Here is a 56,888-nt window from a genome sequence, read left to right on the forward strand (position 1 = left end):
ATGTCCCGACTCAATCCCCGGCAGCAAGAAGCCGTGAACTACGTCGGCGGCCCTCTATTGGTGCTCGCCGGTGCTGGCTCCGGCAAGACCAGCGTGATCACCCGCAAGATCGCGCACCTGATCCAGAACTGCGGCATCCGCGCCCAGTACATCGTCGCCATGACCTTTACCAACAAGGCGGCGCGCGAAATGAAAGAGCGTGTCGGCACGCTGCTCAAGGGCGGCGAAGGCCGTGGCCTCACGGTGTGCACGTTCCATAACCTGGGCCTGAACATCATCCGCAAGGAGCATGCGCGGCTGGGCTACAAGCCGGGCTTCTCGATCTTCGATGAGACCGATGTGAAGTCGCTGATGACTGACATCATGCAAAAGGAATACGCAGGCGACGACGGCGTAGATGAGATCAAGAACATGATCGGCGCCTGGAAAAACGACCTGATCCTGCCGCCCCAGGCCCTGGAAAACGCACGCAACCCCAAGGAACAGACCGCCGCCATTGTCTACACCCACTATCAGCGCACGCTCAAGGCGTTCAACGCAGTGGACTTCGACGACCTGATCCTGCTGCCGGTGAAACTGTTCGAGGAACACGCCGACATCCTCGAAAAATGGCAGAACAAAGTCCGCTACCTGCTGGTGGACGAGTACCAGGACACCAACGCCAGCCAATACCTGCTGGTGAAAATGCTGATCGGCAAGCGCAACCAGTTCACCGTGGTAGGCGACGACGACCAGTCGATCTACGCTTGGCGTGGCGCGCGCCCGGAAAACCTGATGCTGCTCAAGGACGACTACCCGTCCCTGAAAGTGGTGATGCTGGAGCAGAACTACCGCTCCACCAGCCGCATCCTGCGTTGCGCCAACGTGCTCATCTCCAACAACCCCCACGAGTTTGAAAAACAACTGTGGAGCGAGATGGGCCATGGCGACGAGATTCGCGTGATCCGCTGCCGCAACGAAGACGCCGAAGCCGAGCGCGTAGCCGTCGAATTGCTGACGCTGCACCTGCGTACCGATCGCCCCTACAGCGACTTTGCGATCCTGTATCGCGGCAACTACCAGGCCAAGCTGATCGAGCTGAAGCTGCAGCACCACCAGATTCCCTATCGGCTTTCGGGTGGCAACAGCTTTTTCGGACGCCAGGAAGTAAAAGACCTGATGGCCTACTTCCGTCTGATCGTGAACCCGGACGACGACAACGCCTTCCTGCGCGTGATCAACGTGCCGCGTCGGGAGATCGGCTCCACCACCCTGGAAAAGCTCGGTAACTACGCCACCGAACGCAAGATCTCGATGTACGCCGCCACCGACGAAATCGGCCTGGGCGAACACCTGGACACGCGCTTCACCGACCGCCTGTCGCGCTTCAAACGCTTCATGGACAAGGTGCGCGAGCAGTGCGCCGGCGAAGACCCGATCAGCGCGCTGCGCAGCATGGTCATGGACATCGACTATGAAAACTGGCTGCGCACCAACAGTTCCAGCGACAAAGCCGCCGATTACCGCATGGGCAACGTCTGGTTCCTGATCGAAGCGTTGAAAAACACGCTGGAGAAGGACGAAGAAGGCGAGATGACTGTCGAAGACGCCATCGGCAAGCTGGTGCTGCGCGACATGCTCGAGCGCCAGCAAGAAGAGGAAGACGGTGCCGAAGGCGTGCAGATGATGACCTTGCATGCCTCCAAGGGCTTGGAATTCCCCTACGTGTTCATCATGGGCATGGAAGAGGAAATCCTCCCGCACCGTTCCAGCATCGAAGCCGACACCATCGAAGAAGAACGGCGCCTGGCCTACGTGGGCATTACCCGCGCACGTCAGACGCTGGCCTTCACCTTTGCCGCCAAGCGCAAGCAATACGGCGAAATCATCGATTGTGCCCCCAGCCGGTTCCTTGACGAGCTACCGCCGGACGACCTGGCCTGGGAAGGCAATGACGACACCCCGACCGAGGTGAAGGCCGTTCGCGGCAACACCGCCTTGGCGGATATACGCGCGATGTTAAAGCGCTAGAATCGACTACTTTTTAATCTACTTTCGGCGCACACCGCGCCATTAGAGGAAGCTTTCCGTGGAAGCACTGCACAAGAAAATTCGCGAAGAAGGCATCGTGCTTTCCGATCAGGTACTCAAGGTCGACGCCTTTTTGAACCACCAGATCGACCCGGCGCTGATGAAACTGATCGGCGACGAATTCGCCGAGCGGTTCAAGGACTCGGGCATCACCAAGATCGTCACCATCGAAGCCTCGGGCATCGCGCCGGCGATCATGACTGGCCTGAACCTTGGCGTACCGGTGATTTTTGCCCGCAAGCAGCAATCCCTGACGCTGACGGAAAACCTGCTGTCGGCGACCGTGTATTCCTTCACCAAGAAGGTCGAAAGCACCGTGGCGATCTCCCCGCGCCACCTGACCAGCAGCGACCGCGTGCTGGTGATCGATGACTTCCTGGCCAACGGCAAGGCGTCCCAGGCGCTGATCTCGATCATCAAGCAAGCCGGCGCGACTGTCGCGGGCTTGGGGATTGTGATCGAGAAGTCGTTCCAGGGTGGCCGTGCGGAGCTGGATGCGCAGGGTTATCGGGTTGAGTCGCTGGCACGGGTGAAGTCGCTGGCTGGCGGCGTTGTGACCTTTATCGAGTAATCGATAACACCCCAAATAATTGGGGTGGGCACAAGTCAAAATGTGGGAGCTGGCTTGCCTGCGATGAGGGCCCGACAGTCGACATCTCTGTCGCCTGACACCTCGCTATCGCAGGCAAGCCAGCTCCCACATTTGATTTGTGGTGCCTGTCAGTGCGCGGTGGCCTGCAGGCCGGCGAGCAGCAAACGCTGGTAAAGATCCTCTTTCAGCCCGTCCGGCTTATCCAACCGCATCCGCTCCAGATGCTTGGGAAACACCTGCGGCTCCGGTGCGTCCAGCGCCGCCTTGCCCAGCTCCAGAATCTCCGTCAGCTTAAATTTGCTCTTGAGCCAGTTCAGCGCCCGCAACAGATCCTTTTCCTCATCCGTGAAATCGGTGCCCAACGGATACTCCGGAAACAAACGGCGATGCCGCGCCTGAATATCCTGGAGCCGCTGCGGCGTGTTGTCAGCAAAGCGCGGGTCCAGCTGGAAATCCTTGGGCAACTTGCCGGCCTTCTGCGCCTGTTCGATCAAATCGCCCTGGAACCTGGAGTCGGTGATATTCAGCAGCGCCTCAATCACTTTGGCATCCGTCTGCCCACGCAAATCGGCAATCCCGTACTCGGTGATGACGATATCGCGCAGGTGACGAGGAATGGTGCAGTGGCCGTATTCCCAGACAATAGTGGAACTGACCTCCCCCGCCGACTCGCGCCAACTGCGCAGGATCAGGATCGAACGCGCGCCTTCCAGGGCATGGCCCTGGGCAACAAAGTTGTACTGCCCACCGACGCCGCTGAGCACACGGCCACCTTCCAGCTGATCCGCCACACCTGCACCGAGCAGCGTCACCACGATCGCGCTGTTGATAAACCGCGCGTCCAGGCGCTGCAGGCGCTTGAGCTCTTCCTGACCGTAGAGCTCGTTGATGTAGCTGATGCGGGTCATGTTGAATTCCAGGCGCTTGGCGTGAGTCATTTCCTGCAAGCGCTGGTAAAAACTGCGCGGCCCGAGGAAGAAGCCACCGTGAATCGAGACGCCGTCGGGCTGCGCCGCATCGTCCAGGGTGCCGGCGTTGGCTTGCTCCTGAGTCGCCACATCCGGGTAGACCTTGCGACGGATAATCCCGGCATCGGCCAGTACCAGCAGGCCGTTGACGAACATTTCGCTGCAACCGTACAAGCCATGGGCGAACGGCGCGACGCCGCCTTCATGGCTGATCAGCGGCGCCCATTGGTACACATCGAGGTCGGTCAACAGCAGCCGATAGGCGTCGTTATCGGCCTGACGCGCCAGCAAGGCGGCGGTCAGCGCATCGCCCATGGAGCCGATGCCGATCTGCAAGGTGCCGCCATCGCGCACCAAGGTACTGGCATGCAGACCGATAAAGTGGTCCTGAAAACCCACGGGCATGTTCGGTGTGGAGAACAACGTGGTGCTGTCCTTTTCGTCGATCAGGTAGTCGAACGCATCCATGCCCAGTTCGGCATCGCCGGGCATGTAGGGTAAATCGCTGTGAACTTGGCCAACGATCAGGATGGTTTCGCCAGCTTGGCGGCGCTTCTCGATCATGGGCAGCAGGTCGAGGGTGATATCGGGATTGCAGCTCAGGCTCAGGCGATCAGGATGCTCAGTGCTGCTGGCCACCAGCTGCGCCACCAGATTGAGGCCAGCGGCGTTGATGTCGCGGGCGGCATGGCTGTAATTGCTGCTGACGTAATCCTGCTGCGCCGATGCGCTGTGAAGCAGGCTGCCGGGCTGCATGAAGAACTGCTGCACGCGGATGTTGTTCGGCAGGCTGTCCTTGTGCAGGTCAGCGAGAAAATCCAGTTCAGGGTAATCACCGAACACCCGCTCGATAAAGGGTTCGAGAAAGCGTTTTTGCAAACCATCGCCCATGGTTGGGCGGCCCAAGGCCAGCGCGGTGTAGATCGTCAGCGCCCGCTCCGGCAACGTAGCGATGCGCCGGTACAGCGCGTTGACGAACAGGTTGGGCTTGCCCAAGCCAAGGGGCATGCCCATGTGGATATGCGCGGGCAAACGCGCCAGTACGTCGTCAACTGCTTGCTCGATTGAACACAACTGCACCATCCGACCCTCCTGAACATTCCATGATTAGGGGTTGGACCGAGCTTGCCGGGTCTTTGCTGCAATGAACAGCCTCTAAGTACAAATCCCAAGCACAAAAAAGCCGCTGGTCAGCGGCTTTTTGGCGAAGATCGGCAATTTACAGCCCTGACATCTTCTTGATCGCACCCTCAAGGTCCTCAAGGCTGCAGTCAGCACAAGTCCCCATCGGAGGCATAGCGTTCAAGCCATGCTTGGCGACCTGGGCCAACCCCTTGGTCCCTTTCTGCGGATCCTCAATTTTGAGCTCCGCCAATACAGTATCCAAATGACCTAACCGCTCCTTCCAGGCAGCGGTATCACCGATCTTCGGAGCATTCAGCAGGCCGGTGCCGTGGCATGCGTTGCAGTGCTTGGCGACTACGTCATCCGGCGTTTTTGCACCGCCGCCGCCACCGACTGCCACCGCCACTTCCATGCCTTTGCATTCCTGGCCCTGAACACAGACTTGGCCGACAGGCTCCAGGCGCTTGGCAATTTCATCATTGGTCGCAGCTTGGGCGCTGACAGCCCATAGGGCCAGTACGGTTGCTGGTGCAGCCAGCATTTTCATAATTAGGTTCACGCGTTCACCCTCAATGGTGGCTATTCACGCCTGCGGCCACGGTTTCGCAGGCGGCGAAAGTATAACGGTTAGCCCGTCCGGCTGAAACAACCCTATTAACTAAAGGGAGATTCAGTCATACGGAATACTGCTCGGATGCCTCTGCAACGCTGGCAGGACGCCTCTTTTGTTAAAAGTTCGCGGGTGTGGCTGCGCTGATTAGTCGCGCCGGCACATCGAACGGGTTGCGAAAACGATGCGGCTTGGTGCTTTCAAAGTAGTAGCTATCGCCGGCTTCGAGCACAAAAGTTTCAATACCGACCACTAATTCAAGGCGACCTTCCACCAGAATCCCGGTTTCTTCACCTTCGTGGGTGAGCATTTCTTCGCCGGTGTCGGCGCCCGGCGGGTAAATCTCATTGAGAAACGCAATCGCCCGGCTCGGGTGCGCGCGACCGACCAGTTTCATGGTGACGGCGCCGTCAGAGATGTCGATCAGCTCATTGGCTTTATAGACGATTTGGGTCGGTTTTTCCTGGAGGATCTCCTCGGAAAAGAACTCGACCATGGACATGGGGATGCCGCCCAGCACCTTGCGCAAGGAGCTGATCGAGGGGCTGACACTGTTTTTTTCGATCATCGAAATGGTGCTGTTGGTGACACCCGCGCGCTTGGCGAGCTCGCGCTGGGAAAGACCCTTCAGTTTACGGATGGATTGCAGTCGTTCGCCGACGTCCAATGCGGGAGCCTCCTAGGATTCAGGCGTTGTTGTAATTGAGCGTTATCATGGCGACAGCGTTCAGTATTTACAACACTTGGACCTAAATCCTGGCCGGCCCCACTCGTCGGCGGCGTTCAAACCCCGGAATAGAGCCTTGGCACGCGGCGCAGGTTGCAGAAGATCTGGTAGGGAATGGTCTCGGCGGCAGCCGCGACGTCACTGGCGAGGATATTTTTGCCCCACAGCTCTACCGTGGAGCCAAGCCCGGCCTGGGGCACGTCGGTCAGGTCGACACACAGCATGTCCATGGACACGCGGCCCAGCAATTGGCTGCGCTGCCCCGCCACCAGCACCGGCGTGCCGGTCGGCGCGTGGCGTGGGTAACCGTCGGCATAGCCCATGGCAACCACGCCAATGCGCATCGGCTTTGGCGTGATGAACTTGGCGCCGTAGCCCACCGGCTCACCGGCCGGCAGTTCCCGCACGCAGATGACTTTGGACTCCAGGGTCATCACCGGCTGCAAACGCGCGGCGATGGCCTGGTCTTCACCAAACGGCGTGGCGCCGTAGAGCATGATGCCCGGGCGCACCCAGTCGCTGGACATGCTCGGCCAACCCATCACCGACGGCGAGTTGCGCAGGCTGACTTCCGCCGACAAGCCTTGGCGCGCCGCCTCAAATACTTCGACTTGTTCATTGCTACGTACACAGTCGAGCTCGTCGGCGCGGGCGAAGTGGCTCATCAATACGATTTTTGCCACTTTACCGCTGGCCAGCAGGCGCTGATAAGCCTCGTGGTAATCCTTGGGGTGCAGGCCAACACGGTGCATGCCCGAATCCAGCTTGAGCCAGATAGTCAGCGGCTTGCTCAGCCGGGCTTGCTCGATCGCGTCCAACTGCCACAGCGAATGCACCACGCACCACACATCATGCTCGATGATCAGAGGCAGCTCGTCGGCTTCGAAGAAACCTTCCAGCAGCAGTACCGGCGCGCGAATCCCGGCGGCCCGCAGTTCCAACGCCTCTTCGATGCACGCCACGGCAAACCCGTCGGCTTCGGCTTCGAGCGCCTGGGCCACGCGCACGGCGCCATGGCCATAGGCATCGGCCTTGACCACGGCGAGGGCCTTGGCCCCCGTGACTTCACGGGCCAATTGGTAGTTGTGGCGCAGGGCTTGGAGGTCGATCAGGGCACGGGCAGGACGCATGGCGGCAGGCTTCTAGGCGGCAGAGTGAAGAAAAACCGGCACCGACCAACAACGTCGGCGCCGGGAGAGGGATCTGGGTTTAAGGCAGCGCGGCCACGACGGACAGCTCTACCAGAATTTCCGGTTCGCACAGCTTGGCTTCGACCGTGGCACGGGCCGGGGCGACGCCTTTAGGCAGCCACTTGTCCCACACCGCGTTCATACCGGCGAAGTCGGCGTCGATGTCTTTCAGGTAGATCGTCACCGACAGCAACTTGGTTTTGTCGGTGCCGGCCAAGTCCAGCAGACGCTCGATATTGGCCAGGGTTTCACGGGTCTGCTGTTCAATCCCGGCACTCATGTCGTCGCCGACTTGCCCTGCCAGATACACGGTACCGCTGTGAACAACGATCTGGCTCATGCGCTCATTGGTGAGCTGGCGCTGGATGGACATGTTTTGCGGACTCCTGGTGGTTGCCGTAACGGGAAATATCGAGGCCTTCGGCGCTGATCTGTGGCGTCCTCGAAGCCATCAGGTCGGCCAACAAACGACCAGAGCCACAGGCCATGGTCCAGCCGAGCGTGCCGTGGCCGGTATTCAGGAACAGGTTCTTGAAGGGCGTGGCACCGACAATCGGCGTGCCGTCGGGTGTGGTCGGGCGCAGGCCGGTCCAGAACGTGGCTTCGGTCAAATCGCCGCCCTGAGGATAAAGGTCGTTGACGATCATCTCCAGGGTTTCGCGTCGACGCGGGTTAAGCGACAGGTCAAAACCGGCTATTTCAGCCATGCCGCCGACGCGGATGCGGTTGTCGAAACGGGTGATCGCGACCTTGTAGGTCTCGTCGAGAATGGTCGAAGTCGGCGCCATCGCCGGGTTGGTGATCGGCACGGTCAGCGAGTAACCCTTGAGCGGGTACACCGGCGCCTTGATCCCCAGCGGCTTGAGCAGTTTCGGCGAGTAGCTGCCCAGAGCCAGCACGTAGCGGTCGGCGGTTTCCAGCTTGCCGTCGACCCACACGCCGTTGATACGGTCGCCTGCGTAGTCGAGGCGCTGGATGTCCTGATCGAAGCGAAATTCCACGCCCAGCTGTTTGCACATCTCCACCAGGCGCGTGGTGAACATCTGGCAGTCGCCCGTCTGGTCATTCGGCAGGCGCAGGGCGCCAGCGAGGATGTCGGTGACACTGGCCAATGCTGGCTCAACGCGGGCGATACCGGCCCGGTCGAGCAACTCGAACGGCACGCCGGATTCTTTCAGCACGGCGATGTCTTTGGCCGCGCCATCCAGTTGGGCCTGGGTGCGGAACAGTTGAGTCGTACCGAGGCTGCGGCCTTCGTAGGCAATGCCGGTTTCAGCGCGCAGCTCGTCGAGGCAGTCGCGGCTGTACTCGGACAGGCGGACCATGCGTTCCTTGTTCACCGCATAGCGGCTGGCCGTGCAGTTGCGCAGCATCTGCGCCATCCACAGGTATTGATCGATATCGGTGGTGGCCTTGATCGCCAGCGGGGCGTGGCGTTGCAGCAACCACTTGATCGCCTTGAGCGGCACGCCCGGCGCGGCCCATGGCGAGGCATACCCTGGAGACACTTGGCCGGCGTTGGCGAAACTGGTTTCCATGGCAGCAGCAGGCTGACGGTCGACCACAACGACTTCGAAGCCGGCCCGCGCCAAATAGTAGGCACTGGTCACCCCAATGACGCCGCTACCCAAGACCAGAACGCGCATTTTTATATCCTCATCACGGGCTTAGCCGCTGACGTGTGTTATTCGAGCAATGATGAGCGCAGTGTAAAAAACAATGACCAGTGCATTTCACTATATAAATGCCTATATTTGGCGACAATTCTCGGCAAAAACCCTTTTCACAGAGGCGTATCCCCTATGCGTACCAACACCCAGACCAAGCGGGAGCTGGACAAGATCGACCGCAATATCCTGCGCATCCTGCAAACCGACGGGCGTATTTCGTTCACGGAGCTGGGTGAAAAAGTCGGGCTGTCGACCACGCCGTGCACCGAGCGTGTGCGTCGCCTGGAGCGCGAAGGGATCATCATGGGCTACAACGCGCGGCTCAACCCGCAGCATTTGAAGGGGAGTTTGCTGGTATTTGTCGAGATCAGCCTCGATTACAAGTCCGGCGACACTTTTGAAGAGTTCCGCCGTGCGGTGTTGAAACTGCCGCATGTGCTGGAGTGCCACCTGGTGTCAGGCGACTTCGACTACTTGGTGAAAGCGCGGATTTCCGAGATGGCCTCGTACCGCAAATTGCTGGGCGATATCTTGCTCAAGTTGCCCCATGTGCGGGAATCCAAGAGTTATATCGTGATGGAAGAGGTGAAAGAGAGCCTGAACCTGCCGATCCCGGATTAACGGATACGCCGCGATCAAAGGTGGGAGCTGGCTTGCCTGCGCCCACCTTTTGCCCGAGTACATCCGCTAGACCAGCACCTGCCGGGTGCTCGCCATGTATTCATGGATCTGCTTTTCTACTCGCGGATGAATCAGCTCCACCGGCCCCCGCCCATTGGGGCACGGCAAGGTCTTGGTGGTACCAAACAACCGACAGATCAACGGCCGCTCGTCATACACCGTGCAGCCATTTGGCCCGAGGTGTACGCAGTTCAGCTCGTCCATGGCCGCGTCCTGCTCAGCAGCGGTCTTACGTGGCAGTCGCGACATTTCTTCGGGCGATGTGGTCACCGGCCCACAGCAGTCGTGGCAGCCGGGGACGCACTCGAACGAAGGAATCTGTCGGCGCAGCGCGCTGATTTTCTGGCTGTTGCAACTCATCGAAACACGTACCGAACGGCGAATAGGCGTTGATTCTGACGCAAAACGCCCTGCGCAGACAGCTTCGTCCGACCGCTGTATCCTGCGTCAAATTTTCCAAACAGGGATGCTCCCCATGACCGCCAGCGCCCGGCACACCGCTTCCTACTACGCCGCCAGCAGCGTCCCACAACCCGACTGCCCGGCGTTGGCGGGCGAAGTCAGCGTCGATGTGTGCGTGATTGGCGGTGGTTATTCCGGGCTTAACACGGCGCTGGAGCTGGCCGAGCGCGGTTTTAGCGTGGTGTTGCTGGAGGCGCGCAAAATCGGCTGGGGCGCCAGTGGCCGTAATGGCGGCCAGCTGATTCGTGGCGTCGGCCATGGCCTGGACCAGTTCGCCAATGTGATCGGCAGCGACGGCGTACGCCAGATGAAGCTGATGGGCCTGGAAGCCGTGGAGATCGTGCGCGAACGCGTCGAGCGCTATCAGATCCCCTGCGACCTGACGTGGGGCTATTGCGACCTGGCGAACAAACCTCAGCATCTGCACGACCTGGCCGAGGACGCCGAAGAATTGCGCAGCCTCGGCTATCGCCATGAAGTGCGCCTGCTGCAAGCCAGCGAGATGAGCAGCGTGGTCGGCTCTGACCGCTACGTGGGCGGCATGATCGACATGGGCTCCGGCCACCTGCACCCGCTGAACCTGGCCCTCGGTGAAGCCGCCGCCGCGCAGCAGTTGGGCGTGAAGCTGTTCGAGCAGTCCGAAGTGACGCGCATCGACTACGGCCCCGAGGTCAACGTGCACACCGCCCTTGGCAATGTGCGCGCCAAGACCCTGGTGCTGGCCTGTAACGCTTACCTCAATGGCCTGAACCCACACCTGAGCGGCAAAGTGCTGCCCGCCGGCAGTTACATCATCGCCACCGAGCCGTTGAGCGAAGCACAAGCCGCCAACCTGTTGCCGCAGAACATGGCTGTGTGTGATCAGCGGGTGACGGTGGATTACTTCCGGTTATCCGCCGACCGCCGTCTGTTGTTTGGCGGTGCCTGCCACTATTCCGGACGCGACCCTCAGGACATCGGCGCCTATATGCGCCCGAAGATGCTCAAGGTGTTTCCACAACTGGCCGACGTGAAGATCGACTACCAGTGGGGCGGCATGATCGGCATCGGCGCCAACCGCCTGCCGCAGATTGGCCGGCTGGCCGACCAGCCTAACGTGTATTACGCCCAGGCCTACGCCGGCCACGGCCTCAACGCCACGCACCTGGCCGGCAAGCTGCTGGCCGAGGCGATCAGCGGCCAGCAGCAGGGCCGTTTCGATTTGTTCGCCCAGGTGCCGCACATCACCTTCCCCGGCGGTAAACATTTGCGTTCGCCGCTGCTGGCGCTGGGGATGCTCTGGCACCGGTTCAAAGAGCTGATCTGATCAATCGCGCCAGAACGGTTTCAGGCCTTCCTGGCGCGCTTGTTCGGCGGTCAGCCCAACGTCGCGCAGTTGCTCGCGGGTCAAATGCAGCAAGGCTTTGCGCGTGTGGCGGCGGTGCCAGAACAGGCTCCATCGGCTGATATCGCGCGGCGCCGTCCCCCGCTCCTGCCCTGCCTGCAACTCCTGACTGTGTAGCATCAGACGCACATCGCTTATGCCGCTCATTTTGCTGCCCCTCATTTGCTTGTTGCCATGAGTGACTAGAGTGAGCGCGCACGCCAAACCATTACAGATTCAACCCATCTTTATTAAATCCATACAGATGCTGCCCAAGGGTGCCTGAATCCTGTATTTTCCCGGTATCTGTACTGGTCCCTCGGGAGTGACCGCCATGACCCTTTACGTCAACCTCGCCGAATTGCTGGGCACTCGCATCGAACAGGGCTTCTACCGCCCCGGCGATCGTTTGCCCTCTGTACGAGCCTTGAGCGTGGAACACGGGGTCAGCCTGAGCACCGTGCAACAAGCCTATCGCTTGCTGGAAGACAACGGCCTGGCAATGCCCAAGCCCAAGTCCGGCTACTTTGTACCCGTTGGGCGCGAGCTGCCGGCGCTGCCCGAGGTAGGCCGCCCGGCCCAGCGCCCGGTGGAGATTTCCCAGTGGGATCAGGTGCTGGAACTGATTCGCGCGGTGCCCCGCAAAGACGTCATACAGATGGGCCGGGGCATGCCGGATGTATTGTCGCCGACCCTGAAACCCTTGCTGCGCAGCCTTGCACGGGTGAGTCGCCGCCAGGATCTGCCGGGGCTGTATTACGACAACATCCTCGGCTGTATGGAATTACGCGAACAGATTGCGCGACTGTCATTGGATTCCGGCTGCCAACTGACGGCCGAAGACATCGTGATCACCACGGGTTGCCATGAGGCGCTGTCCGCCAGCATCCACGCCATTTGCGAGCCGGGCGATATCGTTGCCGTGGACTCGCCGAGCTTCCATGGCGCCATGCAGACCCTCAAGGGCCTGGGCATGAAAGCCTTGGAAATCCCGACGGACCCGGTCACCGGCATCAGCCTCGAAGCACTGGAGCTTGCCCTGGAACAGTGGCCGATCAAGGTCATCCAGCTGACGCCCAACTGCAATAACCCCTTGGGATACATCATGCCGGAGGCGCGCAAACGCGCGTTGCTGACCCTGGCCCAGCGCTTTGACGTGGCGATCATCGAAGACGATGTGTATGGCGAGTTGGCCTACAGCTACCCACGCCCACGCACGATCAAATCCTTCGACGAGGACGGCCGCGTGCTGCTGTGCAGCTCGTTCTCGAAAACCCTGGCGCCTGGCTTGCGTATCGGCTGGGTTGCGCCCGGGCGATACCTGGAGCGGGTGCTGCACATGAAATACATCAGCACCGGTTCCACTGCGACCCAACCACAGATCGCCATCGCCGAATTCCTCAAAAACGGCCACTTCGAGCCACATTTGCGGCGGATGCGCACCCAATACCAGCGCAATCGCGACCTGATGCTCGACTGGGTCAGCCGCTATTTCCCGGCAGGCACACGCGCCAGTCGGCCCCAGGGCAGCTTCATGCTGTGGATAGAGCTGCCAGAAGGCTTCGACACCCTCAAGCTCAACCGCGTGCTAGTGGAACAAGGCGTACAGGTGGCGGTGGGCAGCATTTTTTCCGCTTCCGGCAAGTACCGTAACTGCCTGCGCATGAACTACGCTGCCAAGCCAACCGCGCAGATCGAAGAAGCGGTGCGCAAGGTCGGCGCCGCCGCGATCAAGATGCTTGCCGAGGCGTCAGACTGACCTTTCGCCGGAATTGGCCGTCATATGCCCAACCGCCCTGACCTGGAAGCAGCGCCCTTGATGACTCGACGGCTTTTACCGTTTTTCCTGCTGGGCGCCCTGGCCCTGGGCGGCTGCGCTACGGTCGATACGCCGCGCGTGCCCAGCGACGCCCTGCCCGCCGCCCAATCGTCGTTCGGCCGCTCGATCCAGGCGCAGGCGGCGCCGTATCAGGGCCGCTCAGGCTTTCGCCTGCTGCCCAACAGCAGTGAAGCCTTCATGGCCCGCGCCGAACTGATCCGTAACGCCCAAAGCAGCCTCGACCTGCAGTACTACATCGTCCACGACGGCATCAGCACGCGCATGCTGGTGGATGAACTGCTCAAGGCCGCCGACCGTGGCGTGCGCGTGCGCATCCTGCTGGACGACACCACCAGCGATGGCCTCGACCAGATCATCGCCACCCTCGCCGCCCACCCACAGATTGAAATCCGCCTGTTCAACCCGCTGCACCTGGGCCGCAGCACCGGCGTGACGCGGGCCATGGGCCGATTGTTCAACCTGTCGCTGCAACACCGGCGCATGCACAACAAGCTGTGGCTGGCGGACAACAGCGTGGCGATTGTCGGCGGGCGCAACCTGGGCGACGAGTATTTCGACGCCGAGCCCAACCTGAACTTCACCGATATCGACATGCTCAGCGTCGGCCCGGTGGCTGAGCAGCTCGGCCACAGTTTTGATCAGTACTGGAACAGCGCGCTGAGCAAGCCGATTGATGACTTCGTCTCCAACGCCCCGTCCAAACGCGACCTGGCCGCCGCACGTGTGCGCCTGCACGACTCGCTGGCCGAATCACGCCAGCAGAATCACACCCTGTATAACCGCTTGCGCACCTACCAGACCCAGCCGCGCATGGACATCTGGCGCCGCGAGCTGATCTGGGCCTGGAACCAGGCGTTGTGGGACGCGCCGAGCAAGGTGCTGGCCAAGGCCGACCCCGACCCGCGCTTGCTGCTCACCACCCAACTGGCGCCGGAGCTGGAAGGCGTCAACCATGAGCTGATCATGATTTCGGCGTACTTCGTGCCCGGCCAGCCTGGGCTGGTGTACCTGACCGGCCGCGCCGATGCGGGGGTGTCGGTGAGCCTGCTGACCAACTCACTGGAGGCCACCGACGTACCGGCCGTGCACGGCGGCTATGCGCCGTATCGCAAGGCGCTGCTGGAGCACGGCGTAAAACTTTATGAGCTGCGCCGCCAACCCGGCGACCCCAGCGCCGGCAGCGGCCCGCACTTGTTTCGCCGAGGCGCCTTCCACGGCTCGGACTCCAGCCTGCACAGCAAGGCGATGATCTTTGATCGGGAGAAGTCGTTTATCGGCTCATTCAACTTCGACCCACGTTCAGTGCTGTGGAACACCGAAGTCGGCGTGCTGGTGGACAGCCCCGAACTGGCGGAGCACGTTCGCAACCTGGCGTTGCAAGGCATGGCACCGGCCTTGAGCTACCAGGCGAAACTGCAGGACGGGCAAGTGGTGTGGGTGACCGAAGATAACGGCCAATTGCACACACTGACCGATGAACCCGGCAGTTGGTGGCGCCGGTTCAATGCCTGGTTCGCCACGTCAGTCGGCCTGGAACGAATGCTTTAAGGACAGAGTAGATCCCTGTGGGCGCCGGGCTTGCCCGCGATGGCGGAGTGTCAGGTACTGTATTGGCAGCTGACACACCGCTATCGCAGGCAAGCCAGCTCCCACGGTTGATTGCATTTCAGGTCAGGCCGGTTGCGCGACGCCAAACGCGCCCTGGCGCAACAACAACACCACCAGCCCCAACGCCCCGGCTGCCATCAGCCACGGCAATGCATGCCCGCTGATCCACTGGCTGCCCGCACCGGCCACCAGCGGCCCGATCAGGCAACCGATGCCCCACAACTGCGCCACGTGGGCATTGGCGCGCACCAGCGCATCGTCGCGGTAACGCTCGCCGATCAGGATCAGCGACAAGGTGAACAACCCACCGGCACTGGCGCCGAAGACCACCCACACCGGCCAGATCAGCGGCGTGTGCAGTAACAGCGGAACCGCCAGGCTGGAGGCCAGCAACAGCAGCGCACAGCTCAAGAACAGCGTTCGTCGCGGCAGATAGTCGGCCAATGCGCCAATGGGCAATTGCAGCAACGCATCGCCGACCACCACCGTACTGACCATGGCCAAAGCAATCTCGGCCGTGAAACCTTGCTGCAGGCAATACACCGGCAGCAGCGTCAGAATCATCGCCTCGAATGCAGCGAACAACGCCACCGCCCAGGCAATCGCCGGCAGGCCCCGGCAAAAACGCCACAGATCGCCGAAGGTGACGCTGAAGGATTCGGCCGTCGGCGCACCGGAACGCCCGAGCAACAGCAGCGGCGCGACCATCAACAGGCCCACGCCCACCCAGAAGCCGTAATCATGATCGGTGCCGAGCACGCCCAGCAGCAATGGCCCCGACAATTGGCTCAAGGCATACGTGCAGCCATACAGCGCGACCAAGCGGCCACGCCACTGCTCCACCACCAACTGGTTGATCCAGCTTTCACCGAGGATAAACACGATGGTCAGGATCACCCCGATCATCAGCCGCAGCACCAGCCAGACCGGGTAGCTGGGCAGGATTGCCAGCAGGCCGATGGACACTGCACCGGCCCACAGACACAAGCGCATCAGGTTGGCGGTGCCCAGCCATGAAGCCATGCGGCTGGAGACCTTCGCGCCCAGTAGCACGCCGAAGGCCGGCATGGCTGCCATCACCCCAATGGCGAAACTGCCGTAGCCCCAGCTTTCCAGGCGCAGGGACACCAGCGGCATGCTGACGCCCAGGGCCAGGCCAACGCTGAGTACCGAGGCCAGGACGGCGAAATAAGTCGCCCAACGCATTTCCACGCTCCTGTGGATAATTTCTGGGTTTCAAACGAACTGTAGGAGCGAACTTATGTGGGAGCCGGGCTTGCCCGCGATGCAGACGCCTCGGTGTGTCAGTCACACCTTGGTGCTGCTACCGCAGGCAAGCCAGCTCCCACACCAGCTTGCTCCTACAGGGGATCAGCAGTATTGCTTAGAGCTTGATCCAGGTCGCCTTCAGCTCGGTGTACTTGTCAAACGCGTGCAGCGACTTGTCGCGACCATTGCCCGACTGCTTGAAGCCACCAAACGGCGCGGTCATGTCGCCGCCATCGTACTGGTTGACCCATACGCTGCCAGCGCGCAAGGCCTTAGCGGTCAGGTGTGCCTTGGAGATATCCGCCGTCCACACCGCCGCGGCCAGGCCGTATTGGGTGTCGTTGGCAATGGCGATGGCTTCTTCGGCGCTGTCGAAGGTGATGACCGACAGCACAGGGCCGAAGATCTCTTCCTGGGCGATCCTCATGGCATTGGTCACGCCGTCGAAAATCGTCGGCTCAACGTACGTGCCACCGGTTTCTTCCAGGGTGCGCTTGCCGCCCGCGACCAGCTTGGCGCCGTCGGCGTGGCCGGCTTCGATGTACGACAGCACGGTGTTCATCTGCTGGGTGTCCACCAGCGCGCCGACGGTTGTTGCCGGGTCCAGCGGGTTGCCTGGCTTCCAGCCCTTGAGGGCCTCGATCACCAGCGGCAGGAATTTATCCTTGATTGAACGCTCGACGAGCAGTCGCGAACCGGCGGTGCAGACTTCGCCCTGGTTGAAGGCGATGGCGCCCGCGGCGGATTCGGCAGCCGCTTGCAGGTCTGGCGCATCGGCAAACACGATGTTCGGGCTCTTGCCGCCGGCTTCCAGCCACACGCGCTTCATGTTCGACTCGCCGGAGCGGATCAACAGTTGCTTGGCAATCTTGGTGGAGCCGGTGAACACCAGCGTGTCGACGTCCATGTGCAGCGCCAGTGCGTTACCCACAGTGTGGCCGTAGCCCGGCAGCACGTTGAATACGCCTTTTGGAATACCGGCCTCAACGGCCAGGGCCGCGATGCGGATGGCGGTCAGCGGGGACTTTTCGGACGGCTTGAGGATGACCGAGTTACCGGTCGACAGCGCTGGGCCGAGTTTCCAGCAGGCCATCATCAGCGGGAAGTTCCACGGCACGATGGCGCCAACCACGCCGACTGGCTCGCGGGTTACCAGGCCGAGTTGATCATGCGGGGTGGCGGCAACTTCGTCGTAGATCTTGTCGATCGCCTCGCCGCTCCAGCTCAGGGCATTGGCTGCACCTGGGACGTCGATACCGAGCGAATCACTGATCGGCTTGCCCATGTCCAGGGTTTCAAGCAGCGCCAGCTCTTCGGCATTGGCCTTGAGCAACGCGGCGAAACGGATCATGGCGGCCTTGCGTTTGGCCGGCGCCAGGCGCGACCAGACACCGGAATTGAAGGTGGCGCGGGCATTTTCTACAGCGCGCTGGGCGTCGGCGGCGTCGCAACTGGCAACGGTGGCCAGTAGGCGGCCATCGACCGGGCTGATGCATTCGAACGTGTCACCGGAAACGGCGGCGGTGTATTCGCCATTGATATAGGCGCGGCCTTCGATCTTCAGATCCTTGGCGCGTTGTTCCCAGTCGGCACGGGTCAGGGTGGTCATGCGAGTGTCCTCCTCTTATTGAATACAAGGGCCAGGTGATGTCCCCCGGCAGCCTCAAAGAATTCTTGCCCGGCCAGCCTGCTGTTCGGCTCAAGGCAGCTGCCACCCTAAACCAGCGGCTGGGGGTGTTTCAATATATTTGACACAACGGCGGTAAACACCCTTGCGATGTTCATTTTAATAAACATAGACTTTGGGCTCTCCAACCGCAGGCCAGACGGGACACGCACATGAGCATCCAGGACATCGTCGACTTCAACCAAGCCAACACCGCCCCCGAACGCTACCGGCCTGCCGCCGAAAAAATCCTCAAGGGCGACCCCGAGCAAACGCTATACAACCACTACAACAGCCCGTGCGGCCAGATGAGTGCCGGGGTTTGGGAAGGCGAAGTCGGGCAGTGGAAGGTCAATTACACCGAGCATGAGTACTGCGAGATCGTGCAGGGCGTATCGGTACTGCGCGATGCCGATGGCAACGCCAAGACCTTGCGTGCAGGCGACCGCTTCGTGATCCCCGCCGGGTTCAGCGGCACCTGGGAAGTGCTGGAGCCGTGCCGCAAGATCTACGTGGTGTTCGAACAGAAAGCCTGACGCGGAGCGTCACAGGCGGCGTTCCCACGCAGTGCGTGGGAACGCGCAGGCAAAAAAAAGCCCGCATCGTGAGATGCGGGCTTTTTTTCACAAGGAAGAAAATCAATTACTTGATTTTGCCTTCTTTGTAGATCACGTGCTTGCGAACGCGCGGGTCGAACATTTTCTTTTCGAGCTTGTCCGGGGTAGTACGCTTGTTCTTGTCGGTAGTGTAGAAGTGACCAGTACCGGCGCTAGAGATCATTCGAATCAATTCACGCATGATAGAGCTCCTTAGATCTTGCCAGCGGCGCGGATTTCGGCCAGCACGACAGTGATGCCACGCTTGTCGATGATACGCATGCCTTTGGCAGATACACGCAGGCGAACAAAACGTTTCTCTTCTTCAACCCAGAAGCGGTGATGCTGCAGGTTCGGCAGGAAACGACGACGGGTTTTGTTATTTGCGTGGGAAATGTTATTCCCAGTCACCGGACCCTTACCGGTAACTTGACAGACTCTCGACATGCCTCAGCCCTCTAAAACCACATGCCCAACCCGGCATGGGTTGGCCGCTTAATCTCTCAGTCATTTGGCGCCAGGCGCCGCGTTTCTTTAAGGGTCTTACCGGCTACACCTACAGTGAAGGAACCGGGCCCCTAGAAAAGAGCGCTGCTTTATACCAGAAAGACCCCAATGCAACAACAGCCCGTGTGTTTTTACCGGCGTAAATCTCGGCGACAGACGCCTGAACCGTTGCCAGGAGGGGCCGCAGTGAAAGCCGACCGCTCGTCGCACAGAATGATTTACAGCGCCCGCACGCACGGTGAAGTGCACGGCGAAACGCGCTGAGGCGCCATCAAAACAGCATTTGGGCCAAAAGCACAGGCAAAAATGGGCTAGTCATTTATCAATCAGACCACTACGGTAGGCTTTTTCCAGACTGCACTCGCAGATGGGCCTTCGATCTGCAAAGGAAACCAAATATGCGCCTCGCAGCCCTACCGCTATTGCTAGCCCCTCTATTTATCGCGCCGACGGCCCTGGCGGCTACCAGTTTGAGCGTTTGCACCGAGGCCAGCCCCGAAGGGTTCGATGTGGTGCAATACAACTCGCTGACCACCACCAATGCCTCGGCCGACGTACTGATGAACCGCCTGGTGGACTACGACGCCACCCACGGCAAGCTGGTGCCGAGCCTCGCGGACAGCTGGGAAGTCTCGCCGGATGGCCTGACATACACGTTCAAGCTGCACCCAGGCGTGAAATTCCACCGCACCGAATACTTCACCCCAAGCCGCAGCCTGACCGCCGAAGACGTGCGTTTCAGCTTTGAACGCATGCTCGACCCGGCCAACCCGTGGCACAAGATCGCCCAGAGCGGTTTCCCGCATGCGCAGTCGCTGCAATTGCCGACACTGGTCAAGAAAATCGACGCCCTCGACCCGCTGACCGTGCGCTTCACTCTCGATCACGCCGATTCGACCTTCCTCGCCGCCCTGAGCATGGGCTTTGCTTCGATCTACCCGGCCGAATACGCCGACAAGCTGCTCAAGGCCGGCAGGCCTGAAAAGCTCAATAGCCAGCCGATCGGCACCGGTCCATTTGTGTTCGTACGCTTTCAGAAAGATGCGGTGGTTCGCTACAAAGCCAACCCGGAGTACTTCGCCGGCAAACCGGCTGTGGATAACTTAATCTTTGCCATTACCCCGGATGCCAACGTGCGGCTGCAGAAACTGCACCGTGACGAATGCCAGATCGCCCTATCGCCTAAGCCTTTAGACGTAGGCGAAGCCGAGAAAGACCCGGCATTGAAGGTGGAAAAAACCGCCGCCTTCATGACTGCCTTCGTGGCCATCAACAGCCAGCACCCACCACTGGACAAGCCCGAAGTGCGCCAGGCAATCAACCTGGCATTCGACAAGAACAGCTACCTCAAAGCCGTGTTTGAAGGCACCGCCGAAGCGGCCAATGGCATTTACCCACCCAATACCTGGAGCTACGCCAAGGACTTGCCGGGTTATCCACACGACATCGCCAAGGCCAAGACGCTGCTAGACCGCGCCGGGCTCAAGGACGGCTTCAAAACCACCCTCTGGACCCGCCCAACCGGCAGCCTGCTGAACCCCAACCCCAACCTCGGTGCACAGCTGTTGCAGGCAGACCTGGCCAAGATCGGCATCCAGGCCGAGATTCGCGTGATCGAGTGGGGCGAACTGATTCGCCGCGCCAAGGCCGGTGAACATGACCTGCTGTTCATGGGCTGGGCCGGCGACAACGGCGACCCGGATAACTTCCTCACCCCACAGTTCTCCTGCGCGGCAGTAAAATCCGGTACCAACTTCGCGCGCTACTGCGACCCCGCGCTGGACAAACTGATCAGCGCCGGCAAGACCACCAGCGAGCAAGGCGTGCGTAGCAAGCTGTACCAACAGGCTCAGGCGCAGATCCAGCAGCAGGCCTTGTGGCTGCCGCTGGCGCACCCGACCGCGTTCGCCCTGGCCCGCAAGAATGTCGAGGGGTATCAGGTAAGCCCGTTCGGGCGCCAGGATTACTCCAAGGTCAGCATCAAGCCTTAAGCACCCGCCCCGCCCCAATGGGGGGCGGGGCTACAGCCACCCGTATTCCGCCATCGACAGCGGGTCGCCATCGCCCACGATGATGTGATCCAGCACCCGCACATCCACGACTTCCAAGGCCTTTTGCAGCAACTTGGTCAATTTTCGATCAGCCGCACTCGGCTCGACGCTCCCCGAAGGATGGTTGTGGCACAGGATCAATGCTGCCGCGTTGTACTCAAGTGCGCGCTTGACCACTTGCCGGGGATAAACCACGGCAGCATCAATGGTGCCCTGGAACAACGCCTCGAAGCCCAGCACCCGGTGCTTTGAGTCGAGAAACAGGCAGCCGAAGATCTCGTGGGGCTCATGACGCAACAACGCCTTGAGGTAATCGCGCACGGCCAAGGGGCTTTCCAGCACCGACTCCTTGCGCAGGCTTTCGGCCATATGGCGCCGGGACATTTCCAGCACGGCCTGCAACTGAGCAAATTTCGCCGGCCCCAGCCCCAAATGTCTGCTGAACAGCGTCTGGCTGGCCTCCAACAATGGGCGAAGGCCACCGAATTGCGCCAACAAATGGCGTGCCAAGTCGACCGCGCTTTTGCCGGAAACCCCGGTACGCAGGAAGATCGCCAACAGCTCGGCATCCGACAGGCTTGCCGCGCCCCATTCCAAAAGTTTCTCCCGTGGACGTTCCGCCACAGGCCAATCGCGAATACTCATCCCACCTCCGTGTGCGTGTGCGCCGCTGTTGCCTCGCGGACGCTGTGTTATCTTAAGCCCTCTTTTTTGCGTGCGATTTCCCCTGGGGAGGGGGCATCGCAGGCATCACTGAACTGGAAAGGCAAACCAATGCAGCGTCTGTATCGGAAACGCATCGTTCTCGGCGTCGGCGGCGGCATTGCCGCCTACAAGAGCGCAGAGCTGGTTCGCAGGCTCCTGGACCAAGGCGCCGAAGTGCGCGTGGTCATGACCCGCGGTGGCAGTGAATTCATCACCCCGCTGACCATGCAAGCCCTGTCCGGCCACCCGGTTCACCTCGACCTGCTGGACCCGGCGGCAGAAGCCGCGATGGGCCATATCGAGCTGGCCAAATGGGCCGACCTGGTACTCATCGCCCCGGCAACCGCCGACCTGATCGCCCGCCTCGCCCAAGGCATCGCCGATGACCTGCTGACCACTTTGGTTCTGGCAACCGACGCCACCGTCGCCATTGCCCCGGCCATGAACCAGGCCATGTGGCGCGACCCGGCCACCCAGGCGAACACCCAACTCCTGCAAAGCCGAGGCCTCAAAGTGTTCGGCCCCGCGTCCGGCAGCCAGGCCTGCGGCGATGTCGGCATGGGCCGCATGCTCGAAGCCACCGACCTGGCGCTGTGCGCCGCCGAGTGCTTCCAGCACCTGGCCCTGACCGGCAAGCACGTGCTGATCACTGCCGGCCCGACCCAGGAAAACATCGACCCGGTGCGCTACATCACCAACCATAGCTCAGGAAAAATGGGCTTTGCCTTGGCGGAAGCGGCGGTCGAGGCAGGCGCGCGCGTCACCTTGATCACCGGTCCGGTGCATTTGCCGACGCCTGATCGGGTCACGCGCATCGACGTAGTCAGCGCCCGAGACATGCTGGCGGCCTGTGAGGCAGCGATTCCCTGCGATCTGTTTATCGCGTCGGCAGCGGTCGCGGACTACCGCCCGGAAGTCGTCGCCCCGCAAAAGCTTAAGAAAGACCCTACAAGTGGCGACGGCCTGCTCCTGCAAATGGTGCGCAACCCGGACATTTTGGCAACTATCGCCACGCGCCCAGACCGCCCGTTCAGCGTCGGCTTTGCCGCCGAAACCGAACATCTGCTGGACTACGCCGCACGCAAATTGAAAGATAAAAACCTCGACCTGATCGTTGCCAATGATGTCGCCAACCCGAGCATCGGCTTCAACAGTGAGGAAAATGCCATCAGCGTGATCGACCGCGAGTTGCACGCCACCGTTTTCGCCCAGACCAGCAAGGGCAAGATTGCCCGCCAACTGATCTCATTTATCGCCCAACGGCTGAACCAGGTTTAATTTACATGCACGCTTTGCAAGCCAAGATTCTCGACCCCCGCATCGGCAACGAATTCCCACTGCCGGCCTACGCCACCCCAGGCTCCGCCGGGCTGGACCTGCGCGCCATGCTCAAGGAAGACACGGTCCTCGAGCCGGGCCAGACCATTCTGATTCCCACCGGCCTGTCGATCTATGTGGGCGACCCGGGCTTGGCGGCACTGATCCTGCCGCGCTCCGGTCTGGGCCACAAACACGGTATCGTGCTGGGCAACCTCGTTGGCCTGATCGACTCCGATTACCAGGGCGAGCTGATGGTATCGTGCTGGAACCGTGGCCAAACCGCCTTCAACATTGCTGTCGGCGAACGCATCGCCCAACTGGTACTGGTGCCGGTGGTGCAGGCGCACTTCGAGCTGGTTCAGGAGTTCGACGAGACCCAGCGCGGCGCAGGCGGTTTTGGGCATTCCGGCAGTCACTGACTAAGCTGAAACAGGCCGGGCACCCTTGTCCGGCCCGACGCCACCGCAAGGCTTTTCAGGACGAAGAATGCGCGGACCTAATGAGCAATATTTCCCCATTAGAATCAATGCATTACGTGGAATAAAGCATGAAGCGCGAGCGCCGATGGCATTTTTGCACCACGAACTCTCTGCCAAAAAAGTCGTCATACCCTTCAGTTTGAGCCCGCCGGTCAGCCACATTCAGGCCAGCTTTGCCCCCTTCAGATGGAGTTTCACCTCGCGATGAGTACCGCAGCCCGAGTAGCCCCGACATTCCCCGACAGCATCTTTCGCGCCTACGACATTCGTGGCGTGGTGCCCAAGACCCTGACCGCCGAAACCGCTTACTGGATCGGCCGCGCCATCGGCTCCCAGAGCCTGGCCCAGGGCGAGCCTAACGTCTCGGTTGGCCGTGATGGCCGCTTGTCCGGCCCGGAGCTGGTAGAACAACTGATCCAGGGCCTGGCCGACAGCGGCTGCCACGTCAGCGACGTCGGCCTGGTGCCGACGCCTGCGCTGTACTACGCAGCTAACGTACTGGCCGGCAAGTCCGGTGTCATGCTCACCGGCAGCCATAACCCGTCGGACTACAACGGTTTCAAGATCGTCATCGCCGGTGACACCCTCGCCAACGAGCAAATCCAGGCGTTGCACGACCGCCTGAAGACCAACGATCTGACCAGCGGCACCGGCAGTATCACCAAGGTCGACATTCTTCAGCGCTACTCCGACGAAATCACCGGCGACGTCAAACTCGCGCGTCGCCTGAAAGTGGTAGTGGACTGCGGCAATGGCGCGGCCGGCGTGATCGCCCCGCAACTGCTCGAAGCCCTGAACTGCGAAGTGGTCCCGTTGTTCTGCGACGTCGACGGCAACTTCCCTAACCACCACCCGGACCCGGGCAAGCCTGAAAACCTGGTGGACCTGATCGCCAAGGTCAAGGAAACCGGCGCCGATGTAGGCCTGGCCTTCGACGGTGATGGCGACCGAGTCGGCGTGGTGACCAACACCGGCGAGAACGTGTTCGCCGACCGCCTGCTGATGCTGTTTGCCCGCGACGTGGTGGCCCGCAACCCCAACGCCGAAATCATCTTCGACGTGAAATGCACCCGCCGCCTCACCCCGCTGATCAAGGAATACGGCGGTCGCCCACTCATGTGGAAGACTGGCCACTCGTTGATCAAAAAGAAAATGAAGGAAACCGGCGCGCTGTTGGCCGGTGAAATGAGCGGCCACGTGTTCTTCAAAGAGCGCTGGTTCGGGTTTGACGACGGCATTTACAGCGCCGCCCGTCTGCTGGAGATCCTCAGCAAGGAAAAATCTACGGCGCAGGAGCTGTTTCAGACATTTCCGAATGATATTTCTACGCCAGAGATCAATATCCATGTGACCGAGGAGAGCAAATTCAGCATCATTGACGCACTGCACGATGCGCAATGGGGTGAAGGCGCCAACCTGACCACCATTGATGGTGTGCGAGTCGATTACGCCAAAGGCTGGGGCCTGGTTCGCGCGTCCAACACCACACCGGTGCTGGTCCTGCGTTTCGAGGCGGATACCGAGGCTGAGTTGCAGCGCATCAAGGACGTGTTCCACGCCCAGTTGAAACGTGTTGCCCCTGATCTCCAATTACCGTTCTGATTTTTTACCGGAGCCCTGAATGACCCTCGAACGCGAAGCCGCTGCCAATACTGCCAAGGTCCTGTCCGAAGCGTTGCCTTACATTCGACGCTACGTCGGCAAGACGCTGGTGATCAAGTACGGCGGCAATGCCATGGAAAGCGACGAGCTGAAAACCGGCTTTGCCCGCGACATCGTGTTGATGAAAGCCGTCGGGATCAACCCGGTGGTGGTGCACGGTGGTGGCCCGCAAATCGGCGACCTGCTCAAGCGCTTGTCGATCGAGAGTCACTTCATCGATGGCATGCGCGTCACTGACGCGCAGACCATGGACGTGGTGGAGATGGTCCTCGGCGGCCAGGTCAACAAAGACATCGTCAACCTGATCAACCGTCATGGCGGCAGCGCCATCGGCCTGACCGGCAAGGACGCGGAGTTGATCCGCGCAAAAAAACTGACCGTTACCCGTCAGACGCCGGAGATGACCCAGCCGGAAATCATCGACATCGGCCAGGTAGGCGAAGTGATCGGCATCAACACCGACCTGCTGAACCTGCTGGTCAAAGGCGACTTCATCCCGGTGATCGCGCCAATCGGCGTGGGTGCCAATGGTGAGTCTTACAACATCAACGCCGATCTGGTAGCCGGTAAGGTGGCTGAGGCGCTGAAAGCTGAAAAGCTGATGCTGCTGACCAACATCGCCGGCTTGATGGACAAGGAAGGCAAGGTGCTGACCGGCCTGACTACCCAGCAAGTGGACGAGTTGATCGCCGACGGCACCATCTACGGCGGCATGCTGCCGAAGATCCGTTGCGCACTGGAAGCAGTGCAAGGCGGCGTGGGTAGCTCGCTGATTCTGGATGGCCGCGTGCCAAATGCAATCCTGCTGGAAATCTTCACCGATACCGGTGTGGGCACGCTGATCAGCAACCGCAAGCGTCCTTAATCGGCAGAAAACAAAAAGGCCCCGCTCAATCAAATTGAGCGGGGCCTTTTTTGTTTGCACTCGATCCAAATGTGGGGGCGGGCTTGCCTGCGATGCCTGCACCTCGGTAAATCAGTTGTACCAAGGTGATGCTATCGCAGGCAAGCTAGCTCCCACACGGGTCCGCGTGCCGGATGGGTTTCGGTGTCAGACGCCGAACTGCTCGCGGTACGCCTTGACCGCCGGCAAATGCTGCTTGAGCTGCGGATCGTCTTCCAGGAACTGCAGCACCTGGTTCAACGACACAATGCTCACTACCGGAATGCCAAAATCACGCTCCACTTCCTGGATCGCCGACAATTCGCCATTGCCGCGCTCCTGGCGGTTCAGTGCGATCAACACACCGGCAGCCTTGGCACCGTCCTGGGAAGCGATGATCTGCATCACTTCACGGATGGCGGTGCCGGCCGTGATCACGTCGTCGATGATCAGCACGTCGCCTTTGAGTGGAGCCCCGACCAGGCTGCCGCCTTCGCCATGAGCCTTGGCCTCTTTGCGGTTGAAGCACCACGGCAAATCCAGCCCATGATGTTCCGCCAACGCCACGGCAGTCGCGGCCGCCAGAGGGATGCCCTTGTAGGCTGGGCCGAACAGTACGTCGAAGGAAATACCGCTTTCAACGATGGCTGCCGCGTAGAAACGACCCAGCTGAGCCAGGGCCGAACCCGAGTTGAACAAGCCTGCATTGAAGAAGTAAGGGCTGGTGCGCCCGGACTTCAAAGTGAACTCACCGAAGCGTAAAACGCCGCGATCGATGGCAAAACGAATGAAATCGCGTTGATACGCCTGCATGAAAAAAGCCTCAGATACCACGGATTTAGCTAATTAGGTAGACGGCGTGTATCATACACGCACGCGATTTTTGGGGCCATTTATGCGGATCATCAGTGTGAACGTCAATGGTATTCAGGCTGCAGTCGAGCGTGGTTTGCTCAGTTGGCTGCAAGCACAGAATGCCGACGTCATCTGCCTGCAGGACACCCGCGCCTCCGCCTTTGAACTGGACGACCCAGCCTTCCAACTGGATGGCTACTTCCTTTATGCCTGCGATGCCGAAGTGCCCACCCAAGGTGGCGTGGCTTTGTACTCGCGGTTGCAACCCAAGGCGGTCATCAGCGGCCTCGGCTTCGAGACAGCCGACCGCTACGGGCGCTACCTGCAAGCCGATTTCGACAAGGTCAGCATCGCGACCTTGCTGCTCCCTTCGGGGCAGAACGGCGATGAAGACTTGAACCAGAAGTTCAAGCTAATGGACGATTTCGCCCGTTATCTGGATAAACAGCGACGCAAACGTCGCGAGTACATTTACTGTGGCTCGCTGTACGTGGCGCAACAAAAGCTGGATATCAAGAACTGGCGCGACAGCCAGCAATCCCCGGGCTTCCTGGCGCCGGAACGTGCCTGGATGGACGAGATTGTCGGCAACATGGGTTATGTCGATGCCCTGCGCGAAGTCAGCCGCGAAGGCGACCAGTACAGCTGGTGGCCGGATAACGAGCAGGCCGAGATGCTCAACCTCGGCTGGCGCTTTGACTATCAGTTGCTGACACCTGGCCTGCGCCGCTTTGTTCGCAGCGCACGCCTGCCGCGTCAGCCACGATTCTCGCAGCATGCGCCGCTGATCGTGGACTACGACTGGACACTGACCATCTAAGGTCTTTTTCCAGGCACAAAAAAACCGACATCGCTGTCGGTTTTTTTGTGGGTGCTCATTATTTGACCAGCCGCCAGGTAAAGGGATAGCGATAGGCGATCCCCTTGTTGGCCTTGATCGAACCGATGATGGTCAGCACCACGGTCGCAATCGCCAAGGCAGTCATCAGGAAAAAGCCGATAACCGCGAAGGCCAACACGATGCAAACCAGCCAGGCAATGGCTACGGTGATCTGGAAGTTCAAGGCTTCCTTGCCCTGATCATCAATGAACGGGTCCACTTCTTTCTTCATCTGCCACAGGATCAGCGGCCCTACGACACTGCCGAAGGGGAACACAAACCCCAGAAACGCCGCGAGGTGACACAACATTGCTCCCTGACGCACTTCGTAGGAAGGCGTGGGCACGGGAAGTTGACTGTCATTCATGGCGTTTCTCCTTGAGGCCGGCTCAGTCAGCCAGCGCGGCGTTCTGCAGTTCGAAGATTTCGGTCATACCTTTCTGGGCCAGGGCCAGCATGGCATTCAGGTCGGCCGGCTGGAATGGCGCGCCTTCGGCGGTGCCCTGCACTTCGATGAAACCACCGGTGCTGGTCATCACCACGTTCAGGTCGGTCTCGGCGGCCGAGTCTTCCAGGTAGTCCAGGTCCAGCACAGGCTCGCCTTGGTACATGCCAACCGACACGGCGGCGATCATCTGCTTGAGCGGGTCGCCGGCTTTCAGGCCGCCACGCTTCTTGATCACCTTCAGTGCGTCAGCCAGGGCCACCATGGCGCCGGTGATGGAGGCAGTGCGGGTGCCGCCGTCAGCCTGGATAACGTCGCAATCGACGTACAGGGTCACGTCGCCCAGCTTGGACATGTCCAGGGCTGCGCGCAGGGAGCGACCGATCAGACGCTGGATTTCCAGGGTGCGGCCGCCTTGCTTGCCGCGGCTGGCTTCACGCTGGTTACGTTCGCCGGTGGCGCGTGGCAGCATGCCGTACTCGGCGGTCAACCAACCCTGGCCCTGGCCCTTGAGGAAACGCGGCACGCCGTTTTCGACGCTGACGGTGCAGATCACCTTGGTATCGCCAAACTCGACCAGTACAGATCCCTCGGCGTGTTTGGTGTAGTTGCGGGTGATGCGGATCGAGCGGAGCTGATCGGCAGCGCGACCACTTGGACGTTTCATAGGGGATACCTGTACGGAGGACGAAAAACTGCTGAGCATTATAGAGCCGCGAACCGTTTCGGGGCACTTCTAAAAAATCCGGTTACGAATGGCTGGCCTGGCGCCCATTGTTTGGGCGCGTCCGCCTCACTGCGCTACAATCCTGCGCCTTCGCAGCCTGTCGGCTTCAATTTACCCACCAGCCCGTATTTTCGGGACTGCATCGCGAGGTACCTCCATGGTGCACAGCATGACCGCCTTCGCCCGCGTCGAAAAAGCCGGCGTCCAAGGCACCCTGAGCTGGGAACTGCGCTCGGTCAACAGCCGTTACCTGGAGCCGCACCTGCGCCTGCCGGAATCTTTCCGTGACCTCGAAGGTGCGGTACGTGAAGCGCTGCGCCAGGGTATCTCCCGTGGCAAGCTGGAATGCACCCTGCGCTTTACCGAAGAAACCACCGGCAAACCGCTGCAGGTCGACCGCGACCGCGCTGCGCAATTGGTCGCCGCCGCCGAAACCATCGCCAGCCTGATCAAGCAGCCCGCCGCGCTGAACCCGCTGGAAGTGCTGGCCTGGCCCGGCGTACTGGTAGCCGACGCCACCGACCCGCAAGCCCTCAACGCCGAAGCCCTCGCCCTGTTCACCCAGGGTTTGAAGGAGCTCAAGGCCGGCCGCGAACGTGAAGGCGCCGAACTGGCGCGCCTGATCAACGAGCGCCTGACCTCGATTGAAGATGACGTGGTCACCCTACGCGAGCTGGTGCCGCAGATGCTCGCTACCCAGCGCCAGAAGGTCCTGGACCGCTTCACCGACATGAAGGCCGACCTCGACCCGACGCGCCTGGAGCAGGAAATGGTCCTGCTGGCGCAGAAGAGTGACGTGGCCGAAGAGCTCGACCGCCTGAGCACCCACATCCTCGAAGTGCGCCGCGTGCTCAAGTCCGCCGGTGCCGCCGGTCGGCGCCTGGACTTCCTGATGCAGGAACTCAACCGCGAAGCCAATACACTGGGCTCCAAGGCGTTTGATCCGCGCAGCACGACAGCTGCGGTCAACCTCAAAGTGTTGATCGAGCAGATGCGCGAACAAGTACAGAATATTGAGTAAGGCAACTTCCATGACCCACAGCACCGGCACCCTTTACATCATTTCCGCCCCTTCGGGCGCGGGCAAGAGCAGCCTGGTCAAGGCCCTGACCGACGCTGACGAGCAGATCCGCATCTCGGTCTCACACACCACCCGCGCCATGCGCCCGGGTGAGGTGAACGGCGTGCACTATCACTTCGTCGAGCGTACCGAGTTCGTGAAGATGATCGAGCACGGCGACTTCCTCGAGCGCGCCGAAGTCTTCGGCAACCTCTACGGCACTTCGCAAAGCCATCTGCAGCAGACCCTGGACGAAGGCCACGACCTGATCCTGGAAATCGACTGGCAGGGCGCCGAGCAAGTGCGTCAGCTGATGCCCAAAGCCCGCTCGATCTTCATCCTGCCGCCGTCGCTCGAAGCCTTGCACCAGCGCCTGACCAACCGTGGCCAGGACAGCGACGAGATCATCGAAGGCCGCATGCGTGAAGCCGTCAGCGAAATGAGCCACTACGTCGACTACGACTACCTGATCATCAATGACGATTTTGCCCACGCTTTGGACGATTTGAAGGCGATTTTCCGCACCAATCAGCTCCAGCAAAAGCGCCAACAGCAGCGTTTCGGCAAATTACTCGCCGAACTGCTCGGCTGATTGGCTCTTCCCAAAACCGCTGCAAGGGCTTTACATTGGCACTTGTAGCGGTTTTTCGAGGGCACGGGAAAAATCAGCGCTTCCCTAAACGCTGGTGATTTTTTAAACTGTTTAGTCCGCTCGCCCAACCGGGCAGCGCGCATCTTGCATTCGCTCCGAGGAATACCATGGCCCGCGTAACCGTTGAAGACTGCCTAGAACACGTGGATAACCGCTTTGAGCTGGTCATGCTCTCTACCAAGCGTGCCCGTCAACTGGCCACTGGCGGCAAAGAGCCACTGGTCCAGTGGGAAAACGACAAGCCTACCGTTGTAGCCCTGCGTGAAATCGCTGAAGGCCTGATGAGCTACGAGTTCATCGCCAACGCCGAGATCGTTGAAGACGAACCGCTGTTTGCAGCGTTCGAGGACGAGTCCAACGAGGCCGTCTAAGCCTATGCCTGGTCGACGTAGCACGGCGCGGGGTCACAGCCAACGGCAGGAGTTAATCCTTTGCCGAGCATAGACGCCCTCGCCGATCGCTTATCGACCTACCTCGGCCCAGACCAGGTCAACCTGGTCCGCCGAGCGTATTTCTACGCCGAACAAGCCCACGACGGCCAACGCCGGCGCAGTGGCGAGGCGTATGTCACGCATCCTCTTGCGGTGGCAAATATTCTTGCCGACATGCACATGGACCATCAGAGTTTGATGGCCGCGATGCTGCATGACGTGATCGAAGACACCGGCATCGCCAAGGAAGCGCTCAGCGCGCAGTTTGGCGAAACCGTGGCCGAACTGGTCGACGGGGTCAGCAAACTGACCCAGATGAACTTCGAGACCAAGGCCGAAGCCCAGGCGGAAAACTTCCAGAAGATGGCCATGGCCATGGCCCGAGACATTCGGGTGATCCTGGTCAAGCTGGCCGACCGGCTGCACAACATGCGCACGCTGGAAGTGCTGTCCGGCGAAAAACGCCGGCGCATCGCCAAGGAAACCCTGGAAATCTACGCGCCCATCGCCAACCGGCTGGGCATGCATGCCATTCGTATCGAATTCGAAGACCTCGGCTTTAAAGCCATGCACCCGATGCGCTCGGCGCGCATCTACCAGGCGGTCAAACGCGCCCGGGGCAACCGCAAGGAAATCGTCAACAAGATCGAAGAGTCCCTGAGCCATTGCCTGGCGATCGACGAGATCGAAGGCGAGGTCAGCGGCCGGCAGAAACACATCTACGGCATCTACAAGAAGATGCGCGGCAAGCGCCGGGCCTTCAACGAGATCATGGACGTGTACGCGTTCAGGATCATCGTCGACAAGGTCGATACCTGCTACCGCGTGCTGGGCGCTGTACATAATTTGTACAAACCCCTGCCGGGCCGCTTCAAGGACTACATCGCGATTCCCAAGGCCAACGGCTATCAGTCGCTGCATACCACGCTGTTCGGTATGCATGGGGTGCCAATCGAGATCCAGATCCGCACGCGGGAAATGGAAGAGATGGCCAACAACGGCATCGCTGCCCATTGGCTGTACAAATCCAGCGGCGACGAGCAGCCAAAAGGTACCCATGCCCGCGCCCGCCAGTGGGTCAAAGGCGTGCTGGAAATGCAGCAACGTGCCGGCAACTCCCTGGAATTTATCGAAAGCGTGAAGATCGACCTGTTCCCGGACGAGGTCTACGTGTTCACGCCCAAAGGCCGGATCATGGAGCTGCCCAAAGGCTCCACGGCGGTCGACTTTGCCTACGCCGTGCACACCGACGTCGGCAACAGCTGCATCGCCTGTCGGATCAACCGTCGTCTCGCGCCGCTGTCCGAGCCGCTGCAAAGCGGCTCCACGGTCGAGATCGTCAGTGCACCTGGCGCGCGCCCGAACCCGGCCTGGCTCAACTTCGTGGTTACCGGCAAAGCGCGCACACACATCCGCCATGCCCTGAAGCTGCAACGCCGCTCCGAATCCATCAGCCTCGGCGAACGCCTGCTGAACAAGGTGCTCAACGGCTTCGATAGCGCCCTGGATAAGATCCCGGCCGAGCGTGTGCAAGCGATGCTCCACGAGTATCGCCAGGAAACCATCGAAGACCTGCTGGAAGATATCGGCCTGGGCAACCGCATGGCCTATGTGGTCGCCCGCCGCCTGCTTGGCGAAGGCGAACAGCTGCCAAGCCCCGAAGGCCCGCTGGCAATTCGCGGCACCGAAGGCCTGGTGCTCAGCTACGCCAAATGTTGCACGCCGATCCCGGGCGACCCGATTGTCGGCCACCTGTCCGCAGGCAAAGGCATGGTCGTGCACTTGGACAACTGCCGCAATATCACCGAAATCCGCCACAACCCAGAGAAATGCATCCAGCTCTCCTGGGCCAAGGATGTGACTGGCGAATTCAACGTCGAGCTGCGCGTTGAGCTGGAGCACCAGCGCGGCCTGATCGCCCTGCTGGCCAGCAGCGTCAACGCGGCCGACGGCAATATCGAGAAAATCAGCATGGATGAGCGCGATGGCCGCATCAGCGTAGTCCAACTGGTCGTCAGCGTGCACGACCGCGTGCACCTGGCCCGCGTGATCAAGAAGCTGCGCGCCCTGACCGGGGTGATTCGCATCACCCGCATGCGTGCGTAGCGCTTCAAATAGTCATCATCTCTTACAAGGAGTCACACATGACCAAGACTGTTATCACCAGCGACAAGGCCCCGGCCGCCATCGGCACTTACTCCCAGGCGATTAAGGCGGGCAACACCGTCTACATGTCCGGCCAGATTCCACTGGACCCAAAGACCATGGAACTGGTTGAAGGTTTTGAAGCACAGACCGTACAGGTCTTCGAGAACCTCAAGTCGGTTGCCGAAGCTGCCGGCGGTTCGTTCAAGGACATCGTCAAGCTGAACATCTTCCTCACCGACCTGAGCCACTTCGCCAAGGTCAACGAGATCATGGGCAAGTACTTCGAACAGCCGTACCCAGCCCGCGCCGCCATCGGCGTTGCCGCCCTGCCAAAGGGCGCACAGGTTGAGATGGACGCGATTCTGGTCATCGAGTAAAACACCCGGCGCAGCTTTCACAGGCTGCGCCGACTTCGTTTCAGAAGGATTTCGTAATGCGCAAAGCGCTTGTAGCCTTATCAACGCTCGCCCTGTTGCTCGGCGGCTGCGCCAGCAACCCCGCCGACCTGGATGTGAGCGGCACCTGGATCAACCAGGCCGCCATCAACGCGGCAGCCAAGGGCGGCCCTTTGCGTGAAGCGTTGCAAACCTTTGGCCCGAACCTCGAGTGGGAGGTCAACACCAAGGCTTTGCAGGCGCGCTACTACAACGGTTTTGAAGTCGCCGAAGGCAAGCTGCTGAGTGAGAAGCCCGGCGCCTGGAGCGTCGATTTCTACGGCAGCTCCGCCACTGAACTCAAGCGTAAAGGCAAGCAACTGCTGCAAGTGGCCAACGACAATGAGCCTGAGCAACTGTTTGCCCGCGCCAAAGACCCAGCCCCCGAAGGCGCGCCGCTGGGTGCGAACTTCGAACGCGCACTGTATGCAGCCTACTTGGGCGGCGACTGGAAGATCACCGACGGCACCGGCGACGGCGCCACGGTACAGTTCCAGGCTGACGGCAAGGTCGCCGGCTTGCCAAGTGTCGATCGGTACTCGCTGTGCCTGGCGGGTGACTGCGCCTCCATGAGCGGCGGCTATGACAGCATCTGGCTGCAACTGAACGGTCAGGGCAACCCGTGGATCTTCGCCCGCAAAGGCAAGCAACTGGAGATTTTCCAGGCGGTGAACACCGCGCAAACGGATGAAGTGCCTTCGTTTACGCCGGGGCCACGCCAGTGGTTGCTTGAAAAGAAATAACCGCATGACGCAGATCTGAATGTGGGAGCTGGCTTGCCTGCGATAGTGGTGTATCGGTCACACCGTGTTGGATGTGACACCGTCATCGCAGGCAAGCCAGCTCCCACATTTTTTAACTGCGTTTCAGCCTTTCAATATCGCCGCATACCCTTCGCGATAGGTCGGATACGTCGGTACCCAGCCCAACGCTTTGGCTCGGGCATTGCTGCATTGTTTACTGCCCGCCCGACGCACGCTGGCGTCGTCAGCCCACTCAGTCACGCCCAGGTAGTCGCGCAACCAGCCCACCACCTCCGCCAATGGCGCAGGCGCATCGTCCACGCCGATGTAGACCTTATCCAGCGAACCGCCCTGCTCCACATGCCGCAGCAAAAAGGCCAGCAAGCCCGCTGCGTCATCCGCGTGAATCCGGTTGCCGTATAAAGGTGGATCAACCGCCACGCGATAGCCTTGGCGCACTTGGGTCAACAGCCATTCGCGGCCGGGGCCGTAGATTCCGGTCAACCGCACGATGCTCGCCGGAATGCCGCTGTTGAGGGCCACTTGCTCAGCTTCCAGCATCACCTGGCCGGAATAGCCTTTCGCCTGGGTGTCGGACGTTTCATCGACCCACTCACCATGCTGCTGGCCATACACACTGCTGCTGGACACAAACAGCAAATGTTTGGGTTCCTGACCGTAATCGTTCAACCACTCCAACACATGCTGCAACCCTTGCACGTAAGCCGCGCGATAGCCGGCCTCATCGTGGTCGGTGGCGGCGGCGCAATACACCAGGTAATCCACCCCGCCAATCGGCCAGGTGTCAGGGCAATCCTTTTTGAACAGGTCGCCAGCGATGCCGATCACGCCGTCGGGCAGGCGCGAAATGTCCCGCCGCAACCCGTGAACCTCCCATTCCGAGGCCAGTAATTGGCTAGCCAGCCGACTACCCACATCGCCGCAACCGGCAATTACAACAGAAGGCGCAGACATCATAAAACTCCGTTCTCAAAGGTCTAGATTAGCCTTCGCAGATGACCTGCGGCCAGGAAAAGGACAAATAAAGTAACTGTATTACTTTTGTTAACAAGAATTACTTGCAATAATAACCTCCCATTTGTCCTCGACCCAACAGGGTCTGGCAGGACGATCACTCATTTTTTCTCTTAGGTCCGGCCAGCATGACACGTCATACAAAACCCGCTTCGCCAACCAAGCTTCACAGCCCATCCCGCGCCTGGCGTGCGATTGCTGCGCTGCTGTTCAGCGTAATGCTGGCACCGACCGCCGCATTCGCTGACGCTACCGCCCCAGCCGCTCCGGCTGCTGCCGAGCAGAACGCTGCAACCCCGGCGGCTCCTGCTGCCACACCGGTTGCTACCGACCCGGCTCAGGCTGCTGATCCTGCACCCGCTGACGAATCCGGCGTAGTGCTGGAAGAAGACAACAGCCTGGGCATGGCACACGACCTGTCGCCATGGGGCATGTATCAGAATGCCGACGTGGTGGTGAAAGCCGTGATGATCGGCCTGGCTATCGCCTCGATCATTACCTGGACCATCTGGATCGGCAAAGGCTTCGAGCTGCTGGGCGCCAAACGTCGCCTGCGCACTGAAATCGTCCACCTGAAAAAAGCCACCACCCTCAAGGAAGCCAGCGACACCGCGACCAAGAAGGGCACCCTGGCCAACCTGCTGGTACACGACGCGCTTGAAGAAATGCGTCTGTCGGCCAACACCCGCGAAAAAGAAGGCATCAAGGAACGCGTCAGCTTCCGCCTGGAGCGCCTGGTTGCAGCCTGCGGTCGTAACATGAGCAGCGGCACCGGCGTGCTGGCCACCATCGGTTCCACCGCGCCGTTCGTCGGCCTGTTCGGCACCGTGTGGGGCATCATGAACAGCTTTATCGGCATCGCCAAAACCCAGACCACTAACCTCGCCGTCGTTGCCCCAGGCATCGCCGAAGCCCTGCTGGCAACCGCCCTGGGCCTGGTTGCCGCGATTCCTGCGGTGGTGATCTACAACGTCTTCGCCCGTTCGATTGCCGGCTATAAAGCCCAGGTATCGGACGCGTCGGCAGAAGTCCTGCTGCTGGTCAGCCGCGACCTCGATCACCTGCCTACCGAGCGCAGCTCGCAACCGCACATGGTGAAAGTGGGGTAATCGGCCATGGGCCTGCATTTGAATCAAAGCGACGACGACCTCGTCGAGAACCACGAAATCAACGTCACGCCGTTTATCGACGTGATGCTGGTGCTGCTGATCATCTTCATGGTGGCGGCGCCCCTGGCGACCGTGGACATCAAAGTCGACCTGCCCGCGTCCAGCGCCAAGCCTGCGCCGCGGCCGGAGAAACCGATCTTCCTCAGCGTCAAGGCGGACCAACGCCTGTTCCTGGGCGAAGAAGAAGTCAAAGCTGAAACCCTGGGCCTGGTGCTCGACGCCAAGACCCAAGGCAAGAAAGACACGACTATCTTCTTCCAGGCCGACAAGGGCGTGGACTACGGCGACCTGATGAGCGTGATGGATGCCCTGCGGGCAGCCGGCTACCTCAAGGTCGGCCTGGTCGGACTTGAGACGGCAGCCAAGAAATGATCACGACGCGCCACAAACTGACGCGTTATGGCACCAGCCTCGCCGTCGTGCTGGGCGTGCATGCCGTCGCGATCATCATCGCGCTTCAATGGTCCGCGCCGCATCAGGTGACGTTGCCTCCAGCGGCCATGGTCATCGACCTGGCGCCGATGCCAGCACCGCCGCCGCCAGCGCCGCCAAAGGTGGTCACACCGCCACAGCCGCCCGCGCCGGTGGAAGAGCTGCCTTTGCCGAAAATGGCCGAGGCGCCTAAACCAACGATCCAGGTGCCCAAGCCGGTCAAGCCCAAACCCAAACCGCAGCCGCCCAAGCCTGTGGAGAAGAAGCCCGAGCCGCCCAAGGAAAAACCTTCCGAGGACCCACCGAGCGAAACCCCACCGACCAACGTGCCCGCGGAAAAATCCGCCCAACCCGTGCCCGGCCCATCGCCAGCGCAGGTCGCGGCCAAAGCTTCCTGGGAAGGCACCCTGCTGGCGCACTTGGCGAAGTACAAGAAGTACCCGCCAGGCGCCCAACAGCGGGGCAAGGAAGGCCTGAACCGCCTGCGCTTTGTGGTCGATGCAGAAGGCAACGTGCTGTCCTACGAGCTGGTGGGCCGCTCCGGCAACGCCGACCTGGACCGCGCAACCCTGGACATGATCCGTCGTGCCCAGCCATTGCCCAAGCCACCGGCCGACATGTTGAAAGGCGGCAGCGTCGAAATCGTCGCGCCGTTTGTTTACAACATCGAGAAGCGCCGCCGCTAAAAATGAGAATGGTGAGGGGCAACCCTCACCACCTTCTGCAAAATCTCCCACACTCCCCGCTCAATCCCCACCAAAGTTCTGATAACGTGCGTCTATCGATTGCAGCCGGTATGCTTGGCTCGCAACCTCATGGACGCCCGCTATGACTCTTACAGAATTACGCTACATCGTGACCCTCGCCCAAGAGCAGCACTTCGGCCACGCGGCCGAGCGTTGCCATGTCAGCCAGCCGACGCTGTCGGTGGGTGTGAAAAAGCTTGAAGACGAACTCGGTGTGCTGATTTTCGAGCGCAGCAAGAGCGCCGTGCGCCTCACGCCAGTAGGCGAAGGCATCGTTGCCCAGGCCCAGAAGGTCCTGGAACAAGCCCAAAGCATTCGCGAGCTGGCCCAGGCCGGCAAGAACCAGCTGACCGCACCGTTGAAAGTCGGCGCCATCTACACCGTCGGCCCGTACTTGTTCCCGCACCTGATCCCGCAACTGCACCGCGTCGCGCCGCAGATGCCGCTGTATATCGAAGAAAACTTCACCCACGTACTGCGCGACAAACTGCGCAACGGTGAGTTGGACGCAATCATCATCGCCCTGCCCTTCAACGAGGCAGACGTGCTGACCCTGCCGCTCTACGACGAGCCGTTTTACGTGTTGATGCCGGCTTCCCACCCGTGGACGCAAAAAGACACCATCGACGCCGGCCTGCTCAACGACAAGAGCCTGCTGCTGCTCGGCGAAGGTCACTGCTTCCGTGACCAGGTATTGGAAGCCTGCCCGACCCTGACCAAGGGCAACGACGGCGCCAAACACACCACGGTGGAATCCAGCTCCCTGGAAACCATTCGCCACATGGTCGCGTCCGGCCTGGGTATTTCGATCCTGCCGCTGTCGGCAGTGGACAGCCACCACTACGCCCCCGGCGTGATCGAAGTGCGCCCACTCACGCCCCCGGTGCCGTTCCGTACCGTGGCGATTGCCTGGCGCGCCAGCTTTCCACGCCCGAAAGCCATTGAGATCCTCGGTGACTCGATCCGCCTGTGCTCGGTGGCCAAGCCGCCCGCTGCGAGCTAAGTAAACGTATGACCGAGTTGTCGCAGGTGTCGGTGACCGCACTCAAGGGTGTCGGTGAAGCCATGGCCGAGAAGCTGGCCAAGGTCGGCCTGGAGAACCTCCAGGACGTGCTGTTCCACCTGCCCCTGCGCTATCAGGACCGCACGCGCGTAGTGCCCATCGGCCATCTGCGCCCTGGGCAGGACGCGGTGGTCGAAGGCACCGTCAGTGGCGCCGATGTGGTGATGGGCAAACGCCGCAGTTTGGTGGTGCGCCTGCAAGACGGCACCGGTGGCCTGAGCCTGCGCTTTTACCATTTCAGCAATGCGCAAAAGGAAGGCCTAAAGCGTGGCACCCGCGTGCGTTGCTACGGTGAAGCGCGACCTGGCGCGTCGGGCCTGGAAATCTACCACCCGGAGTACCGCGCCATCACCGGCGACGAGCCGCCGCCGGTGGACACCACGCTCACGCCCATTTACCCACTGACCGAAGGCCTGACCCAGCAGCGCCTGCGCCAGCTGTGCATGCAGACCCTGACGATGCTCGGCCCGAAAAGCCTGCCCGACTGGCTGCCAGTGGAACTGGCCCGCGACTACCAACTGGCGCCCCTGGACGATGCAATCCGCTACCTGCATAACCCACCCGCCGACGCCGATGTCGACGAACTGGCCTTGGGTCATCACTGGGCTCAGCATCGCCTGGCCTTCGAAGAACTGCTGACTCATCAACTGTCTCAGCAGCGCCTGCGCGAAAGCATGCGTTCCCTGTGCGCGCCGGCGATGCCCAAGGCCACGCGCCTGCCAGCGCGATACCTGGCCAACCTGGGCTTTGCGCCGACCGGTGCCCAGCAGCGGGTCGGCAATGAAATCGCCTACGACCTCAGCCAGAAAGAACCGATGCTGCGCCTGATCCAGGGTGACGTGGGCGCCGGCAAAACCGTGGTCGCCGCCCTCGCCGCCTTGCAGGCGCTGGAAGCCGGTTACCAAGTGGCGCTGATGGCGCCTACCGAAATTCTCGCCGAGCAGCACTTCATCACCTTCAAGCGCTGGCTTGAACCGCTGGGCCTGGAAGTGGCGTGGCTGGCCGGCAAGCTCAAGGGCAAGGTCCGTGCAGCAGCGCTGGAACAGATCGCCAATGGCGCACCGATGGTGGTGGGCACCCACGCGCTGTTCCAAGACGAAGTGCAGTTCAAGAACCTCGCGCTGGTGATCATCGACGAACAGCACCGCTTCGGCGTGCAACAGCGCCTGGCCTTGCGCCAGAAAGGTGTGGGTGGGCGCATGAACCCCCACCAGTTGATCATGACCGCCACGCCGATCCCTCGCACCCTGGCCATGAGCGCCTACGCCGACCTCGACACCTCGATCCTCGATGAGCTGCCGCCCGGCCGTACGCCGGTCAACACCGTGCTGGTCACCGACACCCGCCGCGTGGAAGTGATCGAGCGCGTGCGCGGTGCCTGCGCCGAAGGCCGTCAGGCGTACTGGGTGTGCACGCTGATTGAAGAGTCCGAAGAGCTAACCTGCCAAGCTGCCGAAACCACGTTTGAAGACCTCACCAGTGCCTTGGGCGAACTCAAGGTCGGGCTGATCCACGGCCGCATGAAGCCGGCGGAAAAAGCCGCAGTGATGGCCGAATTCAAAGCCGGTAACCTGCAACTGCTGGTCGCCACCACAGTGATCGAAGTGGGCGTGGACGTGCCCAACGCGAGCCTGATGATCATCGAAAACCCCGAGCGTCTGGGCCTCGCGCAACTGCACCAATTGCGCGGCCGCGTCGGCCGGGGCAGCGCCGCCAGCCATTGCGTACTGCTCTACCATCCGCCGCTGTCGCAGATCGGTCGTCAGCGACTGGGCATCATGCGCGAAACCAACGACGGTTTTATCATCGCCGAAAAAGACCTCGAACTGCGCGGCCCTGGCGAAATGCTCGGCACCCGCCAGACCGGCCTGCTGCAATTCAAGGTCGCCGACCTGATGCGTGACGCCGACCTGCTGCCCGCCGTGCGTGATGCGGCGCAGGCGCTGCTTGAGCGCTGGCCGGATCACGTCAGCCCGTTGCTCGATCGTTGGCTACGGCATGGGCAGCAATACGGCCAAGTGTGACGCCTGCCTCACTTATCCGACCAACACATGTAACAAGCTGGTTATACTTCGGTGACTGTACGAAATTGGATCAGGCCATGTCAGAAGTAGCCCTCGCCACAGCCCCACTGACCACCCCGCCGGTCATTCGGGCTCTGCTCGCAAAGCTCGCCATCCCCTACACGGAAGTGACGGAACACGCCGGCCTGAATCCCGCTCGAAAGATCCAGGCAGTGCTGTTGGAAGATGCCGTTGGCGCACTCATGGTGCTGTTCCCGCAGAGCCAGTTGCTCGACCTCAACCGTCTCGCCGAACTCACCGGTCGCCGCCTCACGGCCGTGTCGCCGGACCGCGTCGAGCGCATGCTGGCCAAGCATGACCTGAACCTGCTGCCGGGCCTGCCGGCGCTGACCAGCTCGCCTTGCCTGTACGAAGGCAGCCTGCTCAGCGAGCCGAGCCTGCTGGTGCATTCGGGCGAAGCCGGGTTGCTGCTGGAAATCGCCAGCGGCGACTTCAAGACCATGCTCACCAAGGCCAGCGCCGCGCAGTTCGGCGAGCCGTTGAGCAACATCCGCCCCAACCTCGACCGCCCCAATGATGACCGCGAGGAAATCACCCAAGCGATGCAGGCATTCACTGCCCGCCGCATCCAGCAGCGCCTGGAAGCCACCATCGAGATTCCCCCGCTGGCCGACACAGCGCAGAAGATCATCAAGCTGCGCGTCGATCCCAACGCCACCATCGATGACATCACCGGAGTGGTGGAAACCGACCCGGCCCTGGCCGCCCAAGTGGTGAGCTGGGCTGCGTCGCCGTACTACGCCTCACCGGGCAAGATTCGCTCAGTGGAAGACGCCATCGTGCGCGTGCTGGGCTTTGATCTGGTGATCAACCTGGCGCTGGGCCTGGCCTTAGGTAAAACCCTGAGCCTGCCCAAAGACCACCCGCACCAAGCCACGCCGTATTGGCACCAGTCGATCTACACCGCCGCGGTGATCGAAGGCCTGACCCGCGCCATGCCGCGCGCCCAGCGCCCGGAAGCCGGCCTGACGTACCTGGCCGGCTTGCTGCACAACTTCGGTTACCTGCTGCTGGCCCACGTATTCCCGCCGCACTTCTCGCTGATCTGCCGTCACCTGGAGGTCAACCCGCACCTGTGCCACAGCTATGTCGAGCAACACTTGCTGGGCATCAGCCGCGAGCAGATCGGCGCCTGGCTGATGCGCTACTGGGACATGCCGGACGAACTGTCCACCGCCCTACGCTTCCAGCACGACCCGACCTATGACGGGCAATATGCTGAATATCCGAACCTGGTGTGCTTGTCGGTGCGCTTGCTACGCAGCCGTGGCATTGGCTCGGGGCCGGATGAGCCGATTCCCGATGCGCTGCTGGAGCGTCTGGGGTTGAGCCGTGAGAAGGCTGAGGAAGTGGTCGCCAAGGTGTTGGATGCCGAGGTGCTGTTGCGCGAATTGGCATCGCAGTTCAACTAAGGGTAAATCGGTCGCCTGTTACACCGCTATCGCAGGCCAGCCAGCGCCCACCTTTGACCGAGTTCCAACGGTGGAATGCAGTCAACGGTGGGAGCTGGCTTGCCCGCGATGAATTCAACTCGGTACAACTGAAGAAACCCTTCAGGCCTTCTTCTTTTTCTTCGGTTTCAAATATTTGGTCAGCCCCTGGAACCAGATCACCAGCGCCGGGTTGCCCTTGATCTGGATCGACTTGTCTTGAATCCCCGTCATGAACGCCAATTGCTTGTTCTTCGCCTGCATCGTGGCGAAGCCGTAGGCGGCATCTTTGAAGGCGATAGCAAACGCAGGCTCCGGGTGAACACCTGAGCGGCTGGTGATGCGCTGGTCTTTGACGATGAAGTGACGGGCAACTTTGCCGTCGAGGGTTTGCAACTGGAACGCCAGGTCTTTGTCACCCAGCTGTTGCTGGAAAGCAGGGTTGGTGCGGCTGGCTTTGCCCATCATCAGGCCAAGCACCCACAGCAGAAGACGAAATTTCATGCACGCGGCCTCGGTATCATTATTAAGTGGCCGCAGCAGTGTAACAATTTGCCTATAGAACGCCACCGATCTCGCGCTTTAGCGGGAGATCGGCTGGCGTTTAACGCTTATAGCAGCATCTTGCTTAAACGTTAGGGCAAGGTACCGGCGCCCAGTCGGCCAGGTTTGGATCGCGGCAGGTGCCTTCGATCTGCGCTTTACCCGCGCTGGCGACCTGCTTGCTTTCAGCTTGCTTGGCCTGGACCGTCCGAATGCTCTTCTCGGTAGTCACCGCTTCTTTCGGCACGGTTGGCAGCGATGCCTTCTTCGCTGGTTTTACGGGTTTTTTGCCTTTGGCCGGCACCACCGGCGGCGTCGTGTCGGCGGTCGCTACCGTCACCACGTCGTTGCGCTGCACACCCACTTGTTGCAGGTCTTTCTCGTAAGCCTGGGTGTAGTTGTTCAGGTCTTCGCTGGCTTTGCCGTTGACCGCAACGATCAGGTCATTGGATTCCTTCAAGCCCGCTACGATTTCCGCCAGGCGCTTGCGGCCTTCAGTGTCGTTGACGGCTTTGGCTTTGCGGTCGGCAACCAGCTTGGTGAACGCGCTCTGGTAGCACTGCTGGGACGCCTTGGCGTACGCGGTGCTGCGGTCGATGTCGGAAGCGCTCTTGTTGAAGTCCGCGGAGTAAGACGCAATGCGCTGGTTGTCATCGCTGATCTGCTTCTGACGCTCGGTGTAGTAACCCGCCGCACCGCCAGCCAAGGCGCCGCCCGCGGCACCGATGGCAGCGTTACGGCCGCGCTTTTCGGAGTCGCCAGTCAGCGCGCCCAGCAGTGCGCCGCCGGCCGCGCCGAGGGCCGCGCCGGTGACGACCGATTTGGTCATGTCCGAATCCGTCGCGCGCAGGTGCTGCACCGGCTCGTAGCAGTTCGGGTAGTACTCGACCTTGGTGCTCGACGCGACCTTGGAGGACGGCGACGTGGCGCAGCCAGTTAACACGGTGCTGAAACCGGCCGCGATCAGCAGCAGGTGACGCTTGGAAACCGCCTTACGGGAAAAAAGCATAGGTGTGTTCTCTTTTAAGTTTGACTTGCCCAGCACGGCCCACCGCCGCCTGAGTCCCTTCCAAGCTCGCCATACAACCAGCGATCAAGACCGCTGACCGCTCGCTGCGAGCAATTCCTTCAAGATCGTTGCCGGGTCGGCCCGCTGTTGTTTGCGGTAGTTGCCGACATGGCGAACGAACAGTGTCGCGCGCGTCACCAGGCTCTTACCGAGCACTGGCTTGCGATCCAACTCTTCCTTGATTCGTTGAAACTGCGCCTGGATCACCGCATCGGTGTAGCGCGTGCCGGTGGCCAAGTTGTCGATGTAGATCGCCACCGCGCCGTCGAGGGCGCTGCGGCCATTGGTGATGGCCATGTCAAACAGCTGCGCGCTGGCCGCGTCCTTGTTGTCCAGGGCCTGCTGGCGACTCTTCTGCAAGTTGGCCAGGCGAATGTTGTAGTTGCTGATGGTCTCGGCCACCAACGCCGCCGACTGAATCAAGTTGCCCGCCGCTTCTTCGCGTTGTTGGGCGATCAGCGAGACGTTGCGCTTGAGCTCTTCGTTGACCAGCCCAAGCTCGGCTTGCAGCTTGGGGTCGACACTGGCAGCGATGATGCTGTCCAGGCGTTTGGTCGGGTCCTGAGCGTCGTCGATGGCATCCGTCAGCGCGGCCAGGCGCCCTTCTTTCTGCCACTGGGCGAACAGCTCCTTGTAGCGCGAGCGCGGCGCCGACAGTGCGCCAATCGCCACGCGAAACCCGGTGGTCTCGTTGCTTTGCTCGGTTCCGTCGGCGGCAAACAATGGGTACTCGCGGCGCATGCCAGTAAACAGCGTGCCCTCGCCTTCAAGGTAGTTGCCGCCCTTGACCACAAAGCCGCCGTACGTGCCCTGGCGGCGCCCGGCGTGCACCAGTTGGAAGGATTCCTGGACCATTTCCGCCGCGTTGCCGATCACATCGAACAGGCCAATCGGGTTGGGCAGTTTGGTGCCGATGGGCATCAAGCGTGCAGCCTGGCCGGTGCCGCCGGCGACTTGGTTGAACACCGCGTAATCACCCAGCGGGCCGTCGCTTTCGCTGCCTTCGACACGGCGTGGAAACAGCCGGCCTTCCAAGTCCTGACGGCTAACCGCCTGGCCACCGCGTGCGGCAAACTCCCATTCCACTTCGGTGGGCAAGCGCACAAAACCGAGGCCACCGTCTTCAGCCGAAGAACCACGACCACTGACCGGCAGCAGCTCACGGTGATATTTCATCAGCCAGGCGCTGTACACCGCCGAGAAACGCTCAGCCTCAAAGCGCGACAGTTTCACTTTGGGCAACCGCGCGGCCATGCCGGTAGGCGCATCGCAGGCAGGCGCGGGTTCGCCGCTGGCCAGCGACTGCGCCTGGGACATCACCTGGGCGTATTGGCGCGCGGTCACTTCGTACTTACCAATGAAGTACAGCATAGGTTTGAGCGGGGTTTTGGCGTCGGTCTTCGGCATCAACGGCGCGATGACTTTGTTCCAGTCTTTGGGCAAGTCCTTGAGGGTGAATTGGCCGTTGATAAAGTCGCGGCGGTAGCCGGAAATAAACGACTGCTGATAACCCGCCTCACCTTCGGCAAAGGGATAACCGAGGCTGATCTCGCGGTCATCCAAGGTGCCCTGGGCCAGCACGTAGGCGTAGCGGAACACCATATTGCCTTCACACGGCAGCGGCAGGCTCACGTCGTCGGGCAACGGTTTGGGGTTGTCGAGTTTGTCACTCGCCTCATCAGCCCACGCCAGCGAGGCCAAGCTCAGCGCCACACAGGCGCCCAATAACTTATACATCTCTGATTCCTTCAGAAGCCTGGATACGCGCCACCCGCCAACCACCACAGGCCGCCGCCACGGCGCTGACGCCGAGGATTGCAACCAGGGCCAGGCCGTAGTGACGCGCCAGCAGGTGACTGGCGTATTCGCCCGGCACCTGCACAAATAATTTATTCAAACCTGCCTCGGCCACGCCATACAGCCCGGCACTGAGCACGGCGGCTAAGCCTGCGCTGTACAGCGCCTGCAGTACCACAAACAGCAATAGCCCGGCGGTGGAAAACCCCAACAGGCGCAATACCGACAATTCCCGATGCTTGCGCGCCACGGCCGCCAGTGCGCCGGCGAAGATCGCCGCAAACGCACCGGCCAAGGCCAGCCCGGCAATGATCCAGAATACGATCGACAGGTTGCGGCTCAACGACTGCACCTGGGCGATGGTATGCGCCTGGGTCGACACCAACAGGTTCTGCCCGGCAAAAAACACCCGCAGCGGCTCAACATCGGTGAGGTTGCGGGCGTACAAGCGAAACGCCGGATAAACCCGCTGCTCGCTCACACCGGCTGCATCACCCTCCCAGCCCAAAGCCAGCACTGCCCGGCCATCGCGGTAATCTTCCGCCGCTTCCAACAGGGCCAAATCGGCAAACAAACCGTCACGCGCAAACGCGTCCAATGGCAATACCGCCAGCACCTGCAGCCGCGTGCGCTGGGCTTCGACGCGCCCGGCCACTTGCCGCGCAAAGCTGGTTTCCAACCAATCCCCCGGCCGCGCCGCGAGTTTTTCCGCGGCGGTGTGGCTCAGCACGATCTGCTCCAGCCCCGTGGGCAGCGGCAAACCACCGAGCAACGGATCGCCCGGTGCCGTCGGCAGCATTTCCAGGGTCAGCGTGCCCACCTGCGCCGTTGCCGCAATCTGCCGTGTACGCGGCACGGCAAAGGCCACATCGCTACGCTGGGCAAGCTGCTGGATAAACGCTGCGTTGAATCGACCACCACCCAACGGAATAATTTCACGGGTGGCGGGGTCGGCCTCCAAGCGTTCGGTCAAACTGCTAACCAGTCCAAATTTCAGCCCGAATAACACCAACAACGGCGCGACGACTGCCACCAGCGCCAACACCGAACAGGCCGACAGCCAGGCGTCGTTGCGGTAATCCTGCCAGGCCAGAGACGCCACCAAGCCGAAGCGCATCAGCACGCCTCCCCAAGGGTCGCCGTGATGCCGCCGTCAGTATCACGACGACAACTGATGCGCCGCACCTGCAAGCCACTGGCACGGGCCAACGGTTCGTCATGGGTGGCGATCACGCAGGCCGCGTGGTGTTCGCGGGCCTGAGCCAGCAGCGCCTGCATCACGCGCTCAGCGTTAAGCGGGTCAAGCGACGCGGTCGGTTCATCCGCCAGCACCAGTTGCGGCGCATGCGCCAGGGCACGGGCGCAGCTCACGCGCTGGCGTTGGCCCACCGACAGCGCGGCCGGTTTCTTCGCCAACTGGTCGCTAATCTCCAACTGCTCGGCCAGACGCGCGACGCTGCCGTCGTCCTTCAGGCCCAGCAGTTGCCGGGACAAGGCAATATTGCTGCGCACATCGAGAAACCCCAGCAACCCACCGGTTTGCAGCACATAGCCCAGGTGCTTGCTGCGCAGCTGGGCCAAGGCAGATTGCTGGTCAGCACGCCACAGAGCGCCGATATCGGTCTGATCAAATTCAAACTGGCCAACCTGATCCGGCGCCAACACCAGCGCCAGCACATCGAGCAAGGTGCTTTTGCCACAGCCGCTCGGCCCGACAATCGCCAACTGCTCGCCCGCGCGCAGCGCCAGCGCCGGAATCACCAGGCTGTAGCGCTGGCTGCCGACGCCGCGGCTTTTGTGCACTGCGCGCAGGTTCAGCATTACGGCAGCGTCGACAATGGCACGCGGTACAACGCATCGCCCGGCTCGGCATCGCCGAAACGGACCCAGTTGGCCACGTCATTGTGGAAGGTTTCGTAGAGACGGATTTTCGAATCCAGCTCGTCGATAAAGTCTTCCTGCTCGGCCACGCTCAACGACAACCACAAATCCTGTGTCATGTTCAGCGACTTGCTGCGGTACGGCAGGCCTTCCAGGTATTCGCCGAGGATGCCGCCGTCGGCCAAGTTGCCGCCCTTGCGCAGGGCCTGTGGGTCGCGGCTCATGTAGGCCGAGGCGCTGGCGATTTCCTGGAAGAAACCCTTGGGCGAGGTCTGAGTTTTGCGCGCTGCATCCACGATCAGTTTCAGCGACTGCTGCAGATCGTTGAGCTGCAATTTGGTCAGCATCACGCACACCTGGAACGCCGGCAGCGCCGGGTTGGTCAGGTCGCGGTCGGCGGTCCAGGCGCTGACCAGTTGCGGCGCCTGGCTCGCGGTTTTGCGGCCGAGGAAGTCCATGTGCATGGCGTAGCCGACGGCGGCGGACTTGTCGGCCAAGGTCGGCGCGGCGCTCAGCAGCGGCACCGGTTGCGGGGTGTTGCTGCGCACTTGGTGCACGAGGTTGGCGAACACGTTGCCGATCTCATCGACACGCTCACCCAGCTTGCGCACATCGCCACCCGGCACCGGCGTGTAGAGGTCGCCGATCTGCGGGTTGGCGTCAGCGGTGAGCACGCGGTATTGGCTTTCGGCACCGGCATGGGTTTTCTTGCCAGCGTCGGTGCGCAGGTGCAGGGCGTAGATCTTGATCTGCTTGCCCAGCGCCGCCTGGCGCACTTCGGCCTCGTTCATCTGGGTGGTGGCGAACGGGTCGTTCTTGCGCAGCGCACCGGCGTCGGTGACCAGCAGAATAATGCGCCCGCCATAGCCGGACCAATCCATGCCATCCACGGCCTGCATCACCCCGGCAAACGCGTCTTCGTTGAACGAGTGGCTGGACACAGTGGACGCCTTTACCTGCCGCGCCATGTCGAGGAAACGTTGCGGGTCGCGGCCTTGATCCAGTGTGATCAAGGTTTTGGCCACGTATTCCAGGCCCGGGGTTTTCTTGATGCTGTTGCGAAAACCCACCAGGCCGAAGCTGACGCTGTCCAACTCACCACGTTCGGCGATGCGGGTTTGCAGCTCGTGCACCACGTCGCGAACTTGGTCGATGTAAGGCTGCATCGACACGGTGGTGTCCACCACCAGTACCACGGCAGTGCGGAAGGCGTCGGCGTGGGTGTTGATCGCTCGGGCGGCCGGTTTGGCGGCAGCGCTGCCAGGGTCGATAGACGCCACATTGAGCAACTGCACCGGCTGGCCGTTTTCGTCGAAGCTCTCTTTGGAGTCGAAGATCGGCAGCAGGTAAAACTGGTCTTGTGGGACCGCACTGGCGGTCGGCTCCAGCGCCAGGACCTGCTGATTGTCTTCGCTGTTCTTCTGCGCCTTGGCCAATACGCCCTTGGCGGCAGCAGGATCAGCCAGCAGCTTTTCCACCTCGCTGGATTGGCGCAGGAACATCACCGGCGCCCGGCCCGAGCGCTCGGTGAACTTGAGCACCAGGCTTTGCTTCCAGTCGCTGACCTGGGCGGCCGGCAACCAGCCATCGCTGCGCCCATCGGTGGCAGCGCCGACACGCAGCCACGGGCTGCCATCGACGTCTTTGCGTTGGTACACGTAGAGCACCGAAAACGCAGGCAGCCCTTCGTCAGTTGCACCACCGGCGTCATGGGACAGCTTGGCGCCCGGCTTGCTGAGCACACGCTGGAACAGGGTCTTTTTACCCGCCATCAGCAAGGGTCGCTGGCCGCCGTCCATATCGGCCACGGCTGTTTTTACTTCAGGAGGCGGTGGCGTTTTCGGCACCACCGCAGTGGGCGGCGCCGCTGGCGTATCGCCGCTGCTCAACCACCAGTAGCTCGCGCCACCGATGGCCAGCGCGACAGCCACCGCGACGCCAGCCAGGGCCAGCACCGGCCCACGGCGCTGCTCGGACACGGCGTGGTGTTGCGTCGGCGTCACCACCGGCTGGCGCACCGGCTGCGGCTGGGGTTTGTCGGTCGGAATGTCGATCGACACGGGCGTCATACCGGCCAAGTCGAAGCTCAGCGGAATCGGCAACGGGCGCACCAGCGTGGCTTCCGGCGAGTCCGCCGGCAGTTGGTCCAGCGCGCGCAGCAACGCCGCCGCATCCGGGAAACGCTCCGCCGGGTCCTTGGCCAACAGTTTGCGCAGCACGTCTTGATAACGGCCGTGGTGCACCGGCAATTCCGGCAGCGGTTCGGTCAGGTGCGCCAGCGCCGTGGAAAGCGCATCGGTGCCGGTGTAAGGCAGCTTGCCGACGAGGATTTCATAGAGCACCACGCCGAGCGCGTAGAGGTCGGCGCGACCATCAATCTCCTGGCCCCGCGCCTGTTCCGGGCTCATGTAGCTCGGCGTGCCCACGGCAAACCCGGCTTGAGTAAACTGGGTGCGGTCGTCCAGGGACTTGGCGATGCCGAAGTCCGACAACACGGCGGTGCCGTCAGCGCGAAACAGAATGTTCGCCGGTTTGACGTCACGGTGCACCAAGCCTTGGGCATGCGCATAACCCAGCGCCGAGGCGATCTGGCGGATCAGCGTCACGCCCTGCTCCGGCGTCAGGCCGGCGGCGATGCGCTCTTTCAGCGTGCCCTTGGGCAGGTATTCCATGGCCATGTAATACAGCTCACCGACGTTGCCAATGTCGTGGATGGTCACCGTGTGCGGGTGCGACAAGCGCGCCAGGGTCTTGCCCTCGCGCAGGAAACGCTCGCAAAAACTCGGGTCGGCCGCCAACGCTGCCGCCATCACCTTCAACGCCACCTTGCGCTCCAGCGAACGCTGAGTCGCCAGGTACACGCTGGCCATGGCGCCCTCGCCGATCCCGCCTTCGATGTCATAACCCGGAATCACGATGCTCATGGCGAAACCTTCACGACAATGGCGGTGATGTTGTCCGGCGCGCCCCGGTTAAGCCCCAGGTGCACCAGGCTGCGCACGATTTCATCCGGGGCGTCATGGCTGAGTACGTCGCGGATTTCGTGATCTTCGACGGTCTTGTTCAGGCCGTCGCTGCACAGCAGGTAGCTGTCGCCGGGGGCGATCAGCAGGTCGACCACGGCCAGTTCCAGCTGCGCCTCCACACCAATCGCGCGGGTGACGATATTGGCGCGCGGGTGCACGCGGGCATCGGCTTCGCTGAGCAGGCCGCTGTCTTGCAGGTCTTGCACGTAGCTGTGGTCGCGGGAGATGCCTTCGAGCACGCCGTCACGCAGGCGGTACAGGCGACTGTCACCGGCCCACAAACACACGCCGCGCAAGCCACGTGCGGCCAGCACCACCACGGTGCTGCCCATCATGGTCACGCCGCGGTTGGCGGTTTCTTCGCGCACGGCGGCGTTGATGCGCAGCAGGTCATTACGCAGGGCCGCCGAGTATTCGTCGAGGGAACGCCCCACCGGCACATTGCGCAGGCTGTCGACGATCAGGCTGCTGACGTAGTCCCCCGCCGCATGCCCGCCCATGCCATCGGCCACCACCCACAGGCGGTTCTCCGGCAGGTCCAGGCACGCGTCTTCGTTGACCTGGCGGACCATGCCCACATGGCTTTTGCTCGCGGATTTGAACGTCGACCCCATCTACACCACACCTTCTTGTCCGAGCAAAAACTGCGCAAAATCGCTGGCGGCAGGCAAGCCCTGACACCGCAATAAACCTGGGGAAATCACCTGCGAGCCACGACCCCACCACAGGCTCGCGCCCTCGCAGGCCTGTTCGGCGAGCGCGGTCATGCGGCTGTGGGGCACGGTGGCGGCGACGCGTTGCAGGCCGGCAAAGCGGCTGTCTACCGCACGCGGTTCACTGGCCGGCATTCCCAGGCTGTCGAGGCTGTCGTTGAAGCTTTCGAAAGTCGCGCCGGCATCCAGCGTGCTGAGCAACAATTCTTCAGCCTGCTCAAACCACGTGTCCGGCCCGCCGACCAGCGACGCAGGGTTGGTGTCGTGATCAAGCAACGCCACCACCGCCAACGGAAAGTACCGCCCGACCCGGTCGATGCTCGGCATCACCACGCCCGCCGCCGCATCCGGCCCGCACACACCCGGCGCCAACACAAAGCGCCACAGCGGGCTGACCAGGTACACGTTGAGCCAGTCGCCGCCCAAGCTGTTCTGGCTGGCGAGCAAACCCGCCGCCAGCCAGCTGTCCCACGGGCCGATAAAACTCTGCGGCAAGGCGCGGCTGACGAAGTCACCGCGGCTGGCCAACTTGCCGTAGAAACCCAGCGTGGTCATAACCGCTCCGGCAGGCTGAAGCCGCTGAGCACGCGGCTCCTGAACGGGTTGAAGGCGCTGTTGGCGCGCAGCTCGTAGGCGATGCTCGCGCCGTCCACCCGCAAGCGCAGGTTGAAGCGGTCCGGCGAGTTGCCGGCGGTGAGGTCTGATTGCTCCAGCAAGCGGAACCAGGCCCACGGGCCGTCCAGGGTCACGCCCGAACGGCCGCTGGCCGATGGCGGCATGATCGAAATGCGCACCACACCGATGCTGCCGGGGTTCGGCCATTGCATCGCCACCGGGCGACTTGGGCCGTGGTCGTAGCTGATTTGCTGGCCGTCGAGGTCGAGCAGGAACTGAGTGATGGTCGGGTCCATCGACACCGGTTTGAGCTCGAAACGCACAATCGGCTGGGTGCCCCCCGATCTAAAGAACGCGTCACGAATAGTTGCTGCACGCTGGAAGGTTTGCAGCACACCCGGCGCAATCCCGAGCTTCTGCGCCGCACCCGGCTGCCAGCGCCAGGTCTGCGCGGAGGTGTCCACGTAAGGCTGCAGGTATTTGCGGAAGTAGTTGTCCATCACCCCGCCCACGCCGAAGAACTGGCCGAAGTCATCCAGCGTCGCGTCGCGAGCACTGCCCGGCGACATCGGGTAACGCCCGGCCAGCGACTGGCGGTACACGTTGACCACTTCGCTGACCCAGGCCGCGTTCAGTTGATTACGTACGCCGCCCATCATGCTGTTGGTGGTGGAGTTGACCACCGACTTGACCATGCCCTGCACCAGCGGCGGCTGGCGTTCGGCATTCAGGCTGACCCGCGTGGCCGCTGCCGCCGCCTGGTTCTTCGCCTCGCCAAGCAAGGCATCGCCACTGGCGCCGACCATGGCGCTGACCTGCACATACAGCGCGTTCATGTCTGCCAACAGGCCGTCGATAGCGGCCGGCTCGCCTTCATTCTTGCTGACGATGCTGTTGAGTTCGGCAAAGTGCGCGGTCACCGGATCATCCGCTGCCTGCGGCGCATTGGCCGTCGGTTGCTCCTGGCCAAGCAGGCTGCCGAGGCGCTCCTTGAGCTTGTCGACGCCGCCTTCCACCGGCACGCCTTTGGCGGCCAATTGGCGCTCTTCGGCTTGCAGGTCGGTTTCCTTGGCAACGGCCACCAGCAGCTTTTTCAGCGGCGAGGTCGGGCCGGAAATCACCCGCAGCACATCGGCGGCCTGGGCCACGCTGGTGATCGGCACGAAGTCGATGTCCGCGAGCAAGGCGTCCCATTGGCGCTGGTAGTCCTGGAAGTACAGGCGGCGCACGTCGGCGGCGAGGCTGACCACGTTCTGCTGGTCGGCCTGCTCACGCCCGAGCACCCATTGCTCTTCGGCGAGGGTGCCGGTCTGGTTCAGGCTGCTCAGCAGGAACGCCTGGCGATAGCCCTTGGCGGTGAAGAACCCACTCAGCGGCTCACCCAACGGCTTGCCACTTTTGCGGCTGAACACCAGCGCAGCATCGCGGCCGGCGGCTTCGTTGAGACGGAAGTCCGGGATGCCTTCGGGCAGCTTCTGACGTTTAACTCGGTCATACACGCGCTGGGCCACCGGCAGTTGTTGCAGTTGCCGACGCAAGTCATCGATCAGCCGCGGGTCAAGCCGCGCGTTTGGCGGGTGACGCTCGAACAGCGCCTGCAAGTGCCCGCTCAACGCCTGGCGCTGATCGGCCGGCAGGTCGCGCGGCAGGTTGCGGTCCCAGTCCAGGGCGATCCAGGCCTTGATGAAGTCCGGATCGTAATGCTCAGCGTCGGCGAGCATCAGGTAAGCCTTAAGGCCCTCGTACAGGAAGTCGGAACTGCCGCCACCGTGCAGTTGCTCTTCGATGCGCGTCACCAGCCGTGGCGCGAAGACGGCGATCAACAGCTTGCGGTAGACGCTGGCGGACTCGGCTTCGAGCATGTCGCCTTGATACAAGCCCAGCCCTTCGGACCAGCTTGGCGACTCACCGGCGAGGTTCTTCACCGCATTGAGCAACGGCAGCACAGCGAGAACCTCACGCTGCGCCGGGCTGAGGTTCTGCACCGTCTGGCCCAGTGGCGCGACCTTCTGGTCGACTTGGGCGATATAGGCTTGGTTGGCGCGATAACTCACCCACCACAGGCCACTGACCACCACCACCAAAGCGATGGTGGCCGCCAACACACCCCGTGCGATCCATTTGCGCCGACGCTCGACCTTCGGGTTCACCCCCACCAGCCCACGTTCGGCAAACGCTACGGCAGTGAACAGCTTTTCGATGAAGTAACTGCGCCCGGTGCCGCTCTGGCGCGCCAGGTGCTGGCGGTCCAGGTTCATGCTCTGGGCCATGGCGCCGATCAAGCGATCAATCGGGCTGCCTTCCTGGGTGCCACTGGTGAAGTACACGCCGCGCAGCAGCACGCGCTCTTCAAAGGCATTGGGCTTGAATACGCCTTCGAGGAAGCTTTGCAGGCAATCCTTCAACGCGCCGAATTGCTGCGGGAAGCCGTAGATCAGGTCGCGCCGCGCGGGGTCGCGCTCCTGTTGCAAGCGCTCCACCAAGCGTTCGTTGAGGCGCTGTTCCAACCCGGCAAATTCGCTTTGCAGCGCCGCCAACGGGCTGTCGCTGTTTTTGCCGTCATCCAGGGCAAAGGTCATGCCCCACACCTGGGCACGGTCTTCCTTGCTCAGGTTGTCGAAGAACTCCATGAAACCCGGCACCAGGTCGAGTTTGGTCAGCATCAAGTAGATCGGGAAACGCACGCCCAACTGGGTGTACAGCTCCTGGATACGCAAGCGGATCGCCGCAGCATGGGCGGCACGTTCGGCATCACTGCCCAGCAACAGGTCCGACAGGCTGATGGCGATAAAAGCACCATCGATGGGCCGGCGCGAGCGCTGCTTTTTCAGCAGGTCGAGGAAGCCCAGCCACGCGGCTTTATCCACCGTCGAGTTGCTGTCCTGGGTGGTGTAGCGCCCGGCGGTATCGAGCAACACGGCTTGATCGGTAAACCACCAGTCGCAGTTGCGCGTGCCGCCGACGCCACGCACCGCTCCGGCGCCCAACTGTGCGGCCAGCGGGAAATGCAGGCCGGAATTGACCAGCGCCGTGGTCTTGCCCGAACCCGGTGGGCCGATGATCACGTACCACGGCAACTCGTAGAGGTTGCGGCGTTCATCACCGCCGAGCTTGGCCTTTTTCAGCAGCGCCAGGGCTTCGTCCATGCGCTGGCGCAGGGTCGATAACTCTTCGGCAGTCGCGGCGTTGTTAGGGTCGACTGGGGTTTGCGCGGCCAGGCTGCGCATCACTTCGGCGGCCTGTCGGCGGGCCTGGATGATGCGGAATACGCGGTAAGCGATCCACACCGCAAACACCAAAATGATCAGCGCCCAGCGCCGCCCTTCCGGCACCAGCACGTCGAGCAACGGCCCCACAAACCAGATGATCAGGCTCAGGGCGATCAGGCCCAGTACGGGGATCACCCAGCGAATCATGAAACTGAAAAACGCCTTCACTCGACGCCCTCCGCCAATACGGTGATTTCAACCCGACGATTGCGGGCACGGCCTTCTGCGGTGGCGTTGGTGGCCACAGGCTCGGTGTCGCTTCTGCCTTCGGCGCTGAAGCGGTCCGCCTGGCCGGTCTTGGCCGCCAGGATCTCCAACACCGACTTGGCGCGAGCTTCGGACAACGCCCAGTTGGACGGGAAACGCAGCGTAGCAATCGGGCGGTTATCGCTGTGCCCAGTGACGCGCACCTGGCCCTTGACCTTGCGGATGGCGTCGGCGATGCGCAGCATCAGCGGCTGGTAGTCATCAACAATGCTGGAACTGGCGGACGCAAATAGCTCGTCGCCCCTGATCGTCACGACGGAACGGTCGACTTTATCTTCCACCGCCACGCGGCCAGCCTTGATGTCTTCCACCAGAAAACCGGCCAGGCGCGGCCGTTCGATGACTTTCGGCTGCGCCACCGGACGGTCGATGGCCTGCACCGGGATCTCGCCCAGGGCATGAATGTTCTTGAACACCGGCTCGGCATCCGACGCCAGTTTCATGCGCAAGCCGAACAGCAGCGCCAACAACAGCGCCAGGCCGATGGCCACGGCGATCCACGGCGGCATGAATTGCGCCAGGCGGTCACGCGCCACGGTCACGCCGCGCCAGTGCGGCGACAGTTCGCGCTCGTGTTCGCCACGGGCGCTGCGAATGGCGGCGGCGGTGCGCTCACGCAAAGCTTCCAGTTGGCTGCGACCGTCGTTCATCACGCGGTAACGGCCCTCGAAACCCAGGCACATGCACAGGTACAACAGCTCCAGCAGGTAGAGGCGCTCGCGCGGGCTTTGCAGGCAGTGATCGAGCAACTGGAAGACTTTTTCGCCGCCCCAGGCCTCGTTGTGCACGGTGATCAACAGGCTCTGCTTGCCCCAGTCGCTGGTGCTGCCCCACGGCGTACTGAGCACCGCTTCATCGAGCGCGGTGCACAGCGCGTAACGCGCCAGCAGTACTTCGTTGCGCGCCACACCGGCGGCTTCGGCGCGCTCTTCGAACTGGCGCAGGTAGGCCAGCAACTGCGCACGCAGGCTGGCCGGTGCCGGGTGGGCGATGGTGTTACGCAGGCGCGTCAACAGCGCCAGCAACGGGCCGGCGGCGCTTTCCAGCGGGTTGAGGCCCTGGCTTTTGCCGGTGAGGATCGGCGCGGCCGGCATCGACAGAGGCGCAGGTTCTGCACGCGCAGGTTCTGGCGCACGGCCACCCGGGCGCGGCATGAACTGGGTGCGGTCATCATCATTGGGATGCATCGCGGATTATCCTCGGATCGCCCAGAAGGCCAGGTTCAAGCCCGGGAACTGCCCGGCGATGTGGAAGGCAAAGCCGCCGGAGTTGTTCAGCTGTTGCCAGTGCTCGCTGCCGCGGTCCAATTCGTAATAGGTGGAGCCTGCGT

Annotated in this window: 52 protein-coding genes and 1 pseudogene (1 of these 53 running past the window's edge); 25 read left to right on the forward strand and 28 right to left on the reverse strand. The window is 61.7% G+C overall.

Annotated elements, in window-relative coordinates; all coding sequences use genetic code 11:
• Complete coding sequence (gene rep / locus KZH41_RS00005) at nt 1-2,010, forward strand: DNA helicase Rep (protein WP_094948723.1); 2,010 nt, start codon at nt 1-3, stop codon at nt 2,008-2,010.
• A gap of 58 nt (nt 2,011-2,068) precedes the next feature.
• On the forward strand, nt 2,069-2,641 hold the full coding sequence (locus tag KZH41_RS00010) for a xanthine phosphoribosyltransferase (protein ID WP_094948722.1): 573 nt from the start codon (nt 2,069-2,071) through the stop codon (nt 2,639-2,641).
• Nucleotides 2,642-2,790: 149 nt separating this feature from the next.
• Here KZH41_RS00010 and KZH41_RS00015 read toward each other — a convergent pair whose 3' ends face one another.
• The 6 genes from KZH41_RS00015 to dadA all read right to left on the reverse strand — a co-directional run bounded on the left by KZH41_RS00015 (nt 2,791) and on the right by dadA (nt 8,928).
• The gene (locus KZH41_RS00015; RefSeq protein WP_094948721.1) at nt 2,791-4,713 is read right to left on the reverse strand and encodes an acetyl-CoA hydrolase/transferase C-terminal domain-containing protein; all 1,923 of its coding nucleotides are present in this window, start codon (nt 4,711-4,713) and stop codon (nt 2,791-2,793) included.
• A gap of 136 nt (nt 4,714-4,849) precedes the next feature.
• Entirely contained in the window at nt 4,850-5,302 is a 453-nt protein-coding gene (locus KZH41_RS00020; protein WP_176462875.1) for a c-type cytochrome, read from the reverse strand.
• 181 nt (nt 5,303-5,483) lie between these two features.
• Nucleotides 5,484-6,032, reverse strand: a complete 549-nt coding sequence (locus tag KZH41_RS00025) for a cupin domain-containing protein (protein ID WP_094948720.1) — start codon at nt 6,030-6,032, stop codon at nt 5,484-5,486.
• A gap of 116 nt (nt 6,033-6,148) precedes the next feature.
• Nucleotides 6,149-7,222: an alanine racemase gene (gene alr / locus KZH41_RS00030; RefSeq protein WP_263274184.1), complete on the reverse strand. Its 1,074-nt coding sequence runs from the start codon at nt 7,220-7,222 to the stop codon at nt 6,149-6,151.
• A gap of 79 nt (nt 7,223-7,301) precedes the next feature.
• Nucleotides 7,302-7,655 (reverse strand): RidA family protein, encoded by a 354-nt coding sequence (locus tag KZH41_RS00035; protein WP_034116404.1) that lies wholly within the window; start codon nt 7,653-7,655, stop codon nt 7,302-7,304.
• Entirely contained in the window at nt 7,627-8,928 is a 1,302-nt protein-coding gene (gene dadA, locus KZH41_RS00040) for a D-amino acid dehydrogenase (protein WP_242153472.1), read from the reverse strand. Before dadA ends, KZH41_RS00035 begins: the two co-directional genes overlap by 29 nt.
• 156 nt (nt 8,929-9,084) lie before the next feature.
• Here dadA and KZH41_RS00045 point away from each other — a divergent pair, with 156 nt between their 5' ends.
• A complete protein-coding gene (locus tag KZH41_RS00045) occupies nt 9,085-9,573 on the forward strand; it encodes an Lrp/AsnC ligand binding domain-containing protein (RefSeq protein ID WP_003176896.1) in 489 nt (162 codons plus the stop codon).
• Between the two features lie 66 nt (nt 9,574-9,639).
• Here KZH41_RS00045 and KZH41_RS00050 read toward each other — a convergent pair whose 3' ends face one another.
• Nucleotides 9,640-9,993 (reverse strand): YkgJ family cysteine cluster protein, encoded by a 354-nt coding sequence (locus KZH41_RS00050; protein WP_003176897.1) that lies wholly within the window; start codon nt 9,991-9,993, stop codon nt 9,640-9,642.
• A 115-nt stretch (nt 9,994-10,108) separates the two neighbouring features.
• On the opposite strand from KZH41_RS00050, the gene KZH41_RS00055 reads away from it, so the two are divergent.
• Nucleotides 10,109-11,401, forward strand: a complete 1,293-nt coding sequence (locus KZH41_RS00055; RefSeq protein ID WP_263274185.1) for an NAD(P)/FAD-dependent oxidoreductase — start codon at nt 10,109-10,111, stop codon at nt 11,399-11,401.
• Here KZH41_RS00055 and KZH41_RS00060 read toward each other — a convergent pair whose 3' ends face one another.
• Nucleotides 11,402-11,626: a DUF1127 domain-containing protein gene (locus KZH41_RS00060; protein WP_094948716.1), complete on the reverse strand. Its 225-nt coding sequence runs from the start codon at nt 11,624-11,626 to the stop codon at nt 11,402-11,404.
• Between the two features lie 166 nt (nt 11,627-11,792).
• Between KZH41_RS00060 and KZH41_RS00065 the strand changes: the two genes are divergently transcribed.
• Entirely contained in the window at nt 11,793-13,217 is a 1,425-nt protein-coding gene (locus tag KZH41_RS00065) for a PLP-dependent aminotransferase family protein (RefSeq protein WP_094948715.1), read from the forward strand.
• A 60-nt stretch (nt 13,218-13,277) separates the two neighbouring features.
• Entirely contained in the window at nt 13,278-14,846 is a 1,569-nt protein-coding gene (locus tag KZH41_RS00070; protein WP_094948833.1) for a phospholipase D family protein, read from the forward strand.
• A 123-nt stretch (nt 14,847-14,969) separates the two neighbouring features.
• On the opposite strand, the gene KZH41_RS00075 is transcribed toward KZH41_RS00070, so the two are convergent.
• Nucleotides 14,970-16,112 (reverse strand): MFS transporter, encoded by a 1,143-nt coding sequence (locus KZH41_RS00075; RefSeq protein ID WP_263274186.1) that lies wholly within the window; start codon nt 16,110-16,112, stop codon nt 14,970-14,972.
• 178 nt (nt 16,113-16,290) lie between these two features.
• Nucleotides 16,291-17,784: an aldehyde dehydrogenase gene (locus KZH41_RS00080; RefSeq protein ID WP_242153479.1), complete on the reverse strand. Its 1,494-nt coding sequence runs from the start codon at nt 17,782-17,784 to the stop codon at nt 16,291-16,293.
• 230 nt (nt 17,785-18,014) lie between these two features.
• Here KZH41_RS00080 and KZH41_RS00085 point away from each other — a divergent pair, with 230 nt between their 5' ends.
• Entirely contained in the window at nt 18,015-18,377 is a 363-nt protein-coding gene (locus tag KZH41_RS00085) for a cupin domain-containing protein (RefSeq protein ID WP_094948712.1), read from the forward strand.
• 106 nt (nt 18,378-18,483) lie between these two features.
• On the opposite strand, the gene rpmG is transcribed toward KZH41_RS00085, so the two are convergent.
• The gene (rpmG, locus tag KZH41_RS00090; RefSeq protein ID WP_003176906.1) at nt 18,484-18,639 is read right to left on the reverse strand and encodes a 50S ribosomal protein L33; all 156 of its coding nucleotides are present in this window, start codon (nt 18,637-18,639) and stop codon (nt 18,484-18,486) included.
• 11 nt (nt 18,640-18,650) lie between these two features.
• Nucleotides 18,651-18,884: a 50S ribosomal protein L28 gene (rpmB, locus tag KZH41_RS00095; protein ID WP_003176907.1), complete on the reverse strand. Its 234-nt coding sequence runs from the start codon at nt 18,882-18,884 to the stop codon at nt 18,651-18,653.
• Nucleotides 18,885-19,342: 458 nt separating this feature from the next.
• On the opposite strand from rpmB, the gene KZH41_RS00100 reads away from it, so the two are divergent.
• A complete protein-coding gene (locus tag KZH41_RS00100; protein ID WP_242153482.1) occupies nt 19,343-20,935 on the forward strand; it encodes an ABC transporter substrate-binding protein in 1,593 nt (530 codons plus the stop codon).
• A 30-nt stretch (nt 20,936-20,965) separates the two neighbouring features.
• Here KZH41_RS00100 and radC read toward each other — a convergent pair whose 3' ends face one another.
• Nucleotides 20,966-21,640, reverse strand: a complete 675-nt coding sequence (gene radC / locus KZH41_RS00105; RefSeq protein ID WP_094948710.1) for a RadC family protein — start codon at nt 21,638-21,640, stop codon at nt 20,966-20,968.
• A 129-nt stretch (nt 21,641-21,769) separates the two neighbouring features.
• On the opposite strand from radC, the gene coaBC reads away from it, so the two are divergent.
• The 4 genes and pseudogenes from coaBC (at nt 21,770) to argB (ending at nt 26,026) form a co-directional block, all read left to right on the forward strand.
• On the forward strand, nt 21,770-22,978 hold the full coding sequence (coaBC, locus tag KZH41_RS00110; protein ID WP_048723622.1) for a bifunctional phosphopantothenoylcysteine decarboxylase/phosphopantothenate--cysteine ligase CoaBC: 1,209 nt from the start codon (nt 21,770-21,772) through the stop codon (nt 22,976-22,978).
• Nucleotides 22,979-22,983: 5 nt separating this feature from the next.
• Nucleotides 22,984-23,439 (forward strand): dUTP diphosphatase, encoded by a 456-nt coding sequence (gene dut, locus KZH41_RS00115; protein ID WP_016975923.1) that lies wholly within the window; start codon nt 22,984-22,986, stop codon nt 23,437-23,439.
• 264 nt (nt 23,440-23,703) lie between these two features.
• A pseudogene (locus tag KZH41_RS00120) lies at nt 23,704-25,101 on the forward strand (phosphomannomutase/phosphoglucomutase); the annotation flags it as partial.
• A 19-nt stretch (nt 25,102-25,120) separates the two neighbouring features.
• The gene (gene argB, locus KZH41_RS00125; protein WP_015886532.1) at nt 25,121-26,026 is read left to right on the forward strand and encodes an acetylglutamate kinase; all 906 of its coding nucleotides are present in this window, start codon (nt 25,121-25,123) and stop codon (nt 26,024-26,026) included.
• 186 nt (nt 26,027-26,212) lie between these two features.
• Here the strand turns inward: argB and pyrE are convergent, their stop codons facing one another.
• Nucleotides 26,213-26,857 (reverse strand): orotate phosphoribosyltransferase, encoded by a 645-nt coding sequence (pyrE, locus tag KZH41_RS00130; RefSeq protein ID WP_063033848.1) that lies wholly within the window; start codon nt 26,855-26,857, stop codon nt 26,213-26,215.
• Nucleotides 26,858-26,939: 82 nt separating this feature from the next.
• On the opposite strand from pyrE, the gene KZH41_RS00135 reads away from it, so the two are divergent.
• The gene (locus KZH41_RS00135; RefSeq protein WP_003195493.1) at nt 26,940-27,719 is read left to right on the forward strand and encodes an exodeoxyribonuclease III; all 780 of its coding nucleotides are present in this window, start codon (nt 26,940-26,942) and stop codon (nt 27,717-27,719) included.
• Nucleotides 27,720-27,777: 58 nt separating this feature from the next.
• On the opposite strand, the gene KZH41_RS00140 is transcribed toward KZH41_RS00135, so the two are convergent.
• Together KZH41_RS00140 and rph are read right to left on the reverse strand one after the other, a co-directional pair.
• Nucleotides 27,778-28,146 carry a DUF4870 domain-containing protein gene (locus KZH41_RS00140; RefSeq protein WP_094948707.1) on the reverse strand — a complete coding sequence of 123 codons (369 nt, stop codon included), beginning with the start codon at nt 28,144-28,146 and terminating at the stop codon, nt 27,778-27,780.
• Between the two features lie 22 nt (nt 28,147-28,168).
• Nucleotides 28,169-28,891, reverse strand: coding sequence for a ribonuclease PH (rph, locus tag KZH41_RS00145; RefSeq protein ID WP_094948706.1), 723 nt, complete (start codon nt 28,889-28,891; stop codon nt 28,169-28,171).
• Nucleotides 28,892-29,108: 217 nt separating this feature from the next.
• Between rph and KZH41_RS00150 the strand changes: the two genes are divergently transcribed.
• The 6 genes from KZH41_RS00150 (at nt 29,109) to KZH41_RS00175 (ending at nt 34,419) form a co-directional block, all read left to right on the forward strand.
• Nucleotides 29,109-29,972 carry a YicC/YloC family endoribonuclease gene (locus tag KZH41_RS00150; RefSeq protein ID WP_094948705.1) on the forward strand — a complete coding sequence of 288 codons (864 nt, stop codon included), beginning with the start codon at nt 29,109-29,111 and terminating at the stop codon, nt 29,970-29,972.
• A gap of 10 nt (nt 29,973-29,982) precedes the next feature.
• A complete protein-coding gene (gene gmk / locus KZH41_RS00155) occupies nt 29,983-30,603 on the forward strand; it encodes a guanylate kinase (protein ID WP_010168203.1) in 621 nt (206 codons plus the stop codon).
• A gap of 167 nt (nt 30,604-30,770) precedes the next feature.
• Nucleotides 30,771-31,034 carry a DNA-directed RNA polymerase subunit omega gene (gene rpoZ / locus KZH41_RS00160; RefSeq protein ID WP_003176920.1) on the forward strand — a complete coding sequence of 88 codons (264 nt, stop codon included), beginning with the start codon at nt 30,771-30,773 and terminating at the stop codon, nt 31,032-31,034.
• A gap of 60 nt (nt 31,035-31,094) precedes the next feature.
• Nucleotides 31,095-33,200 carry a bifunctional GTP diphosphokinase/guanosine-3',5'-bis pyrophosphate 3'-pyrophosphohydrolase gene (gene spoT, locus KZH41_RS00165; protein ID WP_017735756.1) on the forward strand — a complete coding sequence of 702 codons (2,106 nt, stop codon included), beginning with the start codon at nt 31,095-31,097 and terminating at the stop codon, nt 33,198-33,200.
• A gap of 38 nt (nt 33,201-33,238) precedes the next feature.
• On the forward strand, nt 33,239-33,619 hold the full coding sequence (locus KZH41_RS00170) for a RidA family protein (protein ID WP_003176922.1): 381 nt from the start codon (nt 33,239-33,241) through the stop codon (nt 33,617-33,619).
• Between the two features lie 56 nt (nt 33,620-33,675).
• Entirely contained in the window at nt 33,676-34,419 is a 744-nt protein-coding gene (locus KZH41_RS00175) for a hypothetical protein (protein WP_094948704.1), read from the forward strand.
• Nucleotides 34,420-34,542: 123 nt separating this feature from the next.
• Here KZH41_RS00175 and KZH41_RS00180 read toward each other — a convergent pair whose 3' ends face one another.
• Complete coding sequence (locus KZH41_RS00180) at nt 34,543-35,394, reverse strand: SDR family oxidoreductase (RefSeq protein WP_094948703.1); 852 nt, start codon at nt 35,392-35,394, stop codon at nt 34,543-34,545.
• A gap of 188 nt (nt 35,395-35,582) precedes the next feature.
• On the opposite strand from KZH41_RS00180, the gene exbB reads away from it, so the two are divergent.
• From exbB to KZH41_RS00210, 6 genes are all read left to right on the forward strand, one after another.
• Entirely contained in the window at nt 35,583-36,563 is a 981-nt protein-coding gene (gene exbB, locus KZH41_RS00185) for a tonB-system energizer ExbB (protein WP_094948702.1), read from the forward strand.
• Nucleotides 36,564-36,569: 6 nt separating this feature from the next.
• The gene (gene exbD / locus KZH41_RS00190) at nt 36,570-36,995 is read left to right on the forward strand and encodes a TonB system transport protein ExbD (protein ID WP_263274187.1); all 426 of its coding nucleotides are present in this window, start codon (nt 36,570-36,572) and stop codon (nt 36,993-36,995) included.
• Nucleotides 36,992-37,741, forward strand: a complete 750-nt coding sequence (locus KZH41_RS00195) for an energy transducer TonB (RefSeq protein ID WP_263274188.1) — start codon at nt 36,992-36,994, stop codon at nt 37,739-37,741. The genes exbD and KZH41_RS00195 overlap by 4 nt, the downstream gene beginning before the upstream one ends.
• A gap of 142 nt (nt 37,742-37,883) precedes the next feature.
• Nucleotides 37,884-38,804, forward strand: a complete 921-nt coding sequence (locus KZH41_RS00200) for a hydrogen peroxide-inducible genes activator (RefSeq protein WP_094948699.1) — start codon at nt 37,884-37,886, stop codon at nt 38,802-38,804.
• An 8-nt stretch (nt 38,805-38,812) separates the two neighbouring features.
• Complete coding sequence (gene recG, locus KZH41_RS00205; protein WP_263274189.1) at nt 38,813-40,888, forward strand: ATP-dependent DNA helicase RecG; 2,076 nt, start codon at nt 38,813-38,815, stop codon at nt 40,886-40,888.
• Between the two features lie 77 nt (nt 40,889-40,965).
• Nucleotides 40,966-42,360 (forward strand): aminoacyl-tRNA deacylase and HDOD domain-containing protein, encoded by a 1,395-nt coding sequence (locus KZH41_RS00210; protein ID WP_242153488.1) that lies wholly within the window; start codon nt 40,966-40,968, stop codon nt 42,358-42,360.
• Nucleotides 42,361-42,501: 141 nt separating this feature from the next.
• Here KZH41_RS00210 and KZH41_RS00215 read toward each other — a convergent pair whose 3' ends face one another.
• From KZH41_RS00215 to tssK, 11 genes are all read right to left on the reverse strand, one after another.
• Complete coding sequence (locus tag KZH41_RS00215; protein WP_094948697.1) at nt 42,502-42,882, reverse strand: helicase; 381 nt, start codon at nt 42,880-42,882, stop codon at nt 42,502-42,504.
• 124 nt (nt 42,883-43,006) lie between these two features.
• Nucleotides 43,007-43,930 carry a type VI secretion system-associated lipoprotein TagQ gene (tagQ, locus tag KZH41_RS00220; protein WP_094948696.1) on the reverse strand — a complete coding sequence of 308 codons (924 nt, stop codon included), beginning with the start codon at nt 43,928-43,930 and terminating at the stop codon, nt 43,007-43,009.
• A gap of 84 nt (nt 43,931-44,014) precedes the next feature.
• Complete coding sequence (locus KZH41_RS00225; protein WP_094948695.1) at nt 44,015-45,727, reverse strand: formylglycine-generating enzyme family protein; 1,713 nt, start codon at nt 45,725-45,727, stop codon at nt 44,015-44,017.
• Entirely contained in the window at nt 45,720-46,904 is a 1,185-nt protein-coding gene (locus KZH41_RS00230; protein ID WP_263274190.1) for an ABC transporter permease, read from the reverse strand. Before KZH41_RS00230 ends, KZH41_RS00225 begins: the two co-directional genes overlap by 8 nt.
• On the reverse strand, nt 46,904-47,608 hold the full coding sequence (locus tag KZH41_RS00235; RefSeq protein ID WP_094948693.1) for an ABC transporter ATP-binding protein: 705 nt from the start codon (nt 47,606-47,608) through the stop codon (nt 46,904-46,906). Before KZH41_RS00235 ends, KZH41_RS00230 begins: the two co-directional genes overlap by 1 nt.
• Complete coding sequence (locus tag KZH41_RS00240) at nt 47,608-50,592, reverse strand: serine/threonine-protein kinase (RefSeq protein ID WP_263274191.1); 2,985 nt, start codon at nt 50,590-50,592, stop codon at nt 47,608-47,610. Before KZH41_RS00240 ends, KZH41_RS00235 begins: the two co-directional genes overlap by 1 nt.
• Nucleotides 50,589-51,308, reverse strand: coding sequence for a PP2C family protein-serine/threonine phosphatase (locus KZH41_RS00245; RefSeq protein ID WP_094948691.1), 720 nt, complete (start codon nt 51,306-51,308; stop codon nt 50,589-50,591). The genes KZH41_RS00240 and KZH41_RS00245 overlap by 4 nt, the downstream gene beginning before the upstream one ends.
• Nucleotides 51,309-51,962 carry a type VI secretion system-associated protein TagF gene (gene tagF, locus KZH41_RS00250; protein ID WP_094948690.1) on the reverse strand — a complete coding sequence of 218 codons (654 nt, stop codon included), beginning with the start codon at nt 51,960-51,962 and terminating at the stop codon, nt 51,309-51,311.
• The gene (gene tssM, locus KZH41_RS00255) at nt 51,959-55,459 is read right to left on the reverse strand and encodes a type VI secretion system membrane subunit TssM (protein WP_094948689.1); all 3,501 of its coding nucleotides are present in this window, start codon (nt 55,457-55,459) and stop codon (nt 51,959-51,961) included. Before tssM ends, tagF begins: the two co-directional genes overlap by 4 nt.
• Nucleotides 55,456-56,745: a DotU family type VI secretion system protein gene (locus KZH41_RS00260; RefSeq protein WP_094948688.1), complete on the reverse strand. Its 1,290-nt coding sequence runs from the start codon at nt 56,743-56,745 to the stop codon at nt 55,456-55,458. The genes tssM and KZH41_RS00260 overlap by 4 nt, the downstream gene beginning before the upstream one ends.
• A 6-nt stretch (nt 56,746-56,751) precedes the next feature.
• A protein-coding gene (gene tssK / locus KZH41_RS00265; RefSeq protein WP_263274192.1) for a type VI secretion system baseplate subunit TssK crosses the window boundary here: on the reverse strand, nt 56,752-56,888 show its 3' portion. 1,198 nt of this gene lie beyond the right edge of the window; only the last 137 of its 1,335 coding nucleotides appear in the window; its start codon lies off the right edge, out of view; the stop codon is at nt 56,752-56,754.

It is taken from the genome of Pseudomonas sp. YeP6b (genome assembly GCF_025642995.1).
Taxonomy (GTDB): Bacteria; Pseudomonadota; Gammaproteobacteria; order Pseudomonadales; family Pseudomonadaceae; genus Aquipseudomonas.

Coding starts and splice junctions, on each gene's coding strand:
- KZH41_RS00180 (WP_094948703.1), bottom strand. CDS start 35,394: ATGTCTGCGCCTTCTGTTGTAATTGCCGGTTGCGGCGATGTGGGTAGT.
- KZH41_RS00055 (WP_263274185.1), top strand. CDS start 10,109: ATGACCGCCAGCGCCCGGCACACCGCTTCCTACTACGCCGCCAGCAGC.
- KZH41_RS00215 (WP_094948697.1), bottom strand. CDS start 42,882: ATGAAATTTCGTCTTCTGCTGTGGGTGCTTGGCCTGATGATGGGCAAA.
- KZH41_RS00085 (WP_094948712.1), top strand. CDS start 18,015: ATGAGCATCCAGGACATCGTCGACTTCAACCAAGCCAACACCGCCCCC.
- KZH41_RS00100 (WP_242153482.1), top strand. CDS start 19,343: ATGCGCCTCGCAGCCCTACCGCTATTGCTAGCCCCTCTATTTATCGCG.
- rpoZ (WP_003176920.1), top strand. CDS start 30,771: ATGGCCCGCGTAACCGTTGAAGACTGCCTAGAACACGTGGATAACCGC.
- KZH41_RS00015 (WP_094948721.1), bottom strand. CDS start 4,713: ATGGTGCAGTTGTGTTCAATCGAGCAAGCAGTTGACGACGTACTGGCG.
- KZH41_RS00050 (WP_003176897.1), bottom strand. CDS start 9,993: ATGAGTTGCAACAGCCAGAAAATCAGCGCGCTGCGCCGACAGATTCCT.
- dadA (WP_242153472.1), bottom strand. CDS start 8,928: ATGCGCGTTCTGGTCTTGGGTAGCGGCGTCATTGGGGTGACCAGTGCC.
- KZH41_RS00065 (WP_094948715.1), top strand. CDS start 11,793: ATGACCCTTTACGTCAACCTCGCCGAATTGCTGGGCACTCGCATCGAA.
- KZH41_RS00035 (WP_034116404.1), bottom strand. CDS start 7,655: ATGTCCATCCAGCGCCAGCTCACCAATGAGCGCATGAGCCAGATCGTT.
- KZH41_RS00200 (WP_094948699.1), top strand. CDS start 37,884: ATGACTCTTACAGAATTACGCTACATCGTGACCCTCGCCCAAGAGCAG.
- KZH41_RS00070 (WP_094948833.1), top strand. CDS start 13,278: ATGACTCGACGGCTTTTACCGTTTTTCCTGCTGGGCGCCCTGGCCCTG.
- rph (WP_094948706.1), bottom strand. CDS start 28,891: ATGAAACGTCCAAGTGGTCGCGCTGCCGATCAGCTCCGCTCGATCCGC.
- radC (WP_094948710.1), bottom strand. CDS start 21,640: ATGAGTATTCGCGATTGGCCTGTGGCGGAACGTCCACGGGAGAAACTT.
- KZH41_RS00260 (WP_094948688.1), bottom strand. CDS start 56,745: ATGCATCCCAATGATGATGACCGCACCCAGTTCATGCCGCGCCCGGGT.
- argB (WP_015886532.1), top strand. CDS start 25,121: ATGACCCTCGAACGCGAAGCCGCTGCCAATACTGCCAAGGTCCTGTCC.
- KZH41_RS00225 (WP_094948695.1), bottom strand. CDS start 45,727: ATGTATAAGTTATTGGGCGCCTGTGTGGCGCTGAGCTTGGCCTCGCTG.
- KZH41_RS00020 (WP_176462875.1), bottom strand. CDS start 5,302: ATGAAAATGCTGGCTGCACCAGCAACCGTACTGGCCCTATGGGCTGTC.
- KZH41_RS00135 (WP_003195493.1), top strand. CDS start 26,940: ATGCGGATCATCAGTGTGAACGTCAATGGTATTCAGGCTGCAGTCGAG.
- alr (WP_263274184.1), bottom strand. CDS start 7,222: ATGCGTCCTGCCCGTGCCCTGATCGACCTCCAAGCCCTGCGCCACAAC.
- coaBC (WP_048723622.1), top strand. CDS start 21,770: ATGCAGCGTCTGTATCGGAAACGCATCGTTCTCGGCGTCGGCGGCGGC.
- exbD (WP_263274187.1), top strand. CDS start 36,570: ATGGGCCTGCATTTGAATCAAAGCGACGACGACCTCGTCGAGAACCAC.
- KZH41_RS00140 (WP_094948707.1), bottom strand. CDS start 28,146: ATGAATGACAGTCAACTTCCCGTGCCCACGCCTTCCTACGAAGTGCGT.
- KZH41_RS00210 (WP_242153488.1), top strand. CDS start 40,966: ATGTCAGAAGTAGCCCTCGCCACAGCCCCACTGACCACCCCGCCGGTC.
- pyrE (WP_063033848.1), bottom strand. CDS start 26,857: ATGCAGGCGTATCAACGCGATTTCATTCGTTTTGCCATCGATCGCGGC.
- KZH41_RS00175 (WP_094948704.1), top strand. CDS start 33,676: ATGCGCAAAGCGCTTGTAGCCTTATCAACGCTCGCCCTGTTGCTCGGC.
- rpmB (WP_003176907.1), bottom strand. CDS start 18,884: ATGTCGAGAGTCTGTCAAGTTACCGGTAAGGGTCCGGTGACTGGGAAT.
- KZH41_RS00195 (WP_263274188.1), top strand. CDS start 36,992: ATGATCACGACGCGCCACAAACTGACGCGTTATGGCACCAGCCTCGCC.
- KZH41_RS00150 (WP_094948705.1), top strand. CDS start 29,109: ATGGTGCACAGCATGACCGCCTTCGCCCGCGTCGAAAAAGCCGGCGTC.
- KZH41_RS00045 (WP_003176896.1), top strand. CDS start 9,085: ATGCGTACCAACACCCAGACCAAGCGGGAGCTGGACAAGATCGACCGC.
- exbB (WP_094948702.1), top strand. CDS start 35,583: ATGACACGTCATACAAAACCCGCTTCGCCAACCAAGCTTCACAGCCCA.
- recG (WP_263274189.1), top strand. CDS start 38,813: ATGACCGAGTTGTCGCAGGTGTCGGTGACCGCACTCAAGGGTGTCGGT.
- rep (WP_094948723.1), top strand. CDS start 1: ATGTCCCGACTCAATCCCCGGCAGCAAGAAGCCGTGAACTACGTCGGC.
- KZH41_RS00245 (WP_094948691.1), bottom strand. CDS start 51,308: ATGGGGTCGACGTTCAAATCCGCGAGCAAAAGCCATGTGGGCATGGTC.
- tagQ (WP_094948696.1), bottom strand. CDS start 43,930: ATGCTTTTTTCCCGTAAGGCGGTTTCCAAGCGTCACCTGCTGCTGATC.
- KZH41_RS00080 (WP_242153479.1), bottom strand. CDS start 17,784: ATGACCACCCTGACCCGTGCCGACTGGGAACAACGCGCCAAGGATCTG.
- dut (WP_016975923.1), top strand. CDS start 22,984: ATGCACGCTTTGCAAGCCAAGATTCTCGACCCCCGCATCGGCAACGAA.
- KZH41_RS00235 (WP_094948693.1), bottom strand. CDS start 47,608: ATGCTGAACCTGCGCGCAGTGCACAAAAGCCGCGGCGTCGGCAGCCAG.
- KZH41_RS00170 (WP_003176922.1), top strand. CDS start 33,239: ATGACCAAGACTGTTATCACCAGCGACAAGGCCCCGGCCGCCATCGGC.
- KZH41_RS00060 (WP_094948716.1), bottom strand. CDS start 11,626: ATGAGCGGCATAAGCGATGTGCGTCTGATGCTACACAGTCAGGAGTTG.
- KZH41_RS00230 (WP_263274190.1), bottom strand. CDS start 46,904: ATGCGCTTCGGCTTGGTGGCGTCTCTGGCCTGGCAGGATTACCGCAAC.
- KZH41_RS00240 (WP_263274191.1), bottom strand. CDS start 50,592: ATGAGCATCGTGATTCCGGGTTATGACATCGAAGGCGGGATCGGCGAG.
- KZH41_RS00075 (WP_263274186.1), bottom strand. CDS start 16,112: ATGCGTTGGGCGACTTATTTCGCCGTCCTGGCCTCGGTACTCAGCGTT.
- tagF (WP_094948690.1), bottom strand. CDS start 51,962: ATGACCACGCTGGGTTTCTACGGCAAGTTGGCCAGCCGCGGTGACTTC.
- rpmG (WP_003176906.1), bottom strand. CDS start 18,639: ATGCGTGAATTGATTCGAATGATCTCTAGCGCCGGTACTGGTCACTTC.
- gmk (WP_010168203.1), top strand. CDS start 29,983: ATGACCCACAGCACCGGCACCCTTTACATCATTTCCGCCCCTTCGGGC.